The 55,888-nt window shown below is 65.5% G+C and carries 52 protein-coding genes and 3 riboswitches (2 of these 55 only partly in view); of the genes, 17 read left to right on the plus strand and 35 right to left on the minus strand.

Annotation, left to right across the window (positions count from 1 at the left end; translation table 11 throughout):
* Positions 1-699: the 3' portion of a tRNA guanosine(34) transglycosylase Tgt gene (gene tgt / locus AC1DSF_RS02435; RefSeq protein ID WP_478125112.1), read on the plus strand. Its footprint begins 474 nt before the window's first position; 699 of the gene's 1,173 nt are visible here — the last part of the coding sequence; its start codon lies off the left edge, out of view; it ends in the stop codon at positions 697-699.
* Here the strand turns inward: tgt and AC1DSF_RS02440 are convergent.
* Positions 696-1,613 (minus strand): aldose 1-epimerase, encoded by a 918-nt coding sequence (locus AC1DSF_RS02440; protein ID WP_478125113.1) that lies wholly within the window; start codon positions 1,611-1,613, stop codon positions 696-698. The genes tgt and AC1DSF_RS02440 overlap by 4 nt on opposite strands.
* 86 nt (positions 1,614-1,699) lie before the next feature.
* Between AC1DSF_RS02440 and AC1DSF_RS02445 the strand changes: the two genes are divergently transcribed.
* The gene (locus tag AC1DSF_RS02445; RefSeq protein ID WP_478125114.1) at positions 1,700-2,488 is read left to right on the plus strand and encodes an SDR family NAD(P)-dependent oxidoreductase; all 789 of its coding nucleotides are present in this window, start codon (positions 1,700-1,702) and stop codon (positions 2,486-2,488) included.
* On the opposite strand, the gene AC1DSF_RS02450 is transcribed toward AC1DSF_RS02445, so the two are convergent.
* The 5 genes from AC1DSF_RS02450 to AC1DSF_RS02470 all read right to left on the minus strand — a co-directional run bounded on the left by AC1DSF_RS02450 (position 2,461) and on the right by AC1DSF_RS02470 (position 7,338).
* Positions 2,461-3,561: a serine endopeptidase gene (locus AC1DSF_RS02450; RefSeq protein ID WP_478182265.1), complete on the minus strand. Its 1,101-nt coding sequence runs from the start codon at positions 3,559-3,561 to the stop codon at positions 2,461-2,463. The genes AC1DSF_RS02445 and AC1DSF_RS02450 overlap by 28 nt on opposite strands.
* A gap of 52 nt (positions 3,562-3,613) precedes the next feature.
* The gene (locus tag AC1DSF_RS02455; RefSeq protein ID WP_478125116.1) at positions 3,614-3,820 is read right to left on the minus strand and encodes a hypothetical protein; all 207 of its coding nucleotides are present in this window, start codon (positions 3,818-3,820) and stop codon (positions 3,614-3,616) included.
* A gap of 165 nt (positions 3,821-3,985) precedes the next feature.
* The gene (locus tag AC1DSF_RS02460; protein ID WP_478125117.1) at positions 3,986-4,648 is read right to left on the minus strand and encodes a phosphatase PAP2 family protein; all 663 of its coding nucleotides are present in this window, start codon (positions 4,646-4,648) and stop codon (positions 3,986-3,988) included.
* A 10-nt stretch (positions 4,649-4,658) separates the two neighbouring features.
* The gene (locus AC1DSF_RS02465) at positions 4,659-6,611 is read right to left on the minus strand and encodes an MFS transporter (RefSeq protein ID WP_478182266.1); all 1,953 of its coding nucleotides are present in this window, start codon (positions 6,609-6,611) and stop codon (positions 4,659-4,661) included.
* Positions 6,612-6,636: 25 nt separating this feature from the next.
* A complete protein-coding gene (locus AC1DSF_RS02470; RefSeq protein ID WP_478182267.1) occupies positions 6,637-7,338 on the minus strand; it encodes a hypothetical protein in 702 nt (233 codons plus the stop codon).
* A 158-nt stretch (positions 7,339-7,496) separates the two neighbouring features.
* On the opposite strand from AC1DSF_RS02470, the gene AC1DSF_RS02475 reads away from it, so the two are divergent.
* The 3 genes from AC1DSF_RS02475 to AC1DSF_RS02485 all read left to right on the plus strand — a co-directional run bounded on the left by AC1DSF_RS02475 (position 7,497) and on the right by AC1DSF_RS02485 (position 11,458).
* Entirely contained in the window at positions 7,497-8,231 is a 735-nt protein-coding gene (locus AC1DSF_RS02475; protein WP_478182268.1) for a helix-turn-helix domain-containing protein, read from the plus strand.
* Between the two features lie 144 nt (positions 8,232-8,375).
* Positions 8,376-8,482, plus strand: a riboswitch (glycine riboswitch).
* A gap of 78 nt (positions 8,483-8,560) precedes the next feature.
* Positions 8,561-9,808 carry an FAD-dependent oxidoreductase gene (locus AC1DSF_RS02480; RefSeq protein ID WP_478182269.1) on the plus strand — a complete coding sequence of 416 codons (1,248 nt, stop codon included), beginning with the start codon at positions 8,561-8,563 and terminating at the stop codon, positions 9,806-9,808.
* Between the two features lie 26 nt (positions 9,809-9,834).
* Positions 9,835-9,935: riboswitch (glycine riboswitch) on the plus strand.
* A 4-nt stretch (positions 9,936-9,939) separates the two neighbouring features.
* Positions 9,940-10,045: riboswitch (glycine riboswitch) on the plus strand.
* 87 nt (positions 10,046-10,132) lie between these two features.
* The gene (locus AC1DSF_RS02485) at positions 10,133-11,458 is read left to right on the plus strand and encodes a D-amino acid dehydrogenase (RefSeq protein WP_478182270.1); all 1,326 of its coding nucleotides are present in this window, start codon (positions 10,133-10,135) and stop codon (positions 11,456-11,458) included.
* On the opposite strand, the gene AC1DSF_RS02490 is transcribed toward AC1DSF_RS02485, so the two are convergent.
* The 5 genes from AC1DSF_RS02490 to AC1DSF_RS02510 all read right to left on the minus strand — a co-directional run bounded on the left by AC1DSF_RS02490 (position 11,419) and on the right by AC1DSF_RS02510 (position 17,217).
* A complete protein-coding gene (locus tag AC1DSF_RS02490; RefSeq protein WP_478125123.1) occupies positions 11,419-12,687 on the minus strand; it encodes an FIST signal transduction protein in 1,269 nt (422 codons plus the stop codon). The genes AC1DSF_RS02485 and AC1DSF_RS02490 overlap by 40 nt on opposite strands.
* A gap of 36 nt (positions 12,688-12,723) precedes the next feature.
* Positions 12,724-13,464 carry a PhaM family polyhydroxyalkanoate granule multifunctional regulatory protein gene (locus AC1DSF_RS02495; protein ID WP_478182271.1) on the minus strand — a complete coding sequence of 247 codons (741 nt, stop codon included), beginning with the start codon at positions 13,462-13,464 and terminating at the stop codon, positions 12,724-12,726.
* 67 nt (positions 13,465-13,531) lie between these two features.
* The gene (locus AC1DSF_RS02500) at positions 13,532-14,431 is read right to left on the minus strand and encodes a copper chaperone PCu(A)C domain-containing protein (protein ID WP_478182272.1); all 900 of its coding nucleotides are present in this window, start codon (positions 14,429-14,431) and stop codon (positions 13,532-13,534) included.
* Positions 14,432-14,456: 25 nt separating this feature from the next.
* Positions 14,457-16,757 (minus strand): TonB-dependent receptor, encoded by a 2,301-nt coding sequence (locus tag AC1DSF_RS02505; RefSeq protein ID WP_478182273.1) that lies wholly within the window; start codon positions 16,755-16,757, stop codon positions 14,457-14,459.
* 103 nt (positions 16,758-16,860) lie between these two features.
* Positions 16,861-17,217 (minus strand): DUF2946 family protein, encoded by a 357-nt coding sequence (locus tag AC1DSF_RS02510; protein ID WP_478182274.1) that lies wholly within the window; start codon positions 17,215-17,217, stop codon positions 16,861-16,863.
* Between the two features lie 75 nt (positions 17,218-17,292).
* Here AC1DSF_RS02510 and AC1DSF_RS02515 point away from each other — a divergent pair, with 75 nt between their 5' ends.
* Positions 17,293-17,703, plus strand: coding sequence for a VOC family protein (locus tag AC1DSF_RS02515; protein ID WP_478182275.1), 411 nt, complete (start codon positions 17,293-17,295; stop codon positions 17,701-17,703).
* Positions 17,700-18,893 (plus strand): toxin-antitoxin system YwqK family antitoxin, encoded by a 1,194-nt coding sequence (locus AC1DSF_RS02520; RefSeq protein WP_478182276.1) that lies wholly within the window; start codon positions 17,700-17,702, stop codon positions 18,891-18,893. The genes AC1DSF_RS02515 and AC1DSF_RS02520 overlap by 4 nt, the downstream gene beginning before the upstream one ends.
* 14 nt (positions 18,894-18,907) lie before the next feature.
* Here AC1DSF_RS02520 and AC1DSF_RS02525 read toward each other — a convergent pair whose 3' ends face one another.
* Genes AC1DSF_RS02525 through AC1DSF_RS02535 form a run of 3 tightly spaced genes read right to left on the minus strand, consistent with a single transcriptional unit; the run spans position 18,908 to position 21,877 of the window.
* Positions 18,908-19,882: a Bug family tripartite tricarboxylate transporter substrate binding protein gene (locus AC1DSF_RS02525; RefSeq protein ID WP_478182277.1), complete on the minus strand. Its 975-nt coding sequence runs from the start codon at positions 19,880-19,882 to the stop codon at positions 18,908-18,910.
* Between the two features lie 40 nt (positions 19,883-19,922).
* Positions 19,923-20,135, minus strand: coding sequence for a hypothetical protein (locus tag AC1DSF_RS02530; protein ID WP_478125131.1), 213 nt, complete (start codon positions 20,133-20,135; stop codon positions 19,923-19,925).
* Positions 20,132-21,877, minus strand: coding sequence for an FAD-dependent monooxygenase (locus AC1DSF_RS02535; protein WP_478182278.1), 1,746 nt, complete (start codon positions 21,875-21,877; stop codon positions 20,132-20,134). The genes AC1DSF_RS02530 and AC1DSF_RS02535 overlap by 4 nt, the downstream gene beginning before the upstream one ends.
* A 74-nt stretch (positions 21,878-21,951) precedes the next feature.
* Between AC1DSF_RS02535 and AC1DSF_RS02540 the strand changes: the two genes are divergently transcribed.
* Positions 21,952-22,725: a response regulator transcription factor gene (locus AC1DSF_RS02540; RefSeq protein ID WP_478125133.1), complete on the plus strand. Its 774-nt coding sequence runs from the start codon at positions 21,952-21,954 to the stop codon at positions 22,723-22,725.
* Positions 22,726-22,744: 19 nt separating this feature from the next.
* On the opposite strand, the gene AC1DSF_RS02545 is transcribed toward AC1DSF_RS02540, so the two are convergent.
* Entirely contained in the window at positions 22,745-23,758 is a 1,014-nt protein-coding gene (locus AC1DSF_RS02545; RefSeq protein ID WP_478125134.1) for a fumarylacetoacetate hydrolase family protein, read from the minus strand.
* Between the two features lie 98 nt (positions 23,759-23,856).
* On the opposite strand from AC1DSF_RS02545, the gene AC1DSF_RS02550 reads away from it, so the two are divergent.
* The 4 genes from AC1DSF_RS02550 to AC1DSF_RS02565 all read left to right on the plus strand — a co-directional run bounded on the left by AC1DSF_RS02550 (position 23,857) and on the right by AC1DSF_RS02565 (position 27,440).
* Entirely contained in the window at positions 23,857-25,020 is a 1,164-nt protein-coding gene (locus AC1DSF_RS02550; RefSeq protein WP_478125135.1) for a DUF3108 domain-containing protein, read from the plus strand.
* Between the two features lie 79 nt (positions 25,021-25,099).
* Positions 25,100-26,173, plus strand: coding sequence for an AI-2E family transporter YdiK (gene ydiK, locus AC1DSF_RS02555; RefSeq protein ID WP_478125136.1), 1,074 nt, complete (start codon positions 25,100-25,102; stop codon positions 26,171-26,173).
* A gap of 115 nt (positions 26,174-26,288) precedes the next feature.
* The gene (locus AC1DSF_RS02560) at positions 26,289-26,567 is read left to right on the plus strand and encodes a BTH_I0359 family protein (RefSeq protein ID WP_478125137.1); all 279 of its coding nucleotides are present in this window, start codon (positions 26,289-26,291) and stop codon (positions 26,565-26,567) included.
* A 33-nt stretch (positions 26,568-26,600) separates the two neighbouring features.
* Positions 26,601-27,440, plus strand: a complete 840-nt coding sequence (locus AC1DSF_RS02565; protein WP_478125138.1) for a ChaN family lipoprotein — start codon at positions 26,601-26,603, stop codon at positions 27,438-27,440.
* 33 nt (positions 27,441-27,473) lie between these two features.
* Here AC1DSF_RS02565 and aptA read toward each other — a convergent pair whose 3' ends face one another.
* Positions 27,474-28,808, minus strand: a complete 1,335-nt coding sequence (gene aptA, locus AC1DSF_RS02570) for an omega-aminotransferase AptA (protein WP_478125139.1) — start codon at positions 28,806-28,808, stop codon at positions 27,474-27,476.
* A gap of 90 nt (positions 28,809-28,898) precedes the next feature.
* Here aptA and purU point away from each other — a divergent pair, with 90 nt between their 5' ends.
* From purU to AC1DSF_RS02590, 4 genes are read left to right on the plus strand one after another with little or no spacing between them, the layout of a single operon-like run.
* On the plus strand, positions 28,899-29,744 hold the full coding sequence (gene purU / locus AC1DSF_RS02575) for a formyltetrahydrofolate deformylase (protein ID WP_478125140.1): 846 nt from the start codon (positions 28,899-28,901) through the stop codon (positions 29,742-29,744).
* Positions 29,745-29,762: 18 nt separating this feature from the next.
* Positions 29,763-31,268, plus strand: coding sequence for an FAD-linked oxidase C-terminal domain-containing protein (locus tag AC1DSF_RS02580; RefSeq protein ID WP_478125141.1), 1,506 nt, complete (start codon positions 29,763-29,765; stop codon positions 31,266-31,268).
* A 1-nt stretch (position 31,269) separates the two neighbouring features.
* A complete protein-coding gene (locus tag AC1DSF_RS02585; RefSeq protein WP_478125142.1) occupies positions 31,270-31,617 on the plus strand; it encodes a CidA/LrgA family protein in 348 nt (115 codons plus the stop codon).
* 2 nt (positions 31,618-31,619) lie between these two features.
* Positions 31,620-32,345 carry an LrgB family protein gene (locus AC1DSF_RS02590; protein WP_478125143.1) on the plus strand — a complete coding sequence of 242 codons (726 nt, stop codon included), beginning with the start codon at positions 31,620-31,622 and terminating at the stop codon, positions 32,343-32,345.
* An 86-nt stretch (positions 32,346-32,431) separates the two neighbouring features.
* On the opposite strand, the gene AC1DSF_RS02595 is transcribed toward AC1DSF_RS02590, so the two are convergent.
* The 4 genes from AC1DSF_RS02595 to AC1DSF_RS02610 all read right to left on the minus strand — a co-directional run bounded on the left by AC1DSF_RS02595 (position 32,432) and on the right by AC1DSF_RS02610 (position 38,183).
* Positions 32,432-32,809: a helicase SNF2 gene (locus tag AC1DSF_RS02595; RefSeq protein WP_478125144.1), complete on the minus strand. Its 378-nt coding sequence runs from the start codon at positions 32,807-32,809 to the stop codon at positions 32,432-32,434.
* A 267-nt stretch (positions 32,810-33,076) separates the two neighbouring features.
* Positions 33,077-33,454, minus strand: a complete 378-nt coding sequence (locus AC1DSF_RS02600; RefSeq protein WP_478125145.1) for a YXWGXW repeat-containing protein — start codon at positions 33,452-33,454, stop codon at positions 33,077-33,079.
* Positions 33,455-33,568: 114 nt separating this feature from the next.
* Positions 33,569-34,843: an SGNH/GDSL hydrolase family protein gene (locus tag AC1DSF_RS02605; protein WP_478182279.1), complete on the minus strand. Its 1,275-nt coding sequence runs from the start codon at positions 34,841-34,843 to the stop codon at positions 33,569-33,571.
* Positions 34,844-34,874: 31 nt separating this feature from the next.
* Positions 34,875-38,183, minus strand: a complete 3,309-nt coding sequence (locus AC1DSF_RS02610; protein ID WP_478182280.1) for a carboxyl transferase domain-containing protein — start codon at positions 38,181-38,183, stop codon at positions 34,875-34,877.
* 162 nt (positions 38,184-38,345) lie between these two features.
* On the opposite strand from AC1DSF_RS02610, the gene AC1DSF_RS02615 reads away from it, so the two are divergent.
* On the plus strand, positions 38,346-39,050 hold the full coding sequence (locus AC1DSF_RS02615; RefSeq protein WP_478125148.1) for a TetR/AcrR family transcriptional regulator: 705 nt from the start codon (positions 38,346-38,348) through the stop codon (positions 39,048-39,050).
* A gap of 61 nt (positions 39,051-39,111) precedes the next feature.
* Here the strand turns inward: AC1DSF_RS02615 and AC1DSF_RS02620 are convergent, their stop codons facing one another.
* The 15 genes in view from AC1DSF_RS02620 to AC1DSF_RS02690 are tightly spaced (at most 33 nt apart) and all read right to left on the minus strand, a layout consistent with a single transcriptional unit that may run on beyond the window.
* Positions 39,112-39,909, minus strand: a complete 798-nt coding sequence (locus tag AC1DSF_RS02620) for an enoyl-CoA hydratase/isomerase family protein (RefSeq protein ID WP_478125149.1) — start codon at positions 39,907-39,909, stop codon at positions 39,112-39,114.
* Entirely contained in the window at positions 39,906-40,514 is a 609-nt protein-coding gene (locus AC1DSF_RS02625; protein WP_478182281.1) for a DsbA family protein, read from the minus strand. Before AC1DSF_RS02625 ends, AC1DSF_RS02620 begins: the two co-directional genes overlap by 4 nt.
* Entirely contained in the window at positions 40,514-41,491 is a 978-nt protein-coding gene (locus tag AC1DSF_RS02630) for an NAD(P)H-dependent flavin oxidoreductase (RefSeq protein ID WP_478182282.1), read from the minus strand. Before AC1DSF_RS02630 ends, AC1DSF_RS02625 begins: the two co-directional genes overlap by 1 nt.
* Positions 41,492-41,505: 14 nt before the next feature.
* A complete protein-coding gene (locus AC1DSF_RS02635; RefSeq protein ID WP_478182283.1) occupies positions 41,506-43,143 on the minus strand; it encodes an AMP-binding protein in 1,638 nt (545 codons plus the stop codon).
* Positions 43,144-43,176: 33 nt separating this feature from the next.
* A complete protein-coding gene (locus tag AC1DSF_RS02640) occupies positions 43,177-44,787 on the minus strand; it encodes an acyl-CoA carboxylase subunit beta (protein WP_478125153.1) in 1,611 nt (536 codons plus the stop codon).
* Positions 44,784-45,275, minus strand: coding sequence for an acyl-CoA carboxylase biotin carboxyl carrier protein subunit (locus AC1DSF_RS02645; protein ID WP_478125154.1), 492 nt, complete (start codon positions 45,273-45,275; stop codon positions 44,784-44,786). Before AC1DSF_RS02645 ends, AC1DSF_RS02640 begins: the two co-directional genes overlap by 4 nt.
* Before the next feature lie 19 nt (positions 45,276-45,294).
* The gene (locus tag AC1DSF_RS02650; protein WP_478182284.1) at positions 45,295-46,767 is read right to left on the minus strand and encodes an acetyl-CoA carboxylase biotin carboxylase subunit; all 1,473 of its coding nucleotides are present in this window, start codon (positions 46,765-46,767) and stop codon (positions 45,295-45,297) included.
* Complete coding sequence (locus AC1DSF_RS02655) at positions 46,764-47,612, minus strand: TetR/AcrR family transcriptional regulator (protein WP_478182285.1); 849 nt, start codon at positions 47,610-47,612, stop codon at positions 46,764-46,766. Before AC1DSF_RS02655 ends, AC1DSF_RS02650 begins: the two co-directional genes overlap by 4 nt.
* Complete coding sequence (locus AC1DSF_RS02660; RefSeq protein WP_478182286.1) at positions 47,609-49,417, minus strand: acyclic terpene utilization AtuA family protein; 1,809 nt, start codon at positions 49,415-49,417, stop codon at positions 47,609-47,611. The genes AC1DSF_RS02655 and AC1DSF_RS02660 overlap by 4 nt, the downstream gene beginning before the upstream one ends.
* A gap of 7 nt (positions 49,418-49,424) precedes the next feature.
* Positions 49,425-50,231: an enoyl-CoA hydratase-related protein gene (locus AC1DSF_RS02665; RefSeq protein WP_478125158.1), complete on the minus strand. Its 807-nt coding sequence runs from the start codon at positions 50,229-50,231 to the stop codon at positions 49,425-49,427.
* Positions 50,228-51,157 carry an SDR family oxidoreductase gene (locus AC1DSF_RS02670; RefSeq protein ID WP_478144233.1) on the minus strand — a complete coding sequence of 310 codons (930 nt, stop codon included), beginning with the start codon at positions 51,155-51,157 and terminating at the stop codon, positions 50,228-50,230. Before AC1DSF_RS02670 ends, AC1DSF_RS02665 begins: the two co-directional genes overlap by 4 nt.
* 33 nt (positions 51,158-51,190) lie before the next feature.
* Positions 51,191-52,411 (minus strand): ABC transporter substrate-binding protein, encoded by a 1,221-nt coding sequence (locus AC1DSF_RS02675; protein WP_478182287.1) that lies wholly within the window; start codon positions 52,409-52,411, stop codon positions 51,191-51,193.
* Between the two features lie 31 nt (positions 52,412-52,442).
* Positions 52,443-53,489, minus strand: coding sequence for a branched-chain amino acid ABC transporter permease (locus tag AC1DSF_RS02680; RefSeq protein ID WP_478125161.1), 1,047 nt, complete (start codon positions 53,487-53,489; stop codon positions 52,443-52,445).
* Complete coding sequence (locus AC1DSF_RS02685; RefSeq protein WP_478182288.1) at positions 53,489-54,361, minus strand: branched-chain amino acid ABC transporter permease; 873 nt, start codon at positions 54,359-54,361, stop codon at positions 53,489-53,491. The genes AC1DSF_RS02680 and AC1DSF_RS02685 overlap by 1 nt, the downstream gene beginning before the upstream one ends.
* Positions 54,361-55,888: the 3' portion of an AMP-dependent synthetase/ligase gene (locus AC1DSF_RS02690; RefSeq protein WP_478125163.1), read on the minus strand. It continues 374 nt past the right edge of the window; the window shows 1,528 of its 1,902 coding nt (coding positions 375-1,902); its start codon lies off the right edge, out of view; it ends in the stop codon at positions 54,361-54,363. Before AC1DSF_RS02690 ends, AC1DSF_RS02685 begins: the two co-directional genes overlap by 1 nt.

Genomic DNA, 55,888 nt, shown 5'->3' on the forward strand with positions numbered 1-55,888 from the left:
ACGGAATCCGACGCGCGCAAGTCGATGGAACTGAGCCTGCGTTGGGCTCATCGCTGCCAAGCCGAATTCAGTCGACTCGAAAATCCGAATGCGCTCTTCGGCATCGTCCAGGGCGGCATGTTCGAAAACCTGCGCGAAGAATCCCTGGCAAAGTTGGTCGACATGGACTTTCCGGGCTACGCAATCGGCGGAGTGAGCGTGGGTGAGCCCAAGGACGAAATGCTGCGCATCATGGCGCACACGCCGCACAAGCTCCCGGCGCACAAGCCGCGCTACTTGATGGGTGTCGGCACGCCGGAGGACCTCGTCGAAGGCGTGGCGCAGGGCGTCGACATGTTCGACTGCGTGATGCCGACGCGCAATGCCCGCAACGGCACGCTGTTCTCGCGCTACGGCGATCTCAAGATGCGCAACGCGCGCCACAAGAGCGATCCACAGCCAATCGATGCGAGCTGCACCTGCCACGCCTGCGCGGGTGCATCAGGCGTGCCATGGAACGAAGGCGGCCGCGATGGCTTCAGCCGCGCCTACCTGCATCACCTGGACCGATGCGGCGAGATGCTGGGGCCGATGCTCACGACCATCCACAACTTGCACTATTACCTGAACCTGATGCGGGAAATTCGCGAGGCGCTCGAAACGGGCCGCTTTGCCGAGTTCCGCGCGAAGTTCAAGGCCGACCGCGCACGGGGCGTCTAGGCGCACCGAAGGGCCCAGCATCCCGACAGCGATTCGCCTGGCGCCAGCACCGCGCCACCGAGTTCGCTCGGTGAGTAACGGCCCGACAGATTGATCGCATCGGTGCATTGGCTGACGGGTTCGGCGCAAAAGTGTCCTGCGCCATGCGGGCAGTACAGCACGAAGAAATCAAGCGGCTGGTCCGCCGACATCACCAGTGCACGCCCTTCATTCGGCCAATCGATGCGCGCCGTGCGCGACCAGCCGATGAAGTTGTTGTCCAGGTCGAGTTCGGACAGCAGCACGCCCTCTCGAAGCCGGCTCACTTCAGGCGCCTCTGCCAGCGCTACGGGCATGACTTCGGCGTCGCCTTTCCACATGGCAGCAGTTGTCGTCTGCAAGCGCGTGCCGTCGCGATGCGGATAGTAGGGGTGATGGCCGATTCCCGCCGGCATCGGCACTGAATCGCGATTGGTCAAGGTGACTTTGCAGCGCAGGCCGGACGAGTCGAGTTCGAACGTCTGCGCAGCCTCGAAGCGCCAGGGCCATTGGGTGTCGGCTTCGACCGCGAGTTCAAGCGTCGCCTGGGTTGCCGAAGACCGCGCGACCTTCCATGGGCGCATCCATCCGATGCCGTGCAAGGGATGCTTGCCCGAAGGTCCCGCGGCATGACCTGTCGCGATCGCGATGTCCCGGCCACCGAATCGCGCGCGGCCATCTCGAATACGGTTGCACCAGGGCAGCAGCGGAAAGCTCGCCATCGAGAACGGGTCCCGCCGCGCCAGGGCGTCGTCGGTCGCGGACCGAAGCCAATCGAAGCGGTCTCCAGACTGCTCGTCATAGAGCGCTGCAATCGATCCCCCCAATTCGGGTGCCAGCACCAGCCGCACGGATCCCGCTGAAAGCTGTATCAGCTTCGTGTCGTTTTCTTTCATGCAATTCGCACCACAGGTCATTGCGATCGCGGCATTCTCGTTCACACGGGTAGCGGATTCGCACGACCGAAGGCCAAAATACCTCGATGACAGATTCAACCTCTCCTTCCCCGTCGGCGCGCTATCCATCGCTGGCCGGCCGTACTGTCTTCATCTCCGGCGGCGCGAGCGGCATCGGCGAAGCGCTGGTGCGCGCCTTTCATGCCCAGGGCGCACGCGTCGGCTTCTGCGACCTCGACGCAACCGCAGGCCGAGCGCTGGCCAGTCATCTCGGCACGAACAGCGAGGCGCACGAGGCGCTCTTCCTCGAATGCGATGTGACAGACGTGGCGGCCCTGCAAGCCGCGATTGGGGCAATGCGCGCCCGCTTCGGTCCGATCAAGGTGCTGATCAACAACGCCGCAAATGACCGGCGCCATGAGATGGCGGACGTCAGCAGCGACGACTTCGACCGTCTGGTCGCGGTCAACTTCAAGCACCAATTTTTTGCCGCACAGGCGGTCGCGGACGACATGCGCTCGCTGGGTGGCGGATCGATCATCAACTTCGGATCGATCAGCTGGATGATCAAGGGCCGGGGGTATCCGGTCTACCAGGCCTGCAAATCCGCGGCGCGCGGACTGACCCGATCACTGGCGCGCGACCTTGGCAAGCAGAACATCCGAGTCAATTCCATCGTCCCCGGCTGGGTCATGACCGAGCGACAGCTGCAGCTCTGGGTCAAGCCCGAATCGGGCGCCGAAATCGATGCCGCGCAATGCCTCCCTGGCCGAGTCATGGCCGAGGACATTGCAAGCATGGCGCTGTTCCTTGCGGCCGACGATTCGAAGATGTGTACCGCGCAGGACTACGTGGTCGACGCCGGCTGGACCTGAAACGGCAAGTCCGGCGGCAAGTCGCGCGGCATGGCGGCGGCCATTGCGCCGGTTCCACAAGCGTGGCAGAACCTGGCGAAGGCGCTCTTGCGCGACTTGCACACGTGGCAGTGGTCGAAGAGCCCGATACCGCAATGCGGGCAAAAGTCGATGGCCGTGTTCTTCAAGTCCACGGGTCTCTCGCATCCAGGGCAAACGCTCTTCGCGAGTCGGGCGAGCGCTGTGTCATAGCTGAGCTCGTTGCGGCGAACCGTGTCGGGCTGCGCCTCAGCGAGTTTCTGACGCGTCAGATATCGGTTCAGCGCGACGATGGCATATCGCCCGACGAGCACCGTCACCACGATGCCGACCGCGTAACGCACATAGCCGCCGTAGCTCGGCAGATAGGGCACGAGTTCGACAAAAAACGCGAACAGCGCAAAGAAGATGAATCCCCAGACGAACGGCCACCATGTGCTCTTGCGCTTCTTCGCGAAGAGCCAGCCCGCAATCATCAGCAGCGGCAGCGTGAGCGCCAGTCGATAGCCGAAGACGCGCAGCTCGACTCGGCGGTTTTGGGCGTCCAGGCGAGTCCGCGCCTGGTCCTCAAGGATGGTCAGCTGCTGTTGCGCGCGCTGGCTTGACTGCCGGGCGTCGAGCGCGATTTGCCGCTGCGCGCCGACGGCCCGTTCGGCTTCGTCCTCCTTGAGCTTCAGCGCATCCAGCGCCTTGGTGCGGGAGACGAGCTCAGGGTCCTGGTCGGGCTGTGCAGTGGCGTGGCGGGTCGCGATCCAATTCGAGAAGGTCTCTCTCGCCGCGCGACTTGCCTGCCGAGCGGCGACGAGCTTGAGGTCCGCCTGCTCCCGTTCGCGCGCCGCATCCTGCTCCACCCTTTCGGCGTCGCGGACGGTTTTGCGCAGTGGATCGGCCGCGGCATGGTCGATGAAGTCATCGATGTCGAGACTGTGCTCGACGCGCGGCAGATCTCCGACGATCGTGCTCCCGAGGCCGATCAGAAAGCTGGCGAACACCACCGCCACGACCCAGAGACCGCGGCGAAACCATTTTTCAGACAGGCGCAAGGACTTGCTCATCGGGTTCCTTCTTCATTGGGAATTCAAAAAACCTGGATAACGCGATTCTGGTCTAGGGTCTCAGCGCCACATTCGGCTTGGCCTGTTCGCATGAACGGCCCGCATGCGCCTTCAACGGGAACAGGAACGTGCCCGCGAGCGCGACCACGACAGCCGTCAAGATCGCTTGCATCGCTGCTTTCAGGAGGCGGCGCGTGCGCGAAACACGCGCCTGGTATTCGCGGTCGTACGGCCCGAAATTGGTCGGGACCCTCTTCACGACGACACCTCGCTGCAGATCAAACCGACAGTCAGGGACATGTTGAAAGAGATTGTCTGCATGCAAGCCTCAGGGCGAAGTGAAGGTGCGCGGATGATGTTTCGCATCTGAACGTCGCGGAACAAGTTAACGAATCAGTGGCAACTTCCAGCGCTTTCGGTATCGCTACTCGATACTTGCCTGAGGCTTCAGCCGGCGCGCGAGCAGATCGTCACGCGTGTAGGTCCTGTCGGTTCCGGCGAGGCGCATGGCGATCACTTCGAGCGCGCCCTGCGTGGGTGCTGGCGTGCCCGGGTTCAGAAAAGCCAGAGGCGTGAGCAGACTGAGCAACACGAGACTCCAGCTCAACCGCGGATGCGGAAGCCGGTGCTGCCACAGAAGAAATGCGCCGCTGACCGCCATGCCCAGCGCGAATCCAGCCGCGACTTCGGACTTCGAATGCGCGTACAGCGCCAGCCTGGACGCACCGATGAACACCGCAAACATCAATCCGAACGACGCGGCGGAAACGCGGACACGATGCGACTGCTGAGAGGCAGCGAGCCAGCATGCCACAGGCCATACGCACGCCGATAGAGCCGTGTGACCGCTGAAGCCGGTGAAGTTGATCAAGGCGATGCCGATGCCCCAGCCCAGGAACGCGATTTTCGACACGGCGATCACGCAGCACCCGAGCCCGAACAAAAGTACCCAGCGCCACGCCGATGGGCGCGTCGCTTCGCGAATGCCGAGCCACACCGCGATCCACAGCGCGACCGGCAGCAGAAAGCCACTGTCACCGAACCAGGTCACAGCGACCCAAAACCATTGGGGAAAAGGCAAGGACATCAGTCGAAATTCATGCGCTAAGAAGCCCGCTCACGCGCCGCTGCAGGATGTCGGGCTGCACCTCGGCATGGCGCAGCGCGTCGCCGACATTGAGGCCCACCCGACTGAACAGGCCTCGCCGGAAGGGTCGCACCATCGCGACGTTTTCTCCGTCTCGCACTTCGACCCGGCTGAAGTACGAGCCCCACAAATTCGTCAGAGCCATGGGAACCACCGGAACGTCGATGCCTTCGGCGCGCGCGGCCTCGAGGATTTTCATCACGCCGCCCTTGAACGGCTGGAGCTGCCCGTCGCGAGTGATCGCGCCTTCGGGAAAGATGGCGAGGAGGTCGCCCTCCCGCAGCACCTGCACGGCCTGCGCGAAAGCGTCTTCGTAGGCGGCGGGATCTTCCTTCTGCGGCGCAATCGGAATGGCCTTGGCCAGCCTGAACAGCCAGCCCAGCACGGGTACGCGGAATATGCGGTGATCCATGATGAAGCGAATGGGACGCGGGCTCGCCGCCATGAGCAGCACCGCATCGATAAAGCTTACGTGATTGCAAACGAGGACCGCCGCTCCATCGCCCGGAATATGTTCGTCCCCTTTCACGTCGAACCGGTAGACGAAGCGGGACAGCACCCAGGCGACGAAGCGCAGCAGGTATTCGGGCATGAGCATGAAGATGTAGAACGCGACCACCGCATTGGCAATTCCCGTGAAGAGAAAGATCTGTGGAATCGTAAAACCAGACTTCAAAAGCGCGCCCGCAATGATTGAACTGGCAATCATGAACAGCGCGTTGAGAATATTGTTGGCCGCGATGATGCGCGCCCGGTGCGTGGGCTGGCTGCGCAACTGGATCAGCGCATACATCGGCACGCTGTAGAGCCCGGCAAACAGCGACAGCAGACCGAGGTCGGCCATCACGCGCCAGTGGGCCTTCTCCCGAATAAAGCCGCCCAATCCCAGTTCTCCAAGCGCGGGCAGCGCGCGCGACGCGAAGTACAGGTCGATTGCGAATACGCTCATCCCGATCGCACCCAACGGCACCAGGCCGATCTCGACCTGGCGCCGGCTCAGCGTCTCGCATAGCAGCGATCCGATGCCGATGCCGACCGAGAAAACCACCAGCAGCAGCGAGGCCACCTGCTCGTCTCCGTGGAGCACCTCCTTGGCAAAGCTCGGAAACTGGCTAAGGAAGATCGCGCCGAAGAACCACATCCACGAGATGCCAAGCAGCGAGCGGAAAACAACGATGTTCCCATGGGCCAGCTTGAGATTGCGCCACGTCTCGCTCACCGGGTTCCAGTTGATCCGAAGCTCCGGATCGGTGGCGAGCGCTTGCGGGATCGCCTGCGCAACGCCTCGCCCCGCCAGCGCGAGCAGCACGCATGCCAGTGCCACCGACGTGTGGCCGATATGCGGCACCGCGATCAGAAGACCCCCGGCGACCTGCCCCAGCAGGATGGCAACGAAAGTGCCCATCTCGACCATGCCATTGCCGCCAGTGAGCTCGCGCGCGTCCAGCACCTGCGGGAGATAGGCAAACTTCACGGGCCCGAACAAGGTGGAATGCAGTCCCATCAGGAAGACGCAACCGAGCAGCACAGCCGCATCGGCCCGCATGAAGCCCCACGCGGCGATCAGCATGATCGCGATCTCGAGGTTTTTGACGAAGCGGATCATCTTCGTCTTGTCGAACTTGTCGGTGAGTTGCCCGGAAGTCGCCGAGAAGAGCAGGAAAGGCAGGATGAACAGCGCTCCGATCGCGAGCCCCGCCATGGCGGGGGGCATCCAGCTGAGCTGTAGCTGGTAGGTCACCATGACCGTGAAAGCAAACTTGAAGAGGTTGTCGTTGGCCGCTCCAGCGAATTGCGTCCAGAAGAATGGCGCAAAGCGCCGCTGACCCAGAAGCGCGAACTGGTTGGCATGCGCATGCGGATCAGGCGTGGGGGACGATGATGCGTTGGCGGTTGTGGTCATTCGCAAAGCCTGGTTGGCAAGTTCCTCAAGCCGTTACGGCAGCGGCGCCCGGATTGTGCCGCAGCGTCTGACGGCCCATCGCCTGCAATGCGTGCAACACCGGGAGCGCCGCCAATGCAGCCATGAAGTGCTTGAGGCCGTGGCCCGAGATCAATTGCCGGGTGGCCTCGTAAATGGACGCGTCCGACAGCTCGAACAGCTTGGCCAAGACATAGAAGAAGACCACCCACCCCAGCTTCAGATCGATGGCGCCAGGCGATGATCTTGCGAGCGAGAGGACCAAAATCAGTGCCATTCCACCAAACTGCACCAGCGTCCAGGGCAAGGCATTGCCCGTCCTGTATTGGACGGCCGCCGCCACCAGGGCGCCGCTCATCGTGAGCCAGGCGGCGGGCCATCCGGCGCGCTCGCTCACCCGCTCGCAAACCGCAAGGCCGACGAGACCCGACAACGCGATGGCCATCCCTGCTCGGTCCGCCGCGAGCCGCGTCGCATCAGGCTGCACGTGATAGAAGGCGGACGCCGCCGCGGTGAAGATCAGCCCCGCGAAGAACATCCACGCACAATCCAGCGCGTTCACAGGAAGGCGAGTGGCCGCCTGGGGCAGCGGCGCGGCGTCGAGGGCGTCTTCGTGCGCCCGATCGAGCCAATGGAGCCAACGCAAGCCCCAGATGCCAATCAGGGCCAATGGCAGATTGCTCAGGACATCCAAGGACGACAGCGGCATGACGGACTCCGGTGAAAAGTTCGATCGGCGCAATCTAGGTTGCCGGCCCCTTCGGAGGCATCGAGAATCGATACGGAGCACTTTTTCACCACCGGCGGTATCGCCCGGCAGTACCGGTTCCGATATCAACATCAACACTCGCCCTTCTGTCGCCACCCATGAGCACCACCGTCGATCTGGTCGTCGCCCTCAAGAACGAACTCAAAAGCGCCCACATGACGTATGCGGACCTCGCCAGGTCGCTGGACATGGCGGAATCAAGCGTGAAGCGGATGCTCGCCAAGGGCGATATGCCGCTCACGCGAGTCGATGCGATTTGCCGGGCTCTCAAGATCGACTTCGCGGAACTCGCCCGCCGTGTCGCGGACGCTCAACCCTTGCTGAAGGAATTGACGCTCGAACAGGAAAAGGCCGTAGTGAAGGACAAGAAGCTGCTGCTGCTCGCCATCTGCGTGCTGAGCCAGTGGACCCTCGAGCAGATCGTCGCGGCCTACCGCATCAGCGAAGCCGAATGCATCGGCTATCTCGCGCAACTCGACCGCATCGGAATCATCGAACTGCGGCCCCTGAATCGCTATCGCCTGAAACTCGCCAAGACCTTCCGCTGGCGTCCCCACGGTCCGGTGATGGATTTCTTTCGCGAGAACGTTGTGCTCGACTACTACCGGGGCGGCTTCGACGGCCCCGCCGAAGGCTTGCTGCTGGTGCATGGGTCCATCAGCAAGTCGCTTGCGCCTGCTTTTCTGGACCGTCTGCAGCGTGTGGCCCAGGACTTTGCCCAACAGCATCAGACCGACCAGAAGCTGTCGCCCAAGGAACGCGAGGGCTACACATTGCTTTTGGGGATGCGCAATTGGGAGTTCGAACTGTTCACCCGCCTTCGAAGAGCGTGAACAAAGGATGAACACACAGAAACCGGTTTCTTGGATAAGATGCGCCCCGCAGAAAAGTGGACCCTTTCGTCCCACCGTCGGCGCAAACTCCCATGAACGCTCAGGTGAACCGCAAGCGCGGTTCGGTGACTGCCCCACATTGATCAATCGCCGACTGGAGAGACACCACGCCATGTGGTGCACCGAAGGAGCAAGTCCGCTGCATGCCGCATCGGATGAATCTCTCAGGTAAAGAAGACAGGGGGAGCGGCAGTCTGAACACGGGTTTTCGGCGCTGACACAGTAAGCGCCAACGCCCGCCGTTCATGCCATCCCAAAAGGATTCGGACATGCGCGTGGTTGTGCTCGGCGCTGGTTTGCTCGGCGTCACGACGGCTTATTACCTTCAGCAGCTCGGTCACGAGGTGATCGTCGTGGACCGCCACGGGACCCCCGCCGCCAAAGCCAGGGGCAGGGTCGAACCCGGCGAGCCTGCCATCGCATTGCACGGCGGCGGTGCGGCTTCGGCCTGTGCTCGGCGAAGCAAAGGCAATGGGCCCCGGCTCTGGGGGAAAGTGCGTCGCCGCCTCTCCGAACTGCTCGACCGCGCCATCGGTGCGCCGCCTCAACGCGATCCGCTCGATCAACTGGTGCGCCTGGCAGCCTACAGCCGCAACACCGCACGGGCGCTTCATGACGAGGCTGGCATGCCTCAGCGGCCGCGCTCGAACGGGCTGATGAAGTTCTTTACCGACGCCGAAGCTTTTCGAGCGCGCGTGGCGCGGGCACCCCATTGGTCCGAACTCGGCTGCGAGGAGCGCCTGCTCTCGCCCGAGGAAGCGATGGCCTTCGAGCCCGCACTGCAGGCCGTTGGCGCCGCGCTCGTCGGAGCAACGTTCTCGCCCGAAGACCCGGCACGCGATCCAGCCCAGTTCGCAGCCAGCATCGTCTTCCTGTGCCGCGCGGCCGGCGTGCGATTCATGATGAAACACACGGTCGTTTCGCTGAAAACCCGCGATGGCCGGATCAGTCACGTGGACCTGCTCAATGCGCAAGGACAACCGGTAGCCCTGCGCGCGCAATCCTATGTGCTCGCCTTGGGCGCATCGAGCGTCCCGCATGCTGAAGAGCTCGGTATCGCCATGCCGCTGAACTTCGTGCGTGAGTACATCGCGACGGTGCCGGTCAAGGACGCGGCGCGTGCACCGCACATCGCACTGCACGATCGCCAGGGCAAGCTGCGCATCAGACGGCTCGAAAGCGCAAACGGTGTGTATCTCCGGGTCTCTTCCACGGTGCGCGTACGCGATGACGAAGAGAGCGAGCCCGATTCGGACCGCTTCCGAGCAATGCTGGGCCGCATCGACATTCTGTTTCCCGGAATGGCGAAAACCGATGAGGCATCGCTCGACACGGCGATGCACGCGGTAAGCAGAAACCGCCTGCCGATGATCGGCAAGACGCGAGTACCCAATCTTTTCCTCAATACGGCCCCCGGTACACCCACCTGGGCCCACGCCTGCGGCGCGAGCAAATCGGTCGCCCGTATCATCAGCGGCTTGCGACCCGAACTCGACTTCGCCTTCAGGGGCCTGTAGCCAGCGCGCCGCAGCGCCCCTACAATCGCCCCACTGCAGGAGAGCAGGCCGCCTGGCGGCCTCACCGAAGGCGCAAACTCCCATAAACGCTCAGGTCGGCTCGCAACAACGAGCCTGTACTGCACCAACTGTCAGAGCCGTCTGGAGAGCCATCACGCAAAGTGATGCACCGAAGGAGCAAACCCGTTGCGGGCGCAACGGGTGAATCTCTCAGGTACCGAGGACAGGGGGAGCGGCAACTTGGACGCACGGTCCGGTTGCTTTCGTTTTCACAGCATCCGTTTTCGTTCGATCCAATCGCTGCAACCTTAGAGGTTTACTCAAATGCGCGTGATCGTTCTTGGCGCCGGCCTGCTCGGCGTGACTTCGGCTTATTTCCTCCAGCAACTCGGCCACGAAGTGACCATCATTGACCGGCAGGCCACACCAGCCGCCGAAACCAGCTTTGCCAACGGCGGCCAGATCTCGGTGAGCCATGCCGAGCCCTGGGCCAATCCGGGTGCACCGCTGAAGGTGCTGCAATGGCTCGGCAAGGAAGACGCCCCCCTGCTGTTCCGTCTGCGCCCAGACATGCGGCAATGGCTTTGGGGATTGCAGTTCCTGCGCGAATGCACGCCGGCACGCACCCGCCACAACATAGAGCAGATCGTTCGCCTGGGCACTTACAGCCGCGAAACGCTGCAACAACTGCGGCGGGACACAGGCATTGCCTATGACCAGCGCATGCAGGGCATCCTTCACTTCTATACGACGCAAAAGGAATTCGACGCCGCACTGGCGCCTGCCGAACAGATGCGCGCGCTGGGCTGCGACCGGCAGGTCATCTCGGCCGACGAGGCGGTGAAGCTCGAGCCCGCGCTGGCCCACATTCGCCCGCAATTGGCTGGCGCCACCTACACGGCCGAAGACGAATCCGGCGACGCGAACCGATTCGCACGCGAACTCGCCGCTCTCGCCCAGGCAGCGGGCGTTCGCTTCCTTATGAGCCATACCGTGACCGCCCTGCGCGAAGCCGGTGGCTCGATCGAGCACGCCGAAGTCACGGACGACGAGGGCAGATTCCAACGCATTCGCGGCGACGCGTTCGTGTTGGCGATGGGCTCCTTGAGCCCGCTCCTTGCCGCTCCGCTGGGCCTTCGTCTGCCGATCTATCCGGCAAAGGGCTACTCGGTCACGATGCCGGTGGTCGACGCAGCCAAGGCGTACCAGGTGTCGTTGACCGATGACGAATTCAAGCTCGTCTTCTCGCGCTACACCTCGGACACCGGCGATCGGATGCGGATCGCAGGCACCGCCGAACTCAATGGCTACGACCGCGACCTGAACCGCGTTCGCTGCGAAGCCATCGTTCGCCGCGTCCAGCAGCTGTTCCCGGGCGCCGGGGACCCTACGCAGGCGCAGTTCTGGACGGGCCTTCGCCCCGCCACGCCGAGCAATGTGCCCCTGGTCGGCGCGACGAAACTGCCGAATCTGTTCCTGAACACCGGCCACGGCACACTCGGCTGGACGCACGCTTGCGGTTCGGGCAAGTCGATCGCGCGGATCGTCAGCGGTCTCACACCGGAAGTGGATTTCAGCTTCACCGGCGCGATCGGACGCGGCGCGAAACGTCAGTCGTCGCTGGTGAAGACCGTCAACACGCCCGTGTAGCCATAGAGGTGATGGCGGGCGATCTCGCCTGCGGCGAAGAAGCCGACCAGCGGGACATCGCCCAGCGCGTGTCGCACGATCTGCAATTCGGCGCCGGGAGCGCCGAAATGCGGGCCACCTCGACCGGAGCAACTCACGTACACCGCACCGGCGATGCGGCGCGCGGGGTGCGGCGCGGCCTCGGCTTCGCCGGCGGCTACAGCGCGCGCCGTGGCCAAGGTCTGCTCCTCCGGCTCCAGTTCTTCGCGGATTTCGGCGCACACGCGCATCAGATCGGCTCGCGCCGCCTGCGCGTTGCGTCGGCAGAAGCTCACTCGCATGCCGGGCTCCGCCACGTCGGCAATCGCCACGCCGCGACGCGTCGGGTCCAGTCCGATGATGTGCCGCACACGAACGTCAGCGCCCAAGTCGCGCGTACGCCTTACGCCATCGCTGCCGGCCTCGGCCAAGCCCACCAGGGTGGCGCGCACCGCATCGACGGCATGCTCGGGCGCATCGAGCGAGACGTTCAGGTCGTCGAGCAGCACGTCCAGGGCCGGCTCGCCATCGAGCTCGAGCAGCAGGTTGCCGTCCACGTGCGTGATTTCTCTTTCCTGCGACACAGGCTGGCAACCCTGCGTGACGCGCGACACCAGGCGCACGCCTTCGCCGAACACCACGCCCGACAAGCCGCCCGAGAAAACTCCGCCCACCGCACCGTGCCCGGGAATGTTGCCGTTGCCGCCGACCGCAAACTGCAAGGATCCGGCGCGCCCCGACGAGAGGCCGCCGAACAGGTAGCCGGTATCGGTACGGTCAGCCATCTCGGCGATCAGTTCGGCGAGTTCCGGCGTACGCGGGTCGGCATGCACCAGCGCCATCTTCGCCGCGAAACCGCTCATCTCCGAACTCGCAAGCGGCGCCACGCCGGAGAACACACGGTACTGATCGGTCGGCAACTCGCACAGCATGACGCTGAGCGCCGGCTCGTCGAAGTATTCGGCGTTGTTCGCGGCGACGCCGACGCCGACGGTGCCGGACCAATCGGTGATCTCTGGCAGTTCGGCGCCCAGGTGATCGAGGATCTCCTGCGCATCGGCCGAGTAGTGATCGGTGATGTAGAGCAGGCCCAGTGTGGGTGCGCGCGCGTAGTCGGCCAGCGCCATCTGCGCACGCAGTTGGGCGAGCACGAGTCCGGCCGCCATGCGCCATTGCGGATGAGTGGCGTGCCCGGAAGGAAAGAGCTTCATGCGCTCGGCTTTCTGTGCGGGAAGGAGAAGGCGTCGTCAGTGTCCGCGCGCCCGCTTGCGCGCCGGAGTGGGCGATGTGCTGCTTCCGGCGGCGCTGCGACCGCCGGCGGATTTTTTACTGGATGCGGCGGTAGCCGTCTTTCGTGGCGCCTTGCCCGATGCCGCCGGCGTCTTCTCGCCGTGCGCTTCGGACAGCGGCGGCATCATCGGCATCTTGACCTGTGAAGCTTCGTGCAAGGCAGAGCTCGCGATCTGCTGGAACTGCTGCGTGAGTGCGCCCCACCATTGAAGCGGGTCGACCACGCCTGCCGCGCCCGCCGCGCCCTCGGGGCGGGCCGGGGCGCCAGTCTCTTTCGGTTCCACTTCCTCTTCAGCTTGCGGTTTCGCCTTCGAAGCCGCCGCAGCCGAGGGCGGCGGGGACTCGGTGCTGAACGCCGGCGTCGCCGCGGCTTGGCGGGTGAAGACGCTGGCGAGATCTTCCATTTGCACATTCATGCCGCGCAACGTGGAGAGGGTCATCTTCTGCACTTCGAGCGCCTGGATCGTCGCCTTGAGCGCATGGCCGTTTTGTTCGAGCCAGAACTGCACCGTCTTGAGTTCCTGGATCCGCTTTTCGACCTCCTCCACGCTGAGCGTGGGCGCCACCCAACTGGAGAGGCTCGGCATGCCCGGAACCGCGCTCGCGCTGGCCGCAGCGCCTCCGCTCGCCAGGTTCCGCAAGAAATCGAAGCCGGGAACGAACTGGCTGAAGGCAAAAGGCTTGCTTGCGTCGCTCATGAGGGGTCTCCGGAAGAGTGTTCTTGTGTGGGGCAGCTTACTCCAACGTCGCCGGCCTTTGGATCGCTCAGTGCTTGTGTTCGCCGCCCGCGGGCACCGCGGCGCCAGTGAGCACGGGCACGTTGATGTTCAGCGAAGTCTTCTGCCCCTTGGCATCTTCGAAGCGCAGCGTCAGAGGCACGTTGGTTCCGTTGGCCAGCGGCTGCTTCAGGTCAGTCAGCATCAGGTGATAGCCGCCCGGCTTGAGTTCGACGGTTTGGCGCGCCGGCAGGTCGAGCCCGCCCTCGACGGCGCGCATGCGCATGGTGTCGCCCTCCATCTTCATCTCGTGAACATCCGCCACGCCGGCGACCGGCGTCGAAGCCCCGACCAGTCGCGCGCCCGACGGCGCGCTGAGTTTCATGAAAGCGCCGGTGCCGCTCTGACCGGGCACCGATGCGCGAATCCACGCATCGCGCACATCGACCGCGGCAACGCCGGGCGCCAGCACGTCGAGCCGCGCCGCCGGGCTTTCGAGTCCGGTGGTGTCATTGCCTTTGGCAGGGACCTGCGCCCAGTCGGCGCTGCCGTTGTCGCAAGACTGCAGCACCTTGAACCACAACACGCCGGGCGTCGCGGGCAGCTTGCCTCGAACGACGAACTCGGCGCGCTCGTTGGCAGGAAGAGCCGACTGCGCGCTTTCGGCAGTCCAGCGCACTTCGCCGCCATTGTCACCCGCGGGCGGCGCTTCGAGCTTCCAGCCCTTGCGCGCCTGCGCATCGGAGAAGGCAAATCCCTTGGGCAATCGCACGGCGATGCCGGTGGTGGTCTTCGCATCCTTGCATGCATGGCCGACACGGAAAGCGGCTTCGTAGTTGCTGCCGGCGGTCGCGCCGCCCGGCGGCAGCGTGACGTGCGCGAAGGCACCGCCGGCGCCTGTCAGCAGAATGCAGGCAGCGACGTGCTTGAGTGTGAATGCGGGGTTCATGGCAGATCCTTGGTGAAGAGTGGAGTCAGAGGTCGAAACGGAGTTCAGCGGTGTAGGTGCGCTGCGGGTACGGATGGAAATTCCAGTATTGGTAGTTGTTGGCGTTGTCGATGCCCAGGGCAGCCGACCAGCGTTTGTCGATCTGGTAGCGGGCTCGCAGGTCGACCGTGAAGTACCGGCTGGCGCCGAAGTAGGCGAAGCCGTTCACGTCGCTGTTGTCCAGGTTGGAATATTGGGTTCCGCTGTAGCGCGCGGCGGCGGTAAAGGCCCATTGCACATCAGGCTTGTACGTCGCGAAAACCGTCGAGCGCCAACGCGGCACGCGCGGTTGCCATTTGCCGACGCTCGCCGGATTGCCGGGGTTCGCCACGATCTTCGAATCGGCAAAAGTGAGGCTGGCGCCGACCTCGACGCCACGAACCAACACGTCCTGTCCCGTGTAGGCCAGCTCGAAGCCGGTGGTGCGCACCTTTTCGATGTTCTGAACGCGCGAGATCGTGGTGTTGGGGATCAGCTGGCTGTAGAGCGCGTCGTCTGTCGTCTCGTGGAAGAGCGTTGCACGTGCCAGGGCGTTGCCAAGGTCCTTCTCGGCCGACAGTTCGCTGGTCCATGATTTCTCGGGTTTCAGGAACGGGTCGTTGATGAAGGACAGTGCGCCGCCCGTCGTCGTTCCGTAGAGCTCGCCCACCGTTGGATACCGCACCGCGCGTCCGAGCGAAGCCTTCAGCACCGTGTCTTGCGTCCATTGGTAGGCGATCGCGGCCTTCGGTGAAAAGTCGGATTCGCCGCGATCCGGGTAGGCCAGAGTGTTGGTGGCCGTGGAGGTGAATCCATCCATGGCCTTCCAGTCCTCATAGCGCAATCCCAGCACCGCCTTCCACTTGGGCGCAAAGGACCAGGCGTCCTGCGCCCAGGCGCTCAGGGTCTGGGACCGCCCTCCCACATCGCTGACCAGGGAGGTTGGCGGGCCATCGAGCCAACTGCCGAGCACGTTGTTCTTGAGGATGCCGAGTTTGTAGGCGTCGCGTCCGACGCCGAAATCGACGATGTGGGCACCGCCCACGCCCTGCGGCCGCCAGGTGCCCTTGGCCGCGACCGTGTTCCAGCCGGTCCCGCCCTGGTCCTGCAACGTGCCGGCGCCACCGAAGTTCGCCAGCGGCGGCGCGATGGTCGGTGCGCGCTGTTGGTCGGTCGCGTAGTCGTAAAGGCTCGCTGCGACTTCCCAGTCCCATTCGCCCTGCGTGTTGCTCTTGACCGAAAGCCCGTGCATGGAGTGCGTCTGGTTGTCATTCGTGAGCGGAAACGCAGTGGGCCCCAGGCCGAAGCTGCGGTTGGCGATGTTCACGAGCCCGGTGTAGACCGGCTGGCCGCTCGAATTGCCGAGGTAGGTCGCGGGGCGACCCTCCGCGGTGTTCTGCCACCAGCCGAGGGTGTAGGTTGCCCGTACCGTGGACGAAAAGTCGTACGCCAGCTTGAGCTTGGCGTGGTCCTGGATGGTGTGGTACTGGGTGCCGGTGCCCAGGATGTACCAGGGCGTGTTGGTGGTGTTAAGGCCCAGCACGGCGCCGGTGACGGGCGTTCCGGCTCGGCCCGCGGTGCCCGACGCCACCGTCGCGGTCGTGAAGGTCAGCGGCTGCCCCTGGCTGTCGGTGCGGCTGACGTCGATCCACCATGACCAGTCGCCGCTGCGGCTGCCCAGGGAGGCGCTGGTCTGCCAGCTGTTGAACGTCCGGTGCGTGTTGTAGAGATCAAAGGGCTGCGACGAGTAGCCTGCCTTGACGTGCGCCTCCAGCTGGGTCGGCATGCGGGTGACATAGTCGACCACCGCCCCCGCCGAGTTGCCCGGGTAGGCTGCCGAAAACGGGCCGTACATCACATCCACGCGCTCGATCTCCTCCGGCGTGACGAGCCCCCATCGGGGCGCGTAATTCGTTCCGTTGGCTATGCCGTTGCCCAGGTAATTCGACAGCAGGATGCCGTCGGCATACACGGCCGAGCGCGCGCTATTGCCGGTGCCCGAGGCGCGGGTCGACAAGATGGCGTGGTTGTAATCGCCGATATAGCGCTTGCGCACCAGCAGGCTTGGCATGTACTTGAGCGCGTCCTCGCTGTCGGTGGCGTTGATGCGCGTCTGGATTTCTTCGCGCGTGATGCCTTCGATCGTGGTCGGGATCTGCGTGGGCAGCGAGCTCGGTTGGCCACCGGTCACCGTCACCACGCCGAGCGACTTGACCCGCTCGGGCGCGTCGTCGGCAGCCTGTGCCCACGCGCCCGCCCACGGAAATGCCGCGCTCATGGCGAGCGACAGCACGGTTTTGTTGTTCATCGAAAAGTGCTCCTCGGCGCCCTCCTGGCGCCGGTGAATTGCGGGAAGCCGGCTCGGGCGCACCACCAGAAGTGGCGCCCGGGCGTGGCAAGGCCGAATTACTTCAGAGGAGACTTGGAGGACCGCGCGCCGGCATCGGCGCCGCGGTCGCCGCGGCGATGCGCGCGGCAGGGATGGGTTGGACGGCATGCGCCAGCGGGTGGATCGCTGGCAGCACGACAGCTGGCGTGGGCGGAGGGGCGCCTGCTATGACGCACAGCGGGCAGTCCATGTGCGCGCCGCCCACTTCCTGTAGGCCATGGTCCGTCTGCACGACCACCTTGACCGCGCCGGCGCTGGAGCAAAGCAGCTCCATCGCCTGGGGATGAACCACCGGCGAGGCGATCGCCACGCCGAGCGACAGCGCAAACCAGATCAGCACGAAGCTGATCAGGCGGTGGGCGCGGCGCAGTGGGGACATCGAAAGGGATTATCAATCAACCCTCGCCATCTCCCCCCGGCTTGTGGACAATGAACGATTCGACACAAAAGTCACATGTCCATCTTTCATCTCGCCTTTCACGTCCGCGACCTCGACGTAGCGCGGGGCTTCTATGGCCGCGTACTCGGATGCGCCGAAGGACGGAGCACCGACACGTGGGTCGATTTCGATTTCTTCGGCCACCAAATCTCGCTGCACCTCGGCGAGCCTTTCGCCACCTCGCGCTCAGGCCGCGTCGGCGACGTGATGGTGCCAATGCCTCACTTCGGCATCGTGCTCGAACTGCCCGCCTGGCGCGCACTGGCTGCACGCCTCGAATCCGCCGGGACCGACTTCGTCCTGAAACCCCAGGTTCGCTTTGAAGGCCAGCCCGGCGAGCAATGGACGATGTTCTTTTGCGATCCCTTCGGCAACCCGATCGAGGCCAAGGGCTTCCGGTCGCTGGACACCGTCTACGACACATGACGCCGCGCTCCGCAAGCGCTGCCACGTCGACCTCGCTACGGGTCGCGGGAGTGCTGGCCGGCCTGCTTCTGTTTGGCCCGGGCGCGGCCTACGCTGCCCAGGATTGCGATCTCAACGGCGCCGCCGTCAATCCCGCGGACGGCAACAGCACTGCCGGCAAGACCGGCTTGATGCGCTGCAGGGACCACGACAGCCGCGAGCTGGTTCGCGAGCAAGAGGTTCGGGGCGGCACCTTCGCGGGCCGCGTGCGCATCTACGAAAACGGAAAGCTGGCGAAGGAATACTCGGTGAACGCCACCGGCAACATGGACGGACGCGCCCGAGAGTTTTCACCGAATGGACAGGTCGTGAGGGACGCCACCTACGACGACGGCCGCGAAACGGGCCTCGTGCGCAGCTTCTATCCTTCCGGACAGCTGCGCAAGGCGACCTACTTCGCGGATGCCGCGGGCGAACGCGCATCGGTCGAGTTCACCGATCGCGGCCAGCTCTCGGCCTTGCGTTGTGGCGACAAGCCGGTGCTCGCGCCCGTTGCCGACGACGCGCGACTCTGCGGCTTCGGAAGCGGGCCGTCGCGCGTCGACCTGTTCGATGCCAAGGGAATACTGCGCTCCCGTGTGTCCTATCTGGCGGGCAAGCGTGTGCGAAGCGAAGACTTCTATGACAACGGCAAGCCCTCGGCAACCGACGAATTCCTGCCCAACCAGCGCACCGAGCGACGCTTTTCGTCCGAAGGCATCAAGCGCCGCGAAGTGGTCTCCCTGCTGAGCGAACGTGGCCCGATCAAGCAGCGCGAACAGGAGTTTTCAGAAAAGGGCACGCTCGTGCGCGACCAACGCTGGAACGCGGCCGGCGACCCGACCAGCGACGAAAGCTTCTACCTGAACGGCCAGCCGCGGAGCAAGGCCGTTTATGGCGCCGACGGCGACGCACGGCTGATCGAAATCACCGAATTCCACGACAACGGACAGCGCGCTGCCGTCGGGCGTTACGTGGCGATCGACCGCTTCCGGCAGATCCCCGTCGGAACGCATCAGCGCTTCAGCGAAAACGGCACGCTCATCGCTGAGTCGGTCTACGACGACAAGGGGCGCGTCACCCGCGAACGCGTGTGGGACGCTCTTGGCAAGCTCGAACGGGACGACGAAGTCTTCGAGGACGGCTCGCGCAAGGCGTTTGCCCGGCCCTGAGCAGCCTCGCAGCCTCAATCGAGCTTGATGCCCGCGGCCTTGATGATGGGGCCCCAGCGCTGCGACTCCGCCCGCGACAGCGCAAAGAACTGCTGAGGGGTGCCGGGCATTGCCTCCATGCCGAAGTCGTTGAAGCGCTTTTGCACCTCAGGCGCCGTGAACGCGCGATTCAGATCGGTGTTGAGCCGCGTCACTACCGCTGGCTGCATACCTGCCGGGCCGAGGATCCCCTGGAACGCGAACACCTCCGCATTGGGCACGCCGACTTCCGCGAGCGTGGGCACGTCCGGCAGCAGCTTCGAGCGAGCGCCGGAGCCGATGGCCAGCACGCGCACCTTTTTGCTTTGCATGATGGACAGGCCGGACGCCAGATCGAGGAACATGCACGGCACCTGACCGCCCATCACGTCCGCCATCGCGGGCGCCGCGCCCCGGTATGGGATGTGCGTGATGAAGGTGCCCGTGCGGTTCTTGAACAGCTCCATGGCGAGGTGATGCGGCGAGCCGTTTCCTGGCGACGCGTAGTTGACCTTGCCCGGATTGGCCTTCGCATAGGCGAGGAACTCCTTGAAATCCTTCGCCGGGAAGTTCGGGTTGACCACCAGTGCCAGCGGAAACTTGCCGATCGCGCCGATGTACGTGAAGTCCTTGGACGGGTTGAAAGGCAGCTTGGTGAAGAGATGCTCGTTGAAGGCCAGCACGGCGTTGTCGGCCGACAGGATGGTGTAGCCGTCGGGCTTGGCCCTCGCGACCAGTTCGGCGCCGATGTTGGTCGACGCGCCCGGACGGTTGTCGATGACGATCTGCTGGCCCAGCGTCTGGCGCATCGCCTCCGCGAGCGTGCGCGCGATCACGTCCGTTCCGCCGCCGGCGGGATACGGCACCACCCACTTGATCAGCTGGTCCGGATAGGTCTGGGCTCGCGCCCAAGGTGCGGCGGCTGCCGCGGCGCCAGCGGCGAGGGTGGTGAGCAGGGTTCTGCGATCCATCGAATAAGTCTCCTGGTTTTTCTGAAACGTTGACGTGAATTCAGGTTGGCCCCGCGGATAGGGACGGCGCTGGCAGATCGCGCAGCGCTTGCGCCAACGCGGCCCGACAACGCGCCTCATCGCCGATCTGCTCGAACAGCAGCAGCGCGAGCCGCGCGAGGAAAAGCGATTCTCGCTCGGCGCCAGCCTCGGTGATGGCGCGAGCACATTCGGCATAGACGCGATCACGCGCCTCGAGCGACAAGGCAGTCATGCGTGCTCCGTTTCGGCGAGCGCCGACGCGCGCTCCAGGGCATGCCGCAGCGCACCCGAAGGGACTCGGCGCCACCGCGCGGCGACGTGCCCGTCCGGCCGCAAGAGATAGACGGCGCCCTCTTCCGCACCCAGGGCAGCGAACACCGATGCATCGGCGCTTCCCGGCGGGAGTTCGCAGATCACCACCGCCAGCGGCGTCGCTTGGGCGGCCGCGATTTCGGCTGTGAGCGTGGCGTCCGTGCGCGTCATGTTAAGGACGAGCACCATGAAAGCCGGCCGTAGCCAGTCGGTGAGGTGAAGGTCCAGTGCAAGCGGTTGATCGGGCATGACGTCGCCTGGTTGCGGGCCCGGCATCGATGCATCGTCATCGCTCGAAAGCGCCGAGTTCTCGTACTGCACCGCCTGCGTCTGGCGCGGGTTGATCAGGTTTGCGATCTCGCGGTGCGCGCCTGACAAAGACAGCGCCGCCTCGCGCAGCAAATCGAAACCTCGTGTCGGCGGCGACATGAATTCGGTGCTGCGCATCGCGCTTTCAGCGTTGATATGAAAAGCGGCAACGCGCTCCTGCGAATAACTGTCGAGCAGCGCCGCGCTCGACACGCCGCGCGCCACCAGCGCCAGCTTCCAGGCGAGGTTGTCCGCATCATCGAAGCCCGAGTTCAGGCCGCGCACCCCGAAGATCGGCATCGCATGCGCAGCATTGCCGGCGAACAGCACGCGGCCGTGGCGGTAGCTCTCCAGGGTCATCGCGCCGGCACGGTAGACAGACGTCCAGACCGTCTTCCATGGCAGGTGACCTTCGCCGATTGCATCGAGGTGACGCTGCACGAATTCGTGCACCGCAGACGGCTGGAGCGCTTCCTCGGTGCTTTGCCCGGCGCGCAGTTGATAGTCGATGCGCCAGATGTCGTCCGGCTGCCGATGCATCAGCACCGTCGAGCCGGGGTTCCACGGCGGATCGAACCATGCGCGCCGCTCCGTCGGATGTTCGCTGTGCAGTTCGATGTCGATGATCACGTAGCGGCCTTCGTAAGCCGTGCCTTCGAGGTTGAGCCCGAGCGACTTTCGCACGAAGCTCTGGCCACCGTCGCAGCCGACCAGCCACTGGGCGCTCAATGCGTAGGCGCCTTGCGCATTGCGTGCCGACAGCGAGACGCCATCGGCATCCTCGACAAACCCCGTGAGTTCGGTGCCCCAGCGGATGTCGATGATCCCCGGCGTCGACTCGTTGCGGCGATTGATCTCGTCCAGCAGGTACTGCTCGATGTAGTACTGCTCGAGATTGATCATCGGCGGCAGCTTCTGCCTGGCGTCGTGCGGCATCTCGAAGCGGAACACCTCGTCGGTCTTGTAGAAGCTGCGCCCGCCGGTCCACGGCAGGCCTTTCGCCAGGAACGAAGGGAGTGCGCCGAGGCGTTCGACGATCTCCAGGCTCCGGCGCGAAATACATGCCGCCCGGCTGCCGACGCAAACGGTGTCGTCGGCCTCCAGGATCACGCTTCGGACGCCATGGTTCGCCAGGCCAAGCGCGAGCGACATGCCGACGGGGCCCCCTCCGGCAATCACCACCGGATGGCGAGCGGGCTCCTGTCCGTTTACCAACGATGGAAGGCGTGGTTCGTGGCGCGTGTAGTGAAACGCGCCGACGGATGGCGGCAGATCGGCCGCCTGCGGAGGCAGCGGTCCGGTTGCAGCATCGCCTGCACGCGCGGAGGGATGGGGCACGACAGCGGTAGTCATGCGAAGGGATTGTCCGGATGCACGAGAGCCGTCGTTGTCGTAACTTCGTACGAAGTGCAAACCCTTCCCCCACGATGAGACGCTGGCCAGTCAAAGGCGAAGATCGGCCGATCGCGGCGTCGGTCGTGAGCAACGTGCTCGCCGGCGTCGGCACGTCGCACTTGGCCGCCAGCTATCTGGCGGCGATGCACGCCGTGCTGCCGGTGACCTTCTGCACCGTCTTTGCAGTCGACTCGGCGGGCCGCATCGAAACCGTCTCGGCCGCCAGCTCCTACGGCAACACTGCCGAACGCACCGCCGAGCGCTATGTGGCGCAGCGCTTCGACCTGCTCGACGCCAACATGGCATGGCTGGCCGCCCGAAAGCTGCCGAAGCGGGCGCAGTTATGGCTGGGCCACCAGCGTGCGGAAGAAGTGGCCGACCCTGCCTATCGCGCGGCTTGCTACGGGGACGTTGGAATTCGCGAGCGTGCGTCGGTGCTGCTTCTCCTGCCTTCAGGGCAGCGCGCCGCCGTGAGCTTTTACAGGAGCCTCGCACAGCCGGATTTCAGCCCGGAGGACTTCCACCTGCTGGAAGCGCATGCAATGCTCTTGGCAGATGCAACAGCAGCGCACGGCCGCAGTGCGGTCGTCGCCAGGGAAGCGGCCGAGCCAACGCTCGCCTCGCGCTTGCCGGGGTTGAGCCTTCGCGAGCGCGAGGTGATCGGTCATCTGCTGGCCGGCAAGACGGCCAAGGAAGCGGCGCGAGAAATGAGCATCGAGCTCACGACCGCGAGAACACATCAGTACCGAGCGTTTCGAAGGTTGGGCGTTGCAAACATGAAGGAGTTGCTGCGTAGCCGCGCATGACGCGGGCTGGGGGCTGTCATCAGCCCCCGCCCGGCGCCACCACTTCCTGATCGATCGCCCCAAAGACCGACTGGCCGTCCTGCGCCTTCATCTCGATCCTGATCGTGTCGCCGTACTTCATGAACTCGGTCGAAGGCTGGCCGTCCTGAATCGTTTCGATGCAGCGCTTCTCGGCGATGCAGCTGTAGCCCTTCGGCCATTCCATCCGGCCACCCTTCTCGACGCCCTTGTTGCTCACGGTCCCGCTGCCGACGATGCTCCCGGCGCGCACGTTTCGCGTCTTGGCAATGTGCGCGACGAGTTGGCCGAAATGAAAGGTCATTTCCTCGCCCGCATCGCACATGCCGACCTTCCGGCCATTCCAGGTGCTTTGCAGCGCAAGGTGTACGCGGCCGCCCTGCCAGGCGTTGCCGAGTTCGTCGGTGGTGACCGCCACGGGACTGAAAGCCGTCGATGGCTTGCTCTGGAAAAACCCGAACCCCTTGGCAAGCTCGGCCGGAATCAGGTTGCGCAGGCTCACATCGTTCGCAAGCATGACCAGCCGGATCCCATCGAGCGCCTGCGCGGGTGTCGCGCCCATCCTGACGTCGCCGGTAACGACCGCAACCTCGGCCTCGAAGTCGATGCCGAAAGCCTCGCTGGAAACCACGATCGGATCGCACGGACCGATGAAATCGTCGCTGCCGCCCTGATACATCAGTGGGTCGACGTAGAAGCTCTCGGGGACCTCGGCGTTGCGGGCCTTGCGCACGAGTTCGACATGGTTGATGTAAGCGGAGCCATCGGCCCATTGATAGGCGCGCGGTAGCGGCGCCATGCACTGAGTCGGGTCAAACGGAAAAGCATGACGCGCACGGCCGCCGTTGAGCGCGTCGTAGAGATCCTGCAACTGCGGGCTGATGAAGCTCCAATCGTCCAGCACCTGCTGCATGCGGCTGGCGATGCCGGTGGCGTAATGCGCGGTGGCGAGATCGCGCGAAACGACGACGAGCTGCCCGTCGCGCGAACCGTCTTTGAGAGTGGCGAGTTTCATGGTGGCGGCCGATGCCGGCGCGGCATCGCTACTAAACTGATTGACCGGGCGGCAGTGTACCGAGACGAACCTCGCGGCCGGCACCGGGTCCACCTCCCATGCCGACGTTCACTCTCCCCGCCATGCCCGAAGCACCCCGTCCGCCCTGGCGCGTGCTGGCGTTGCTCACCGCCGCGGTGGTGATCGTCCACCTGATGCTGCTGGGGCTCGCCCCATCGGGCATGGGAGCACCCCCGACGACGCTGACCGAAAGATTCATCACCCGGACGATCGTTGTCGCACCTCCGCCCATCTCTGAGTCTGAGCCCGCCGCCGCACCAGAACCGGCAACGCCTGCCGCGGAAAACAAGCCCGCGCGTCCCCGCCCCCGCGTTCGGCCACGTCCAGCGACACCTTCGCCAACACCCGCATCCGAAGCGGCGATCCCGACCCAGCCGCAGCCCCTGCCGCAGTGGCAGGAAATCGCCCCGCCAACCAACACCTCGCCGGAGGCTACTGATATGTCGCCCGGGACCGGCAACGAAGCTGGCTCAGGAACGAACGGCGACCAAGGCGCCGCCAAGCCCGACAGCGAAGCGTCGCAAGCCAACATGCCCGGCTCGGTACCGCTGCGCATTCCAGGCTCCGTTCGCCTCGCCTTTGCCGCCACCGCGCAGCAGGGCTCGACGCCCATGCAAGGCGTGTTCGGCGATCTCGTCTGGCTGCAAGATGGCGAGCACTACGATGCCAAGCTGTCGCTCACATTTCTGTTCAAGACTTTTCGCAGCCTGCACAGCAATGGCGTCATCGGCCCGACAGGAATCGAGCCGCTTCGCTTTGCCGACAAGCGCAAGACCGAGGTCGCTTCGCATTTCGTTCGAGACCAGAAGACCGTGGTCTTCAGCAACAACGCGCCCAGCGTGCCGTTGTTGGCGGGCGCGCAAGACCGGCTCAGCGTCGTGATGCAGTTGGGCGCCTTGATGGCCGGCGACCCGGGGCGCTATCCGCCGGGCTCAGTCGTCGCCGTGCAGACGGTCGGGCCCTCCGACGCCGAAATCTGGACCTTCAACGTCTCAGGCGAAGAGCGCGTGACGGTGCCGGCAGGCGAATTCTCGGTTCGAAGGCTCACCCGCAATCCGCGCCAGCCGTTCGATGACAAGGTCGAACTCTGGCTTGCACCGGACATGGGCTATCTGCCGGTGAGGATCAAGCAGACGCAGGCAAACCAGGATTTCGCGGATCTCCAGTTGCGCGAACAGGTCCCCTTGCGCACATCGAACTAGCACCACACCCATCTTGACGATTGCCGGCCGGCCGACTTCGGGGACACTGCGGGGCATTCAAGCAAAGATGCACCGCACCATGACCGAACCCCGCACCGATTTGGCCAAGATCACGCTCAACGTTCTGAGCATCGCCCTGCTCATCGGTTCTTCGCTCTGGGTGCTGCGGCCGTTCCTGGGCGCGACGATCTGGGCCGCGATGGTGGTGGTGGCGACATGGCCGGCGCTGCTGTGGTTCGAAGCCCGGCTTTGGCGGCGCCGCAGCCTCGCGGTGCTCGTGATGGTGCTGATTCTGTTGCTCTTGTTCGTGTTGCCGCTGACGATGGCGATCTCGACCATTGCCGCCAATGCGAACGAGGTCACGGCATGGGTCAGGTCGCTCATCAGCCAGGGGCCGCCGCAGGTGCCGGATTGGCTGGGCCGGCTGCCTTTCATCGGACCGCGCTTGACGACGGCGTGGAACGCGCAGGTCGCATCAGGCGTGGCGGGGCTGGAAGCCGAAATCGCGCCTTACGCCAAGCAAGTCACCGGATGGGTGTTTGCCCAGGCGGGCGTCGTTGGCGCGCTGACGCTGCAGTTCCTGCTGACAGTCGTCATCGCCGGGCTGATGTACGCGCAGGGCGAGGCTGCGGCGGCGACCGTGCGCCTGTTCGGCCGGAGACTTGGCGGTCAGCGTGGCGAAGACGCCGTGATCCTCGCCGGTCAGGCGATCCGCGGTGTCGCGCTGGGCGTGGGCGTGACGGCCATCGTGCAGGCGGTGATGGGCGGAATCGGCCTGGCGATCGCCGGCGTGCCCTTTTCGGCGCTGCTCACGGCGGTGATGTTCATGTTCTGCATCGTCCAGATCGGCCCCACGCTGGTGCTGGCGCCGGCAGTGGTCTGGATCTTCTGGAGCGGCTCGACAGGATGGGGGATTTTTCTGCTCATCTGGACCCTGATCGTGGGCACGATGGACAACTTCCTGCGTCCGTGGCTGATCAAGCGCGGCGCCGATCTTCCGCTGTTGCTGATTTTCGCGGGCGTGATCGGCGGGCTGTTCGGCTTCGGGCTGGTCGGCATCTTCGTCGGACCGGTCATGCTGGCGGTCTCGTACACCCTGCTGGAAGCCTGGCTGGCCGATCCCGATCTCACGACCGTCGAGGCAAAGAGCTGATCCGGACACAAAACGATACAGGCAGGCTCCTACAGCGCACGAAGGATATTGAAACTGGCGCGTTGATTGCTATCTAACGACTATGAATGCCATCGACATCCTCACAGGACCCGAAATGCAAATGCTCTACGACTCCGACTCCTTCGTCGTCGTGCACGTGCAGCCGACCGAAGGAGAAGCGCCACTGGCGCCTCATCTGCCAGTTCTGGCGCGCCACGGCTTCGAGATCGTCGACAAACGCTCGGGCAAGGAGGTGTACCTCGACGGCTCATGGGCCGAACTCTTCCAACAGCAGATCGCCGCGTGGCAACTCAATACACCCACGCAGGAAGAAGTCGAGGACACCCTGGAGGGGTACGCCGAGTTGGCGCACACTCCTGTGCTCGTCCACTGATCACCCAGAGCGCTTCGGCGCTCTTTTTTTGCCATGCTCCTTCGACGCGCTTTCACGCAGACGTTCGTCGCACCAATCAGCGCAATCATTGGCGCCGCTCTCCTGGCCGGCTGCGCCGCGGGAACGACGGCCGCCGACGCTCCTGTCTCCCGCCGCGTCGCAAAGCTCCTGCCCGTCGACGCCTTGCTGCTCGGCGAGCAGCACGATGCCCCCGAACACCATGTCCTGGAGCGCCAAACCGTCGAAGCACTCGCCGCCGATGGCCGGCTGGCGGCGCTGGCCCTCGAAATGGCCGACGCAGGCAACAGCACCGGCCATCTTGGCGCCGATGCGATCGAAGCCCAGGTACAGACCGCATTGAGCTGGAACGACAACGCCTGGCCCTGGAGCGACTACGGTCCCATTGTGATGGCCGCAGTGCGTGCAGGCGTGCCCGTGATCGGCGCCAATCTGCCGCGCGAGCACATGAAGGATGCGATGAAGGACGTTTCGCTCGACGCCCAACTCGCCGATGGCGCCCAGTCGGCCCAACGCGAGGCGGTACGAAGCGGCCACTGCAACTTGCTGCCCGAGTCGCAAATCGTCCCGATGACGCGCATCCAGATCGCGCGCGACCGGTCGATGGCGCAGGCGATCGTCAAGGCGCGTGTGCCCGGCAAGACGGTGCTGCTCGTGAGCGGCGCCGGGCATGCGGACAAGATGCTGGGGGTTCCGCAGCACTTGCCGACCGACATCTCAGTGAAAGTGGTGCAGATGCAGGCAGGCGCTCCGCATGCTGACGCTGACGTGTACGACGTCGCATGGTCGACGCCTGCCCTTCCTGAAAAAGACTACTGCGCCGAGCTGCGAACGGAGCGCCGCCAGCCCGGCTGATCACGCTTCGTCAGGCGTGATGTGTGACGTGCGTCAGGCGTGCTTTTTGATCGCGTCCGACAGCGTGTTGACCAAGCTGTCGATGTGCGACTTCTCGACGATGTAAGGCGGCGCGATCACCAGAACATCGCCAGCGGGCCGCACCAGCGCGCCGTTGTGGAAGCACTCCAGGAAGATGTCATAGGCACGCTTGCCCGGCAGGCCCGCAATCGGCGCGAGTTCGACGGCCGCTGCCAGGCCGAGGCTGCGAATGCCGATGACGTTGGGCAGCCCCTTGAAAGCGCTGTGGAACGCATCGCCCAACACCTTGCCCATCTCGCCGGCGCGAGCGAAAAGCTGTTCTTTCTGGAACAGCTCCAACGTCGCGATGGCCGCCGCGCAAGCCACCGGATGGCCCGAATAGGTGTAGCCATGGAAGAACTCCACCACGTGCTCGGGCGCTGAAGTGTTCATCATCGCGTCGTAGAGCTTGTCGCGGCAGATCACGCCGCCCAGCGGAATCACGCCATTGGTCACGCACTTCGCGAAGTTCAGCATGTCGGGCACGACGCCGAAATAGTCCGACGCGAAGTTGGTGCCCATGCGCCCGAAGCCGGTAATGACCTCATCGAAGATCAACAGAATGCCGTGCTTGTCGCAGATCTCGCGCAGTTTCTGCAGGTAGCCCTTGGGCGGCAGGTACCAGCCGGCCGAACCCGCCACCGGCTCCACGATGATCGCCGCCACGTTGCTGGGATCGTGCAGCGGCAGGATGCGCTGCTCCAGTTCGGCCAGTGCATCTTCGGCCCAGACGGGCTCCTGGTTGTGGATGTAAGCATGATTGACCGGGTCGTGGATGAAGCGCATGTGGTCCACGCGCGGCAGGAATGCCGAGCCGAACACCTTGCGATTGCCCGGAATGCCACCCACCGACATGCCGCCGAAGCCAACCCCGTGGTAGCCCTTTTCGCGGCCGATGAAGACATTGCGGTGGCCTTCGCCGCGCGCGCGGTGATAGGCCAGCGCCACCTTCAGCGAAGTGTCAGCCGCTTCGCTGCCTGAATTGCAGAACAGCACCTTGTTGAGATCGCCCGGCGCCATGGCGGCAATCATCTCGGCGGCCTTGAAAGCCTTGTCGTTGCTGACCTGGAAAGCCGTCGCGTAGTCGAGCGTGTCGAGCTGCGTCTTGATCGCCTCGTTGATCGGCTTGCGGTTGTGGCCCGCGCCCACGCACCAGAGTGAGGAGATGCCGTCGATCACCTTGCGCCCGTCGTGCGTGGTGAACTCCATCCCGTCGGCCGCCACGAAGACGCGCGGGTCCTTCTTGAAGTGACGATTCGGGGTGAAGGGCAACCACTGGTTGTCCATGTTGAAGTCGCTATAGGCCATGAATCGCTCCTGAGGGGTCGTTCTTGCTTGAAAAGGTTCATTTTGGCACCGGCTGCGCCCCCCGTGCGCCCTGCGACAATGGCCGGCCTTATGAATCCCGCGTACATCCTTACCCTTTCCTGCCCCGATCGCACCGGCATCGTTCATGCCGTTTCCGGATTCCTGCTCGAACGCGGCGGCAACATCGAAGAAGCAGCCCAGTACAACGACCGCGGCACCGGCCTGTTCTTCATGCGCGTGCGCTTCGCATGCGACCAGGGCGAAGCGGCCCTTTGCGAGCAAATCGGCGAACTGGCGGCGAAGTTCGGAATGCGCTGGAAGCTCCATGCCGCTGCCGAACCCATGAAGACGGTCATCATGGTCAGCAAGGAAGGCCACTGTTTGAACGACCTGCTCTTCCGCTGGAAGAGCGGCCTGCTCTCCATCGACGTGCGCGCAATCGTCTCGAACCACCGCGACTTCTACCAGCTGGCCGCGAGCTACAACGTGCCCTTTCACCACATTCCGGTGACTGCCGCGACCAAGGCGCAGGGAGAGGCAAAGCAGCTCGAGATCATCGAAGCCGAAGGCGCCGATCTCGTGGTGCTGGCGCGATACATGCAAATCCTGAGCAACGACCTGTGCGTCAAGCTCGCCGGTCGCGCCATCAACATCCATCACTCCTTCCTCCCCAGCTTCAAGGGCGCGAAGCCCTACTACCAGGCGCATGACCGCGGCGTGAAGCTGATCGGCGCCACCGCGCACTACGTGACGGCCGATCTCGATGAAGGCCCGATCATCGAGCAGGACGTCGAGCGCGCCGACCATACCGACACGGTCGAAGACCTCACCGCACGCGGTCGCGACACCGAAAGCCAGGTTCTGGCGCGGGCCGTGAAGTGGCACAGCGAGCATCGGGTCCTGCTGAACGGGCACCGCACCGTGGTCTTCCGCTGAGACGGAGACAATGGCGCGATGAACACAGCGTCCACCGAACCGCGAAAAGTCTCGCTTCCCCGCAGAGAACTTCAGGCCAAGGTGGTCGGCGCGCTCAGGGAGAAGCTGCCGTCGCACGCCATCCTCTCGAACGACGAGGACACTGTCCCGTATGAATGCGATGGGCTCACGGCCTACCGCCAGCGCCCGCTGGTCGTTGCGCTGCCCGAGAACGAAGACCAGGTGCAGGCCGTGCTCAGAACCTGCCATGCGCTCGGCGTCCCGGTGGTGGCGCGCGGCGCGGGCACGGGCCTTTCCGGCGGTGCGATGCCGGACGCCCTCGGCGTGACGCTCTCGCTCGCCAAGTTCAATCGCATCCTCAAGATCGATCCCGTCAGCCGCACGGCCGTGGTGCAGTGCGGCGTGCGCAATCTCGCGATCAGTGAGGCGGCGGCGCCTTTCGGCCTCTACTACGCGCCGGATCCCTCGAGCCAGATCGCATGCACCATCGGCGGCAACGTGGCCGAGAACTCCGGCGGCGTGCACTGCCTGAAGTACGGCCTGACACTGCACAACGTGCTGCGCGTGCGCGGCTTCACGGCCGAAGGCGAGCCGATCGAGTTCGGCAGCGAGGCGCTCGACTGCGCCGGGCTCGACCTGCTGGCGCTTGTGATCGGCAGCGAAGGCATGCTCGCGGTGACCACCGAAGTGACCGTCAAACTCGTGCCCAAGCCCCAGTTGGCGCGCTGCATCATGGCCAGCTTCGATGATGTTCGTAAAGCCGGCGATGCGGTCGCTGCCGTCATTGCTGCCGGCATCATTCCGGCGGGCCTGGAGATGATGGACAAGCCGATGACTGCCGCGGTCGAAGACTTCGTGCATGCGGGCTACGACCTCGACGCCGCCGCGATCCTGCTGTGTGAATCCGACGGCACGGCCGAAGAGGTCGAAGAGGAAATCGGCCGAATGACGGACGTGCTGCGCGGCTGCGGTGCCACTGCCATCGCGTGCAGCGAGAACGAAGAGGAACGACTCAGGTTCTGGAGCGGCCGCAAGAACGCGTTTCCGGCATCGGGCCGCATCAGCCCCGACTACATGTGCCTGGATTCGACGATCCCGCGCAAACGGCTGGCCGACATCCTGCTGGCCATCCAGGAAATGGAAAAGAAATACAACCTGCGCTGTTGCAACGTCTTCCACGCGGGCGATGGCAACCTGCATCCGCTGGTGCTGTTCGACGCGAACGATCCGGACGAACTTCACCGCTGCGAGCTCTTCGGCGCCGACATTCTCGAAACCAGCGTTGCAATGGGCGGCACGGTGTCGGGCGAACACGGCGTCGGGGTCGAGAAGCTCAACAGCATGTGCGTGCAATTCACGGCGGCCGAGAACGAGCAGATGTTCGGCGTCAAGCGCGCCTTCGATCCGGCCGGCACGCTCAATCCAGGCAAGGTGATTCCGACGCTGCAGCGCTGCGCCGAATACGGCAAGCAGGTGTTCCGCGCCGGCAAGCCACAGCCTTTCGCCGACCTTCCGCGGTTTTGAGATGAATGGCTTGCGCGGCATGGCCTGGCTGCTGGTGTTCCAGTCGGCGGGCGAAGTTTTGTCGCGGGGCTTGTCCTTGCCTCTCCCGGGGCCAGTGCTCGGAATGATGCTGATGCTCGTCGGCCTGCGCTTTGCGGTGGTGCGCGAACCAGTGGCCGAATGCGCCACCTTTCTGCTGAGTCATCTTTCGCTGCTTTTCGTTCCGGTCGGCGTGGGCGTGATGACACATCTTGCGCTGCTCAACGAATACGGCGGCCGCATGCTCGTCGTCATCGCGTTGTCGACCTGGATCGGACTCGGCGTGACGGCAATGGTGCTGTACTGGCCGGATCGCAAACACGAGGCCTGAACATGCCCCGCTTCGTCGAACTCTGGATCTATCTTTCCGCCACGCCGCTCTTCGGCCTTACGGCCACACTGGTCGTGTATCTGCTCGCGAACGCGGCATACACACGGCTTGGCGCCGTACCCTGGGCCAACCCGGTGCTGTGGTCGGTGGTCGTGCTGGCGAGTGGGTTGCTCCTCACGCGCGTCGACTACCAGACCTACTTCGCGGGCGCGCAGTTCATTCACTTCCTGCTCGGCCCCGCGGTGGTGGCGCTGGCATGGCCGCTTTGGCAGCGGCGCGCCGAGTTGCGCGCGCGATTCGGCCGGCTGGTGCTGGCGTCCTTGCTGGGTGGCGCGGCGGCTGGCGGCTCTGCGGTCGCATTGGGGTGGGCGATGGGATTGCCGCACGACGTGGTGTTGTCGCTCGCGCCCAAGTCGGTCACTGCGCCGGTGGCGATGGGGATCTCAGAAAAGATCGGCGGCATTCCGGCACTCTCGGCCGTGTTCGCGGTGCTGACCGGCATGGTCGGAGCGCTGTCGGGCAAATACCTCTTCGATGTGCTTCGGATTCGCACCAGTGCTGAAGGCTATGCCGCGCGCGGGTTCGGACTCGGCACCGCCGCGCACGGCATCGGCGCCGCGAGGGCGCTGCACGTCAATGCGGATGCCGGCGCGTATGCCGGCCTTGCCCTCGGCATGCAGGTGGTTCTGGCGGCGCTGCTGATGCCATTGGTCTTTCGGCTCTTCTGATCTCCTGATCTTCTGCGCCGGCGCACAAAAAAGCCGGCCCATGCATTTCGCATGACCGGCATGAGGGTGGCGCGAAAGCGCGTGGGTTACAGCGCGAGCGAGTTGCCGCGCGCAGCGGCGCGTGCTTCGGCACGAACGGCGTCGCGATTGACGGCGCTGGCGAGGATCGGCGCCACACCGGCCGTTGCGCCTTCAGCGTACGGGTTCGCGCTGTGCGCAGCAGCCACGCCTTGGTCGCGCACTGCCGAGCGGGGGGTGGTGCTCGCTACAAGCGTCTGGACGCCGGACTCGGCGCCGTCGGAGTAGGGGTCGGCACGGTGCGCTGCGGTCACGGCTTCGGCTTGGATTGTGGCGCGGCTGTTTGCCGACACCAGGGGCTGTACGCCTTCGTACGTTTCTGCCTGGGCACCGGCGGCGGCCAGGAGGCTGAGGGCTGCTGCGGCGATGATCTTCGAGGTCTTCATTTCGGTTCCTTTTGACTGTGAGGATGGTTTCGAACCGGTCTTGGGTGGGGCGCCGTCCCTGGAGGGCGGCCACCTCTCTCGGGCCCTGTTCACTCAGAACTGCTTGCTGCTGCTGTCCTGTGGAGTGAATTCTGCGCTCGAATTCTTAGTAGAAACCCTAGCACTCCTGCACAAGTCTGTTGCCGAAGCCGAAACAGTCAAATGGCGAGAGCGGGAGCTCACTTCGCGCTCCAGGGCGCCGCGCCTTAGGCGGCGCCCTTCAGGAGCTCAGCTGCGAGACGCATTGTTCGGCCGGCGGTCGTAGCGGTTCGGCACGCCATCATGGTCGTTGTCCCACCCGCCAGCCTGGTATTCCCAGCGGCCGCCGTGCTCGTGCCATTGAGGCGCGCGGTAGGCGTAGCCTGGCCGGGCGCGCATCCAGTTTCCGCCTTGCCAGACATAGCGCCCGTGGTTCCATTCATAGTGGCCCGGTGCCCAGACATAGCCGGGGCGGGGTGGCGGAACGTGCTCACGACGCGGCGCGGGCGGCGGACCCACGCGCACCGAAACCACGGCCTGCGCCTGTGCGGCTGTCGGCACAACCATCGCGCCGAGCGACAGAAGTGATGCGGCACCCATCGCAAAAGTGACAGCGAGTTTTTTCATGAGGATTCCTTTGAGTTGCTGGAGACTTCATCCTCCATGCCCCATGTGAATCCTTCGTAAGCGCCCGGCGAAGTCTTGTGTAAACCTGTTTCGGCCGATCCTGCGGCGACATCTCTATTTCTGCAGCGCGCGCAAGTCGATAGCGTCAGCCATCGCCGCATGGCCCGCAACGCCGGGATGCAAGTGATCGCCCAGGTCGTACACGGGCTTCAGCGACTGGGGATCGGCAGGATCGCGCAGTGCCGCATCGAAATCGACGACGCCATCGACGCCCTGCTGGCCGCGGATCCAACGGTTCACGGCCTGCCGGCGGAGCTCTTTTTCCGCAGTCCAGTAGGGCGACCCCTTGAAAGGCAGCAGCGTGCCCAGCAGCACCTTGACGCCCCAGGCGCGCGACTCGTCGATCAACCGCTGCAAGCCCGCGGTGATCTGATCGATTTCCGGAGGGCCCAGCCGTCCGCTCGAGCCCTGCGGCAAGGTCAAGCCGATGTCGTTGATGCCGATCAGGATGATCACGTGCGTCACGCCGCTTTGCTCCAGCACATCGCGCCGGAAGCGATCGATGCCTTTGGGTCCGGCGCCGTCGCTGAGTAGGCGATTGCCCGATATGCCCTCGTTGAGCACCGAGAACTGCCCTGCACTGCCAGGCCTTCCGCGCAAGCGCAACGCGAGGCGCTCGGGGTAGCGCAGCATGCGCCCGTCGCCTTCGATGCCCGCACCTTCGGTGATCGAATCGCCGAACGCGACCACGACACGCGCTGCCCTCGGCCCGAGGACATCCAGGCCCGTCACGATGTGGTTCCAGTCGGTACGCGCGGCATCCGGCAAAGTGGCCTCGCGGACCCTGTTGCCCGGCGAGACCCAGGTCGCACCCGGCGTCAGGTGATGCACCGTCGCGAAAGGCACCGGCGCATCGACGTAGAAGCTGACCGATACGGTCTGGTCGGGCGCGACGGCAAACGAAGCGGCGTCGCTCCAGGCTTCCGCGCCGGGCGCGATGGTGATGTCTGCATGGCCGCCGAATTGCAGACTTTGCAGTGAAGCAGGAGACACCGCGTGTCCGCCCGTGTTCCGCGCCACATTGGCCGACGCGATATGAAGCGGCTTCTTGCCGAAGCGATTCGAGAAACGAACGCGCACACGGCGTCCGCCCAGGGTCGGTTGGAGTTCCTGCCGCAAGGTCTGGTTTTCAAGCAGCGGCGGAGGCGACGTCGGCGCTGCAACCCACGGAAGCGGCTGCGCGTAGTCCTGCGGTGCCGCCGCCCAACTGCCTGCCCAGCGAACCTCATCGTGCGACTGCGCCGTCTGCGCCGTCTGCGCGAGCGCTGGCGGATGGGCCAGCGCCACGCCCAGCATCAGAGCGCCAAAGAGTCGTGCAACCAGGTTCATGCGCAAAGCAGCGCAGTTTACGGAATCCTCTTCACCATGTGTCGACGTACGCCGTGGCCGGACGGTGCGATGCGGCGGATGACGCCAGCCCGCGTACCAGCCACGATCGCGTATCGGCGGGATCGATGACGGCATCGATCTCCAGCGTTTGCGCCATGTGGATGGCCTCGCCGTTCTCGTACTGCTGCGCCACCAGCTTCTTGAACAGTGCATCGCGCTCAGGCCCTTCGGGCGCAGCTTCGAGCTCCTTTCGGAAGCCCAGCCGCACCGCGCCTTCAAGCCCCATCGCACCGAACTCGCCCGTCGGCCACGCGACGGTGAACACAGGCGCATCGAAACCGCCGGCGGTCATTGCCTGCGCTCCGAGCCCATAACCTTTGCGCAACACGACCGCGAAATACGGCACGCGCAGGTGCGATGCCACCATGAACATCCGGCACACATGCCGTACCTGCGCTTGCGCTTCGACCTCGGGGCCCACCATGAAGCCGGGTGTGTCGCACAGCGCAACCAGCGGCAATCCGTGCGCATTGCAAAGCTGCATGAAGCGCGCAGCCTTGTCCGCAGCCTCGACATCGATCGCGCCGCCGAGATGATGCGGATTGTTGGCGAGCAGCCCTACCGGCTTGCCTTCGATACGTGCCAGCGCGGTCACGATGCCGGCGCCGAATCCGGCACGCAATTCCAGCAGCGAGCCGGTGTCGACCACGCCGCGCATCGCGGCACGCACGTCGTACACACGCAGCCGGTTTTCAGGGACGGCGTGGCGCAACGCGCGTTGATCGGCGCATTCCCATGCACTCGTCGGGCCCTGGAAGTACGACAGGTACTGCTTTGCCGCGGCAACCGCCTCCGCTTCATTCTTCACGAGGATGTCGATCACGCCGTTGCGCGACTGCACGCTGCTCGGGCCGATCTGCTCCGGCGCGAACGTGCCGAGACCGCCGCCTTCGATCATGGCGGGGCCGCTCATGCCAATGTTGCTGGCCTCGGTGGCGATGATCACGTCGGCACAACCCAGGAGCGCCGCATTGCCCGCGAAGCAGCGTCCATGCACGATGCCGACGACCGGCACCTTTCCGGAGAGCGCCGCAAACTGGCTGAACGTGTGGTTGTTCAGCCCGGCAACGATCGGCATGTCCGTATCCCCCGGCCGGCCGCCACCGCCTTCGGCAAACAGAACCACGGGCAAGCCCAGCTGGTGCGCGATGCCCAGCATGCGATCGGTCTTGTGATGGTTGCGCATGCCCTGCGTGCCCGCCAGCACGGTGTAGTCGTAGGACATGACCACGCAGCGCGACTTCTCTGCGCCGAACTGCTTCGCATTGATGCTTCCGATGCCGGTCACCATGCCGTCCGCGGGTGTGTTGGCGATCAAGTCCTCAAGCGAGCGGCGGCGCGTCTGCGCGGCAATCGCCAGTGCGCCGTACTCGGTGAAGTTGCCCGGGTCGTCAGCGAGATCGCAAAGATCAGCGATGTTTGCGCGCGCAGTGCGGCCACCCTGCGCATGTCGCTTCGCGACCGCGGTGGCACGGTTCGTGTCGAGCGTGAATGCGTGCCGGTCGATGACCTTCCGCAGATCGGGGCGGATCTCGTCCAGGTCACGTTCAGTACGCGCTTCGGCTTCGACGGCATGCGCGTCCACGGCTTCGAGCTTCACCAAAGACTGCCCTTCGACGAGATAGTCACCCGGCTGCGCCATGAGCGCGATGACGCGGCCCGCAACAGGGGCGTGCAGCAGGTGCTCCATCTTCATGGCTTCGAGCACGCCGATCTGGGCGCCAGCGGGTACGACGTCGCCGACATCCACTTCGAATTGCACGAGCTTGGCGGGCATGGGTGCCTTCACCATGAGTTCGTCGCCCTCATCCTCCGCGACTGTCTTTGCAGCTTCAGTGGCCCCAGAGGCCGCAGGGCGCGCGTGCTTCGCAGCGGCCGCGTCCACTTGCCCGGCAGCGGCCAGCAGATCGGCCAGATGCGCTTCGACGAATCGGGTGTGTACCGTTTGACTCCCGAATTCCGGCCGCATTGCGATGGCCTGCAGCAGCGAGAGGTTCGTCGCGATGCCCTCGATGCGGCATTCCTCCAGCGCGCGCAGCGAGCGGCGCACGACGTCGGCAAAGCGCGGCGAGGACGAATGCACGATCAGCTTGGCAAGCAGCGTGTCGTAGTGCGGCGAAGGCGCGAGCCCGGCATAGCCATGCGTATCGACACGCACGCCGGGTCCGGCCGGCAGATCGAAGCGACTCAGCGTGCCGCCGGAAGGCCGCGCATTGCCTTGCGAATCGAGCGTCTCGGCATTGATGCGCCATTGCACTGCAAACCCGCGCTGAGGTGCTATGCGCCCGGTATCGACGCCGACGTCAGCAAGTGTCTGCCCCGTCGCGATGCCAATCTGCAATTGCACGAGGTCCAGGCCCGTCACCGCTTCGGTCACGGTGTGCTCCACCTGCAATCTTGGATTGGCTTCGATGAAGACGTAGGGCAGTGTCGACGAATGCTCGTCGACGAGGAATTCAAACGTGCCAAGGCTCTGATAGCCCACTGCCTTGGCCATGCGGAGCGCCGCTTGCGTGATCTGCTCGCGCAGCGCGTTGGGCAGCGAGGGGCTCGGTGCAATTTCGACCAGCTTTTGAAACCGCCGTTGAAGCGTGCATTCGCGCTCGCCCAGGCTGGCAACCGCTTTGCCATCGCCGATGACCTGTACTTCGATGTGGCGCGCATTGCGCATCACGCGTTCGACGTAGACGCCTTCGACACCAAAAGCCGCCTTGGCCTCGGACATGCAGCGTGCGTGTGCCTCTGGAAGCTCGTCGGCGTTCAGCACGGCTCGCATGCCGCGCCCGCCACCACCACCGATGGCCTTGACCATCACGCCCGCGCCGTCGGCCTTTTGCGCAGCGAAGAAGGCCTGGGCCTCCGCGAGCGTCGCGGCACCGGCGCTGCCGGGCATCACCGGCACATCGCACTGCTCGGCGAGCGCGCGCGCACGGGCCTTGTCGCCGAAGAGCGCAAGTTGATCCGGCGTCGGGCCAATGAACCGCAGGGCCGCGTCTGCGCATGCCTTCGCGAAGTCTGCGCGTTCACTCAAGAACCCGTAGCCGGGGTGCACCGCATCGCATCCATGATCGCGCGCGATCGTGATCAGCGCGGCAACATCAAGGTAAGCCGACGGGCCGGTCGCATGCAAGGGCACTGCAATGTCGGCGAGCTGCACGTGCAATGCCGACGCGTCGTCGACGGCATGGACGACGACACTCTCGATGCCGAGATCACGCACCGCGCGAACCAGCCGCACCGCGATCTCGCCGCGATTGGCAATCAGGACTTTCTTCATCATCGTCTGTCAGTCTTCAAGAAGGCGGCGCAGCACGGAGGTATTCGTGCAGCGGTTGCTGCGGACGATCGGGAAGCTGCGTTGTCTCCATGGCGTCACTCTCACAGGGTTATCGATAGGGTTGGCCGCTTGCCATCGCTGCATGGTGCCCCAACAATCCTACCCATGGGTATAACTTCGGCGACACCGCACAAACCCTCTCACGAACCATCCGGACGCGGCGATGCGGCTTCGAGAAGAAGCGATCTGCCGCAGGGCACGGGCCGGCAGCGCGCCGCGACCGCCGGCACCGACGTGCAGCGCGAGCGCATCCTGCAGGCGGCGGCGCAACTCTTTGCGGCGCAGGGCTATGCAAACACGACGATGGCGCAGATCGTGCGCGCGCTAGACGCCACCAAGCCCTTCGTCTACTACTACTTCCGAGACAAGCAGGAGATCTTCGAGACGCTGTCGTGGCGGCCCGCGGTCGATTGTTTCACCTCGATGGATTTCGCGCAGGACGATGACCGGCGTGCGGTCGAGAAGGTCAAGGAAGGCATCGAGCGCCTGATCCGCGCAACGGTTTCGCACCACCCCTGCGCCTTCTTTGCCTACAAGGAGCCGCAGGTCTATCGGCCCGAGTACCTCGCCGCACAGAAGAAGCTGGCGCATCACTTCTACGACCAGCTGTTTCCGCTGCTGGAGCAGGCACGCGCCGATGGCGACCTCGACTTCGGCGAGACCAAGATCACCGCCTTCGCTGCGCTGAGCCTCCCCGGCTTCCTCTACAGCTGGTACCGGCCCGACGGCCGCCTGTCGCCCGAGGAAGTCGCGGCGGAGCTGTCGAAGCTGGCGTGGCGAGTGCTCGGTGTGCGCCGGCGCGACAGCTGAACGCGCTGCGTTCTCCCTTGCCTCGCCGAGAAGGCACGATCGATGGGCGGGAGGCAGTCTCTCAGGCGCCCTTGAACCTGGCGGGCCGCTTTTCGAGAAATGCGGCGCAGCCCTCGTGCGCGTCGTCACTGTCGAAGACCAGGCTGATCATCGCCCGCTCGTACTGCAGCGCGTTGCCGAGCGGCATGTCGGCCCCCATGTGCATCGCGCTTTTCAGCATCTTCAGCGCCAGGGGAGCCCTCGCGGCGAGCTTGTGCGCGAGCGTCATGGCCGCGTGCATGAGGTCCTCGCGCGGTACCGATTCATTGACCAGGCCCAGCGACACTGCCTCCCGCGCCGACACCGGATCGCCGAGAAACATCAGCCGCTTGGCCTGGCACAGGGGCAACTGGCGCATCAAGCGCTGCGAACCGCCGCCGCCCGGAAAGAGACCCAGCTTGATCTCGGGCAAGCCGATCTGCGCGTCCTCGGCGATGAGGCGGATGTCCGTGCACAACAGCAACTCCATGCCACCGCCGAGCGCCCATCCGTTGACCGCGGCCACGGTGGGCTTCGGGCACGCCTCGAATCGCTGGAACACCCGCGCCACGATGTCGCCGAACTCCTGGTAGTGCTGCAGGCCGCGCCGGCTGTCGAGATCGGCAATGTTGCCGCCCGCGACGAATGCACGCTCATCCGCGCCGGTCAGCACGACGACGCGCACCGCATCGTTCGTCTCGAACTCGCCGAGTGCGGCTTCCATGGCCAGCAGCATCGGGATGTCGAGTGTGTTGAGCGTGGCGCCGCGATTGAAGCGCATGACGCCGACCGCGCCCTCGACATGGACCAGCACATGCGCATCTGAAGACGATTGGTTCATAGAGTCCCCGCAAGACAGGCTTCGATCTGCGGAAGGCGATCGACGCCGAAAAAGCGCTCGCCGTCGATCACGACCGTTGGCGAGCCGAACACCTGTTCCCGCACTGCTTCATCGACGGCCGATGCCAGCATCGCCCGCGCGTCGTCGGCCCGCATGCGCAGCACGAAATCCGCCGGAGCGCCGAGCGCCGGATGCGCTTCGCATGCCCATCGCGCGACCTGCATGGCATCGCCCAGGTCCGCGCCCTGGACGAAGTAGGACCGCAACGCCACACGCGCGAAGTTGATGGCCAGGGAAGGTTCCAGGCGCTCCAGAAGATAGAAGGCACGTGCCGCGTGCTGGGTGACCGCCGGGAACCCCGCCGGGATGCGGAACGGCACATCGAGGAAACGGGCGGAGCGCTCGAAGTCGAGCTGCATGTACGCGCGCTTGACCTCGTGGCCCATCGGCGGCGGCAGGTCCAGTGCACGCAGCACGGCGAACAGAATGACGGGCCGCCATCGCACGCGGCGGCCATGGCGGCCCGCGACCATGTCGATCTTCTCGGCCATGAAATAGCCGTAGGGCGACGCGAAGTCGAACCAGAAATCGATCGGCGGCGGCATCATCGCGCCGGTGGTGCCAACGCCGCGCTCGGCGGCAACGCGCAGGCCGCACGGTACTCGGCCGAGATGCGTTCGACGAGCTGCGCCACCGTGGGAATGTCGTGGATGGTCGCAACGCCCTGCCCTGCGCTCCACAGGTCCTTCCAGAGCCGTGCTTCCGTATTGGTCAGGGCGCTCATGTCGGGCGCCTTGGGCGGCAGATTCTCGACCTCGATCCCGAAACGCTCGATCGAGGGACGGAGGTAGTTGGCGTGCACGCCCGACAAGCGGTCGGTGTAGACGAGATCGCTCACCTTGGAATCGACCACCATCTGCTTGTACGCGTCCTGTGCCTGCGACTCCTTCGTCGCAAGGAAGCGCGTGCCCATGTAGACCAGGTCGGCTCCGAGCGCCTCGGCCGCGCGGATCTGCCAGCCATCGTTGATCGCCCCGCCCAGCACCAGACAGCCGTCCCAGAACTCGCGGATCTCCCGCACCAGCGAGAACCCGCTCTGGCTCGACGCATGTCCACCCGCCCCGGCGCCCACACAGATGAGGCCGTCGACCCCTGCATGCACCGATTTGCGCGCGTGGTCGGCGCTCGTGACATCGCAGAAGACCGTGCCGCCATAGGCGTGCACCGCCTCCACCACCGGCGCCGGATTGCCCAGGCATGTGATGACGAAGGGCACGCGGTGCTGCACCACGACTTCGAGATCGGGCTCGAAACGCGCGTTCGTGCGATGCACGATCAGGTTGATGCCATGCGGTGCGACGACCGCATTGGGGTTCGACGCCCGAAAGGCCGCGAGATCGCCCTCGATTTCGCCCAGCCACGCGTCCAGCTGCGCCTGCGGCCTGGCATTGACGTGTGGGAATGTGCCGACCACGCCCGCCTTGCACAACGCAGTGACGAGGGGCGGAAAGGACACGAGGAACATCGGCGAGCCGATCGCGGGAAGCGACAGCGCGCGCTGGAAGAGCAGAGGCATCGGCATGGAGAATCCTTCGGTCAGCGCCGCTTCTTCCAACTGCGCAGATCGCGCATGCCGGCCAGCCCGCGGGGGTCGACACCCTTTGGAAATATCTGGTGCTTCTGGATCTTCTGCGTGGCGGTGGTCGGGATCTGGTCGGTGATCCAGACCCAACCCGGCGCCTTGTAGTACGCCAGCCGCGCATTGCAGTGGTCGAAGAGCGTCTTCACGGCCGCGTCGACGTCCGCCATGGCGCTCTCGCGCAGGACGATGCAGGCCAGCACTTCTTCCTCGCGTATCTCGTCGGGTGCGCCCAGCACAGCGACCTGCTCCACCAGCGGATGCGTCTGCAGCAAGGCCTCGACCTCGGCGGCCGCGATGTTTTCGCCCGAGCGGCGGATGATGTTCTTGCGCCGGTCGACAAAGTGAAGCATGCCGTCGGAGGAGCGGTTGACGATATCGCCAGTGTGGAACCAGCCGCCTCGCCATGCCGCCTCGGTGGCGGCCGGATCGTCCAGGTAGCCGCTGAAGAAGTCCTTGCGCGGCGTGGCGGCCGAGTGGCGCACGATCATCTCGCCGTCGGTGCCGTCCGGCACATTGACGTCGGCGTCGTCAACCACACGAACCTCCACCCCGGGCTGTGCCCGGCCGAAGGCGCGCGTCCCGACCTGGCGCGGCGCCATGTTGTCGATCAGGGCCCGGACCATTTCCGTCATGCCCCAGATCTCGATCAGCGGAAAGCCGAAGCGCGCCTCGAAGGCGGCGTGCCGCTGCGGCTCGACACCGGCACCGATCGCGAAACGAACCTGATGGTCGCGGTCCTGCGGAGAAGCGGGCTGCCCCAGCAGCATCGGCACGACCACGCCCAGGTAGTGCACGACGGTTGCCCGCGACTCACGCACCTCAGTCCACCACCGCGAGGTCTGGAACCGGTCGGTCTGGATCTGGCAATTGCCTTTCACCATCGCGCAGAAGAACGAGAAGATCGACGCATTGACGTGGAACAGCGGCAGGGGGTTGTAGATCCTTTCGCAGCCTTCACCGAAGCTGGCCAGTCCGCCGCGCGTCGCATACCAGGCACCGGCGGCCAGCTCGTAGCGATGCGAGAGCACGCAACCCTTGGGCCGGCCGGTGGTGCCGCTCGTGTAGAGCACGCTCGCGGGCGTATCCGGCCCAGGGGTTGTGGAAGCGGCGCGAACGCCCGGCGAAGGGATCGCGGCGTTGCCACCGTCGAAGGCGCCCAGGCGGACCGCCAGGGGCTGCCGCGCCGATTCGTCCATTGCACCGCGCAGCAACGGCTCGAGCGCCGGAATGACCACCACCACGTCGACGCGCGCATGCTCGATGACGAAGGCCATTTCGCCGGCACGGTGGTCCGGGTTCAGCGGCACGCAGCAGATGCCCAGCGCATTCATCGCCAGCTTGTGCAACAGGTGGTCCGGCCGGTTCTCCAGCAGCAGGCCGACCCGATGGCCGACGCCGTAGCCCGCTTCCGTGTACACACGCATCAGCCGCTCGACCTCCGCCGCCGCGTCGGCATAGCTGATCTCGCTGCCTTCTGCGGCATAACTGCGCGAAAGATTCGCCGGCACCGCAAGGAAGGCATTGCCGCCGTAGCTGCGGGCGGCGCTGAAGAAGGCGCTGCCGATGGTCGTGTCTTCGTCGATCGTGATCATGGATACGGAACTCCTGCGCTGCGGGATCGTCGGTCAGAGCCGCAGCACGCCGTAGCCGATGTCTTCGCTGAACGGCGCGTTGAGCGAAGCGACGATGGCCATGCCCAGCGCATTGCGCGTATCGACGGGGTCGAGGATGCCGTCGTCCCACAGCTCCGACGTCGAGTGGTAGGCATCGCTTTCCTCTTCGAAGCTCTTGAGCACCGGATCGCGGATGGCCGCGATTTCCCCGGCCGACAGTTCATGGCCCTTGCGCTGGAGCTGCCGGACCTTGACCTCGGCCAGCGTGTTGGCGGCCTGCTCGGCGCCCATCACGGCGATCTGCGACTGTGGCCACATCCAGAGGAATCGGCCGTCGAAGGCGCGGCCGCACATGCCGTAGTTGCCGGCACCGAACGAGCCGCCGACGATCACCGTGAACTTGGGCACGGTGCAGCCGACCTGCGTCATGATCATCTTGGCCCCGTCCTTCGTGATGCCGCGCTCCTCGTATTCGCGCCCCACCATGTAGCCGGTGATGTTCTGCAGGAAGACCAGTGGCGTGCGGTCGCGGTCGCACAGGCGCATGAAGTGCGCGGCCTTGAGGGAGCTGTCGTTGAACAGCACGCCGTTGTTGGCCAGGATGCCGACCTTGCATCCCCAGATGCGCGCAAAGCCGCAGACCATCGTGGTGCCGTAGCCCGGCTGGTACTCGTGGAACTCGCTGCCGTCGACGATGCGCGCGATCACCTCGCGCATGTCGAAGCCGGTCTTCCAATCGGTCGGGATGATGCCGTACAGCTCGGCGGGGTCGTAGTGCGGCGGCTGGGCATCGACGCGGTCGATCTGCTGCTTGCGGATGGGCGTGGTCTGGGCGAGGATGTCCCGCGCAATGGCCATGGCGTGCGGCTCGTCGTCGGCGGCGTAGTCGCAAGTGCCCGAAACCGTCGTGTGCATCTGCGCACCGCCCAGGGCCTCGGCCGAGACGACCTCCCCGGTCGCGGCCTTCACCAGCGGCGGACCGCCGAGGAAGACGCCGCCGTTGCCGCGCACGATCACGCTGTAGTCGCACAGGGCAGGGATGTAGGCACCGCCGGCAGTGCAGTGACCGAGCACCACGGCGATCTGCGGCACGCCCATCTTCGACAGCGTGCACTGGTTGCGGAAGATGCGCCCGGCCGCATGCCGGTCGGGAAAAAGGTCGGACTGCAGCGGCAGGAATCCACCGGCGCTGTCGCACAGGTGCACGACAGGAAGGCGGTTCTCGATCGCGATATCGAGCGTGCGCACGATCTTCTTGACCGAAAGCGGATACCAGGCGCCGCCCTTGATGCTCGGATCGTCCGCATGAATGACGACCTCGCGCCCCGCGATGATCCCGATGCCCGACACCTGCCCCGCCCCATGAACCTCGCCCTCGTAGGCGCGGTTGGCGGCCAGTGCGCCGATCTCGAGAAAGGGCGTGCCCGGATCCAGCAGAAGGTCGAGCCGCTCGCGCACCGTGAGCTTGTTCTGGCGGTGCAGTCGCTCGATGTCGCGCTCCGGCCGCTCGAAGCGCGCCTTGTGCAAGCGGGTGCGCAGGCCTTCGACGTGCGCCAGCATGGCCTTGCGGTTCTGCTTGAAGCTTTCGCTTGCAGTGTCGATACGGCTTTCGATGCGGCTCATGCGGTGGCCTCCGCTGCGGCAATGCGCACCAGCGTCGCGCCGCGCTGGAAGGTCTGGCCGACGCCGAAGGGCAGCTCGGCCACGACACCGTCCGCGGCGGCGCCGATGGTCATCTGCAGCTTCATGCTTTCGATGACCAGCAGGGGATCGCCCTGCCGTACGGCCTCTCCCGCGCCGGTGTGCACGGAAACGACGACGCCGGGCATCGGCGCGATCGAAGCGCCCGCGGCTTCCGTTGCGCTGCCGCCGCGCGAGCGCGTGGCGTCCACGCGATCGAGTCGCCAGGCCCGTCCCTTGAGCTGCACATAGATCGCATCCCCATGCGCCACCGCGCACAGACGCTCACCGCGGCCGTCGATGCTGGCGACGAAGTCGCCCCGGCCGAGGCTCCTGACCGGGAGGCGGACATCGTCCACCTGCACACCATCGACATGCCGGTGCACCTGATGCCGCTCGCCCGGCGCATTGCTGAAAAGTAGGGTCGTCATGAAGGTCGCTTCGAGTGATTCAGTTGCGCCACGCGCCCATGGAGGCATACGGCTCGGGCGCCGGATACGCAGCGCGGTCGGGTGCGGCGCTGGCGGCCACGGCGAGCACCGCGCGGCGCTCGCCATCGGTGAGCGGCGCCGGTCGCAGCGCGTCCCGATGCCGTTCGAGAAAGCCCGTGTCGGTCTCGCCCCGCCCGAAGTCCGGATGACCGAGCACCCGCGCGAGGTAGTCGTTGTTGAGGGTGACGCCAAGCATCGTGGTCTCGGCCAGTGCGGTGCGCATGCGCGAGATCGCGAGCCGGCGGTCCGCGCCATGGACGACCAGCTTTGCCAGCATGGAGTCGAAGTCGGCCGTCACCGCTGCGCCCTCGGTCACGCCGCCGTCGAAGCGCACGCCGGGCCCCTGCGGCGTGCGCAGCAGCAGCACGCGCCCGGTGTCCGGCACGAAGCCCGCGTCCGCATCTTCCGCCAGGATGCGACATTCGATCGCATGGCCGGACGCGCGCAGATCGTCCTGGGAGATGCCCAGCGGCTCGCCTTGCGCAACCCTCAACTGCAGCTCGACCAGGTCGAGCCCGGTGACCATCTCGGTGACCGGGTGCTCCACCTGCAGCCGGGTGTTCATCTCCAGGAAGAAGAACTCGCCCTCGGGCGACACGATGCATTCGACGGTGCCGGCATTCACATAGCCCGCCGCCGACGCCAGTCGCACTGCCGCGCTGCAGATGCGCTCGCGCAATGCAGGTGCGAGCCCGGGTGCTGGCGATTCTTCGATGAGCTTCTGGAAACGGCGCTGGATCGAGCACTCGCGCTCGCCCAGGTGGATGACCTTGCCATACACGTCGCCGAACACCTGCACTTCGATGTGCCGCGGCCGCTCGACAAAGCGCTCGGCGAACAGGCGACCGTCGCCGAAGTAGCGCTGGCTCTCGCCGCGCGCGATGTCGATCGCGGCCGCGAGGTCCTCTTCCCGACGGACGATCTGCATGCCCTTGCCGCCGCCGCCGGCAGCGCCCTTGATGAGCAGCGGAAAACCGATGCCCCGCGCCCGCTGGGCGAAGCTCGCCGGATCGTCCGCCTCGTCGGCCGAAGGCGTCACCGGCACGTCGTGGCTGATCGCGAAGCGGCGTGCGCTGATCTTGTCGCCCATCAGCTCGATCGCGGCAGCCGTGGGGCCGACGAAGACCAGTCCGGCGTCCGCCACGGTCTGCGCGAACGCCGCGTTCTCCGACAGGAAGCCGTAGCCCGGGTGGATGGCGTCGCAGCCGGTGTCTCGCGCGGCGCGGATCATCGCCTCTGCGTCGAGCCACGCGGCCACTGGCGGTTCGCCGAAGAGTTCGACCGTCTCCGTCGCCGCGGCAAGCGCCGGACCCGCCCGGTCTTTCTCGTGCCACGGCACCACCGTCTCGATGCCCATGCGCGTGGCCGTGCGCACGATGCGCAGCGCGATCTCCGCGCGGTTGGCGATGAAGAGCTTGCGGATCGCGGTCATGTCGACTTCCTGCGCCGCTTGGCGGCGGCGGATGGGGCGGATGGGGCGGTTGCGGCAGGCGTCGGTGTCAGACCCAGCGCGACGATGCGCTCGAGCCTTGCGAGGCGGCGTTCGATGTCGTCGGCCGGACCCGCGTCATCGGGGCCAGCAGCACGCGCCTCGATTTCAGCGCCGCCTGCGCGCGCTTTCGGCGACAGGATGCCGTTGAGGAGCATCGCGGTATAGCTGTCCGCCATGGCCTCGACGTCGATCGAGCCCCGGCCGTAGAGCAGCGACCACATCCGGTGCTCGATGCCGCCATAGACCATGCTGCGCACCGTCTCGGCATCAGTGTCAGCGGGCAGCTCGCCCTGCTGCATGGCCTCGCGCACGGTCAGCAGCAGGAAGGAGGTGTAGTGCACGTGCAGGTCGTGCAATACCGACTTGAAGTACTCGGGGCTGGTGCGCACCTCGTGCAGCACGATGCGCGACAGGCTGGGCTCTTCGACGTACACGCGCAGATGCCGCCACACGAGGTAGCGCAAGCGGCTGCGCAGGCCGTGGATGCGCGCGAAACTGTCGGCGATGTCCTGGATCAGTGGCTCGTACATGCCACGCAGCACCTCGTTGAGGAGGTCGCGCTTGGTCGGGAAGTACGAGTACACCAACCCTTCGACCACGCCGACGCGGGTCGCGATCTCGCCGACCGACGAGCGTTCGAAGCCCTTTTCGAGAAAGACCTCGCGCGCGGCGGCAAGGATCTCCGCCGCGCGCCGCATGCGTCGGGGCGTCTGCTTGCCGGCGGCGATCGGAGTCACCTTGTCGGTATCGCCGCTGTTGGATTGGGTTTTGGCGTTCTGTTTCATGTGAGTGTTCGCAGTACCGCTGTCGGCACGTCGATCTCCAGGTCGAGCAGCATCTGTGCAAAGGCCTTGCCTTGCGGGTCGTAGCGAAGCGACGCGACGCCGCCGCCTCCGAGTGCGTTTTCGAGCGTGAAGTTGATGGCATGGAAGCCCGGCAGCGTGTAGCGCGTGACCTTCCCCTTGCAGACATGCGCAAAGTACGCCGCCACCTTGTCCGCATCGAGTTCCTGCAGCAGCACGCGCCAGGCCTCGGGCGACCTCGCGATGAGGCCGATGTTGGCCATGTCGCCCTTGTCGCCGCTGCGCCCATGGGCGATGCGCAGGAGCGGCACACGCTCGGTGGGTCCATCCTCCTGCCGTGCAGGCGCGATGTCAGTCTGCCGCGGCACCTCGCCGGCCGCCGCCGGCACGAATTCATCGAAGGGCAACGGCTCTCCGTCGAGGCTGACGCGCGCATGAACCGTCTTGCGGTCCACCAGCAGCGAAAAGAGCCGCACCACTGGCGACGGCGAAGGCCGGCCGGCGGCGAAACCGGTAATGCCTTGCGCCATCGCGGTGGCCGACGGGGCGATCTCGCGCGCAAGCAGTTCGAGCGCAGCGCGCTCGCCGTGCCGCGCGGCGATCTTCAGGACGACTTCGCGGCTCGCCCGCATGCGCGAATGGGCGCCGTAGGTGCCTTCGGCACCGAGCACTTCGAGGCTCGTCTCGCTGAAATCCGCAAGGCCTCGCTCGGCCAGGAAACGACGACACCGGGCGAAGATGGCCTCGCCAACCCGTTGCGCCTTGTCCGCCGCGCGCGAGCCGCCAATCATGAGCGTTCCGAGCAGGCGCCATCCGTCGGCGTAGGTCGCACTCACCTTCAGGGTCCGCGGTGCCGGGGTGCCTTTCGCGCCGCTTACGCGCACGCGATGCTCGCCCTCCTGAGCCAAGTTCACGTCGGCGAAGTCGCAGCAGACATCCGGCAGCAGGTAGGCCCGCGGATTGCCGATTTCATAGACGATCTGCTCGGCGGCAGTGCCAGGCGACACCAGCCCGCCGGTGCCCGGCGGCTTGGTGAGCACGAAGCTCTTCCCATCAGGTTCGCACTCGACGATGGGGAAACCCATGTCGTCCCATCCGGGCACCTGTTCCCAATCGGTGAAGATGCCGCCGGTGGCCTGCGCACCGCATTCGATCAGGTGGCCCGCGAGGCTGCCCGTCGCAAGCTTGTCCCAGTCGTCCCAGCGCCATCCGAAGGCATGCACCAGCGGCGCGAGCGTCACGGCGCTGTCGACCACGCGGCCGGCGATGACGATGTCCGCCCCGGCGTCGAGCGCCGCCGCGATCGGCTGCGCGCCAAGATAAGCGTTGACGCTGAGAAAGTTGTCCGGCATCGGCGCGCCGCTGAACATCTCCCGCGTCCCTGCGGCGCGCAGGGCATCGACCTGCGAGGCGATGTCGTCGCCCTCGACGACCGCGATCCGCATGTCGATGCCCTGGGCATCGAGCGCCTTCTTCAATGCGTCGCGGCACGCCACTGGATGGACGCCGCCCGCATTCGACACCACCCGGATGCCGCGCGACTTCAGCTCGGGCGCCAGTGCGGCGACGATACGGACGAAGTCCGGCGCATAACCCGCATCGGCCGACTTGGCCCGGGCCCGCGCCAGCAGCGACATCGTGATCTCCGCCAGGAAATCGAACACGAGGAAATCGACGTTGCCGTGACGCACGAGCTGCGCCGCGCCGGCTTCGGAATCGCCCCAGAAGCCGCTGGCGCAACCGATCCGCAGCGGGCGGCCCAGCGGAGAAGTGGCAGGTGTGCTCATGTCGATCTCACCGTCCGGGCCAGACAGGTGCCCGGCGTTCGGCGAATGCCCGCATGCCTTCGCGCGTGTCTTCGCTTTGCGAGAGCACCGGCAGGATGGCCTGCGCGAGATTGAGGGCGTCGTGATACGAAAGGTCGGTGATCGCACCGATCGCGCGGCGCCCGATGCGCAGCGCCACGGGCGAGTTGGCGGTCAGGCGCGCGACCATCTCGTCGACCGCCGCATCCAGGCCGTCGCGCGGCACCACGCGGTTGACGATGTCGAAGCGCTCGGCATCCGCGGCGCTGAAGCGCTGCGCGAAGAAGCACATCTCCAGCAGCCTGCGCCGCGGAATCACGCGCATCAGCAGCGGCAGGATCATCATCGGAAACACGCCGACCTTCGCTTCGGTGGTGCCGAACATGGCGTCATCGCAGGCCACCGCGAAATCGCATGCGCAGACCAGGCCGAGGCCGCCTCCGAAGGCGCTGCCGTTGACCCGCGCGATCACCGGCAGGTTGCATTTGTCGAGGGCGCGGAACAGGTCGGCCACCGGGTTGTCGAAGCGGCCCGGCTCCAGCGCGAAGGGCGAACCGTCGGCTGTCGGCTTGAGCTGCCCGCCCGCGCAGAAGGTCTTGTCGCCCGCACCGGTGAGGACGATGGCGCGCACGCCCTCCATCGACTCCGCTGTACGTAGGGCCTGGACGAGTTCCAGCATCACGGCGTCGGACATCGTGTTGTGCGATGGCGCCCGGTCGATGGTGATGCGGCAGGCCGCACCGTCGCGCTCGACCTTGACCTGCGGGCGCCCGGCGGCCTCGTTCTCGGCGCTCATTTCCCATCTCCTGCCGGCTGCCGGTCCGCCAAGGTCTCGGGCGGCTGATACTGCGGGAATCCGTCGAACGGGAAGCTGCGCTCGGCCGGCTCCAGCTTCCACGTGGGCCGAGCGGTGGGCACTCCGCCATCGACCCGGATGACGGTGCCGTTGATGAAGCCGGCGGCCTCCGACAGCAGGTACACCACGGCCGACGAGAGTTCGGCCTCGGTACCGAAGCGCTGCAGCGGCACCTTGTCGCGCAGGCCGCGGAGCACGTTGCGGTAGTCCTCGTCGTAGGTGTCGATGCCGGCGGATGCGATCCAGCCCGGCGCGACACCATTGACGCGAACGCCCGCGTGGCCCCACTCGCAGGCGGCCGTTTCGGTGAAGGTCAGCACGCCGCCACGTGCCGCGCCGGAATGCCCCATGCCCGGCAGGCCGCCCCAGATGTCGGCCAGCATGTTGACGATGCTCCCGCCGTGGGCTTCCATCGATTGCACATAGCACTCGCGCGAGAAGAGGAAGGTGCCGTGCAGGTTGTTGCGCACCACGGCATCCCAGCCCTTGAGGGAGATGTCGCGCAGCCGCGCCGGATACTGCCCGCCGGCGCAGTTGAAGAGCCCATCGATGCGCCCGTGCTGCGCCACGATGTCCGCCACCGTGGCCTTGACGCCATCCTCGTCGCGGATGTCGCAGGCGTGGCGCGTGACGCCGCCGGCCCGCTCCGGGTAGATCGCGGCAATCTCCTCGGCCACCGTATCGAGCTTGGCCATCTGCCGCCCGACCAGCGCAACCCGCGCGCCGAGGCTGACCAGTTCGTGCACCGTGCAACGACCCAGCCCGCTGCCGCCGCCGGTCACCACGACCGTGCGGCCCTCGAAAAGGCCAGGGCGAAAGGCCGAGCGGTAGCGYTCGGTGCTCTTGAGGGATGAAGCTTGCGTCATGATCGTGGCGAATCAGTGCGATGCGTGAACAGTTCAGTACGCGACGAAGTCGGTCAGCGACTTCACGGTGCCGCTTTGCGGATCGGTCTGGAAGAGCTTGATCGGCATCACGGCCTGTCCCTTCGGGTTGTCGAAGGAGACGGGCCCGCTGAGGCCGCCGACCTTGAAATCCTTGAGCTTGTCGAGCTGGGCGATGACGCAGGTGCGCGTCACGTTGGCACCGCAGCGGCGCACGCCTTCGGCGAAGACCATCGTTCCGACGTAGCCGCTGACCGTGTAGCGGTTGAAGTTGGCGTAGTCGTCGGCGCTCAGGTACTTCTTGGCCGACGTCATGAGCGCCACGCCCGCCGGGTCGTAGTTCGACGCGTAATAGTCGGGAATGAGGTATTGGTAGCCCGCCGGCGCCGCCAGCTTCACCGCGGCCGGCAGCTGCCCTGCCCACAAGGTCCCGATCGCCACGTCCATGTCGAGGCGGCGCATCTCCGACATGATCGATGCCGACTCGGTGGTGAGCGTGCCGAGATAAACGGCGTTGGCGCCTTTCTCCTTCAGCGTGAGCACTTCGGCCGAGAAATCCTTGGCGCCACGCTTGAAGGAGATCTCGGCGACGCTGTTGAGCCCGTATTCCTTCACCGCCTTCTGGTAGCCCGCGAGCAGTGCCTTTCCGAAGTCGTCGTCCTGGTAGAGGATGCCGAACTTGCCACCCTTCTTGGCCATCTTCTCGACCATGTAGCGGATCGGCACGTAGCCCGCATAGTCGTAGTCCGGCCCGATCATGAAGACGTTGGGCCGGCGCGGCGTGACCACTGCCGGGTTGGGCGCCATGTGCACGATGGTCGGGATCTTCGCCTCTTCGATGGCCGGCAGCATCGCCACCATGTGCGAACTGCCGGTGGTACCGGTCAGGCCGAAGACCTTGTCGGAGTCGATCAACTTCTTGACGGCCGACACCGAGCGCGCGGGGACGTAGCCGTCGTCCTCGTAGATGGCGCGCAGCTTGCGGCCGTTGATGCCACCCGCCGCGTTGATCTCCGCAATGGCCAGCTTGGAGCCTGCCGCGCCGGCCTTGCCGATCAGCGACGCAGGGCCCGACATCGGTTGCACCTCGCCGATCAGAATCTCGGTGGCCGTGACGCCCACGTCCTGCGCCATCGCAGCCGATGCCGCAACCCAAGCTGCCAGCGCAATGAAGGCGCCTCGCAGCGCAGGGCGTTTCAGCGCGCTTGTCCTGACCGCTTCTTCTCTCTCGTCCATGCTTGTCTCCTTGTAGTGTTCGAAACCTCGTTCATTGCGACAGCGGCCACTGCACCCAGAAGCGCTTCGACTTGCGCCAGATGCCGGCCAGCCCTTCAGGCTCCAGTCGCAGGAACAGCAGGATGACCACGCCGTACATCAGGCCCTTGACCTCGTAGATGCGATCGGCCATCAGCGTGCGCACGCCGTCGCCCGCGGCATCGAATCCCAGGTTCAGCAGTTCGGGCAGCAGCAGGATCAGCGCCACGCCGAGGATCGCGCCATGGATGCGGCCCATGCCGCCCACGATGATCATCGCCAGCGCCTCGATGCTGATCAGCACGCTGAAGGTGTCGACATTGACGAAGCGGGTCTGCAACGCGACCATCGCGCCGGCCACCCCCGTGTAGAAGGCGCTGACCATGAAAGCCAGCAGCTTGTAGCGCATGAGGTCGATGCCCATGGCACGGGCCGCGATGTCGTGGTCGCGCAGGGCAAGCCAGGCCCGGCCGATGCGTGTCCGCATGAGGTTCAGCGTGATGAGCACGAACAGCACCAGAATGGCCAGCGCTGCGTAGTAGAAGCGTTGGTCGCCCTTGAAGGACACACCGAGCACGCTCAGTGGTTCGACCGGCATCCCCGCGGAGCCGCGCGTGATGTCTTCGGCAAAGAGCACCACATGCCGCACGATGAAGGTGAAGGCCAGCGTCGTGATCGCCAGGTACAGGCCCTTGAGGCGCAGCGAAGGCACGCCGACGATGAGGCTCGCCAGCGCGGCCACGCCACCCGAAAGCGGGATCGCCAGCAGCGTCGGCACGCGATAGTCGGTCGTCAGGATGGCCTGCGCATAGGCGCCGATCAGCAGAAAGCCCGCGTGGCCCAGTGATATCTGCCCGGCCACGCCCGAGAGCAGATTAAGCCCGAGCACACCGATCGACACCACGAAGATGCTGGTCAGCATGTTGAGGCCGTGCGAGCCGAACCACGCTGGCGCCAACGCCAGCAGTGCCAGCCCAGCGAACGTCCACCACCAGGTTGCGGGCTGTGTCGAGAGCGACACCAGACCGGCGTAGGAGACTTGATAGGTTCTGCTGCGCATCAGACTCTTTCGATCTCACGTTGGCCGAAGAGGCCGTAGGGCTTGACCATCAGCACGACGATGATCAGCACGAAGCCGGCGATTTCCTTGAGCCCGCGGCCGAGGTAGCCGCCGGCAAGGTTCTCGAACATGCCGATCACCAGTCCGCCGAGCGCGCCGCCGACGACCGAGTCAAGCCCGCCGAGGATGGTGGCCGGAAAGCCGCGCAGCCCCATCTGCGAGATCTCGGGCTCCAGGCTGAACATGAGGCAGAAGGCCAGCCCTGCGAAGGCCGCGAACACCGCCGACAGCGCCCATGCGATGCCGCTGATGCGCTTGACGTTGATGCCCATCAGCAATGCGGTCGTCTCGTTGTTCGAAGTCGCGCGCATCGCGATACCGATGCGCGAGCGCGAGAAGAAGAGCCACATCAGCACGCACAGCACGGCCAGCGACACCAGCGCGAAAATCTGCCCCGGATAGAGCGCCAGCCCCGCGAAGCGGATCACCGCACTGCCGAAGGGGCGCGGGAACGCGGTCGGCTCCACGCCCCAGACAAGGATCACCACCGAGCGAATCACCACCGCCAGGCCGATGGTGACCATCACGCGCGAGAACATCGGCTCGCCGAGCATCGGCCGGATGAACACCCGTTCGATCGCGAGCCCCAGCAGCACCGACACCGCCAGCACGGCAACCAGCAGCGGACCAAAGCCGATGCCCGGGATGGTCGCGATGCTGAAGCTGATATAGGCGATGAGCATCATCACCTCGCCTTGGGCGAAGTTGACCATGCCGGTGGCGCGGTAGACGATGGCGAAGCCCATCGCGACCAGCCCGTACAGGGCGCCGATCACGAGACCCGAGGTGACCAGGTTCAGGAAGTAGTTCATCAGGCGGCCTCCTCCACCGGTCCGTAGATGTACGCGACCTCGGCCGCGAACTTCTGCTCGATGACTCTCCGGCGCACCTTCATGGTCGCCGTGAGTTCGCCGTCGTCGTGGTCGAGCTGCTTGCGGATGAGGACGAACTTGCGAATGCTCTCGACGCGCGAGAAACGCTCGTTTACCCGTTTGACCTCGATGCCGATCAGTTCACGCACGGCGTCGAGCTGCGCGAGGGTCTCGTAGGTGGTGTAGGCAATGCCGTGCTCCTGCGCCCACTTGCCCACGGTGTCGAGGTCGATCTGGATCAGCGCCGAGACGAAATGCCGGCCATCGCCCAGCAGCACGGCTTCGCTGATGTAGAGGCTTTCCTTCAACGCGTTCTCGATCAGCGAAGGCGTGATGTTCTTGCCGCCGCTGGTGATCAGGATGGCTTTCTTGCGATCTACGATCTGCACTTGGCCGGTGGCCTCGTCCAGCTCGACGATGTCGCCGGTGCGCAGCCAGCCGTCATCGAAGGCGGCGCGCGTCGCTTCATCGTCATGCAGATAGCCCTTGAACACCACCGGGCCGCGCACCTGAAGCTCGCCATCAGGCGCGACGCGCTGCTCCACGATGCCCGGCAGCAGCGGGCCACACCATCCCAGCCGCGACATGGCGGCGGACTGCGCGTGGGTCGCGCCGCTCGTCTCGGTCATGCCGTAGATCTGGTAGATCGGCACGCCGAGCGCGCGGAAGAACAGGATCACCGACGGCGAGATCGACGCGCCGCCCGTCATCGCGACCCACGTGCGGTCGAGCCCAATGCTCGCGAGCAGGTTGCTGAACACCGCGACGCGAAGCAGCCAGGCGACGAAGGCATCGCGCCGGCTCGCCGGGCGGCCGCCGTTGGCGATGGTGCGCTCGGCGATCGGCGTTGCGATGGCCATCGCACGCTCGAAGGCGCGGCGCGCGATGGGCCGCGAATCGCGCGACTTGATGAGGATCTCGTACTGCAGCTTTTCCCAGATGCGCGGCACGCCGAAGAAGAAGCTCGGCCCGATCTCGTGCAGGTTGTGCGCAACCGCATCGATCGATTCGGCGAAGTTGACCACCGAGCCGTACACGAGCTGCATCACAGGCGACATCAGCCGCTCCGCCACATGGCACAGGGGCAAGTAGCACACCACCGTGAGCGGCTTGCCGGCAAAGCCCTGGACCTGCCCCAGCACGGCGGCATCGAACAGGATGCCCGCATGCGAGATGCGCGCGCCCTTGGGCATGCCGGTCGTACCCGAGGTGTAGACGATGAGCGCATCCTGGTCGGCGCTCAGGCCGTCGACGATCGATTCCCACGCGTCGCTGCGGCCGGTCTGCTGCGCCAGCGAGCGGCCCTGTTCGAGGGCCTTCGCGAACGGCATGAGCATCGGCTGGTCGTAGTGGCGCATGCCCTTCCAGTCGACCGTGAGCACCCGCTGGAGCGCAGGCAGGCCACCCGGCTGGCGCATGGCTTCGAGCACCTTGTCGGTTTGCTCCTGGTCGCCGCACACCGCGACC

This window comes from Variovorax sp. 01N429, from assembly GCF_056399425.1.

Coding starts and splice junctions, on each gene's coding strand:
- AC1DSF_RS02465 (WP_478182266.1), bottom strand. CDS start 6,611: ATGACCACAACCGCCAACGCATCATCGTCCCCCACGCCTGATCCGCAT.
- AC1DSF_RS02550 (WP_478125135.1), top strand. CDS start 23,857: ATGCCGACGTTCACTCTCCCCGCCATGCCCGAAGCACCCCGTCCGCCC.
- ydiK (WP_478125136.1), top strand. CDS start 25,100: ATGACCGAACCCCGCACCGATTTGGCCAAGATCACGCTCAACGTTCTG.
- AC1DSF_RS02460 (WP_478125117.1), bottom strand. CDS start 4,648: ATGTCCTTGCCTTTTCCCCAATGGTTTTGGGTCGCTGTGACCTGGTTC.
- AC1DSF_RS02520 (WP_478182276.1), top strand. CDS start 17,700: ATGACGCCGCGCTCCGCAAGCGCTGCCACGTCGACCTCGCTACGGGTC.
- AC1DSF_RS02480 (WP_478182269.1), top strand. CDS start 8,561: ATGCGCGTGGTTGTGCTCGGCGCTGGTTTGCTCGGCGTCACGACGGCT.
- AC1DSF_RS02525 (WP_478182277.1), bottom strand. CDS start 19,882: ATGGATCGCAGAACCCTGCTCACCACCCTCGCCGCTGGCGCCGCGGCA.
- AC1DSF_RS02485 (WP_478182270.1), top strand. CDS start 10,133: ATGCGCGTGATCGTTCTTGGCGCCGGCCTGCTCGGCGTGACTTCGGCT.
- AC1DSF_RS02635 (WP_478182283.1), bottom strand. CDS start 43,143: ATGATCACGATCGACGAAGACACGACCATCGGCAGCGCCTTCTTCAGC.
- AC1DSF_RS02640 (WP_478125153.1), bottom strand. CDS start 44,787: ATGAGCCGCATCGAAAGCCGTATCGACACTGCAAGCGAAAGCTTCAAG.
- AC1DSF_RS02445 (WP_478125114.1), top strand. CDS start 1,700: ATGACAGATTCAACCTCTCCTTCCCCGTCGGCGCGCTATCCATCGCTG.
- purU (WP_478125140.1), top strand. CDS start 28,899: ATGAATCCCGCGTACATCCTTACCCTTTCCTGCCCCGATCGCACCGGC.
- AC1DSF_RS02580 (WP_478125141.1), top strand. CDS start 29,763: ATGAACACAGCGTCCACCGAACCGCGAAAAGTCTCGCTTCCCCGCAGA.
- AC1DSF_RS02655 (WP_478182285.1), bottom strand. CDS start 47,612: ATGAAACAGAACGCCAAAACCCAATCCAACAGCGGCGATACCGACAAG.
- AC1DSF_RS02470 (WP_478182267.1), bottom strand. CDS start 7,338: ATGCCGCTGTCGTCCTTGGATGTCCTGAGCAATCTGCCATTGGCCCTG.
- aptA (WP_478125139.1), bottom strand. CDS start 28,808: ATGGCCTATAGCGACTTCAACATGGACAACCAGTGGTTGCCCTTCACC.
- AC1DSF_RS02680 (WP_478125161.1), bottom strand. CDS start 53,489: ATGCGCAGCAGAACCTATCAAGTCTCCTACGCCGGTCTGGTGTCGCTC.
- AC1DSF_RS02610 (WP_478182280.1), bottom strand. CDS start 38,183: ATGATGAAGAAAGTCCTGATTGCCAATCGCGGCGAGATCGCGGTGCGG.
- AC1DSF_RS02625 (WP_478182281.1), bottom strand. CDS start 40,514: ATGCCGCCGCCGATCGATTTCTGGTTCGACTTCGCGTCGCCCTACGGC.
- AC1DSF_RS02535 (WP_478182278.1), bottom strand. CDS start 21,877: ATGACTACCGCTGTCGTGCCCCATCCCTCCGCGCGTGCAGGCGATGCT.
- AC1DSF_RS02495 (WP_478182271.1), bottom strand. CDS start 13,464: ATGAGCGACGCAAGCAAGCCTTTTGCCTTCAGCCAGTTCGTTCCCGGC.
- AC1DSF_RS02630 (WP_478182282.1), bottom strand. CDS start 41,491: ATGCCGATGCCTCTGCTCTTCCAGCGCGCGCTGTCGCTTCCCGCGATC.
- AC1DSF_RS02490 (WP_478125123.1), bottom strand. CDS start 12,687: ATGAAGCTCTTTCCTTCCGGGCACGCCACTCATCCGCAATGGCGCATG.
- AC1DSF_RS02530 (WP_478125131.1), bottom strand. CDS start 20,135: ATGACTGCCTTGTCGCTCGAGGCGCGTGATCGCGTCTATGCCGAATGT.
- AC1DSF_RS02620 (WP_478125149.1), bottom strand. CDS start 39,909: ATGAACCAATCGTCTTCAGATGCGCATGTGCTGGTCCATGTCGAGGGC.
- AC1DSF_RS02615 (WP_478125148.1), top strand. CDS start 38,346: ATGGGTATAACTTCGGCGACACCGCACAAACCCTCTCACGAACCATCC.
- AC1DSF_RS02540 (WP_478125133.1), top strand. CDS start 21,952: ATGAGACGCTGGCCAGTCAAAGGCGAAGATCGGCCGATCGCGGCGTCG.
- AC1DSF_RS02500 (WP_478182272.1), bottom strand. CDS start 14,431: ATGAACCCCGCATTCACACTCAAGCACGTCGCTGCCTGCATTCTGCTG.
- AC1DSF_RS02545 (WP_478125134.1), bottom strand. CDS start 23,758: ATGAAACTCGCCACTCTCAAAGACGGTTCGCGCGACGGGCAGCTCGTC.
- AC1DSF_RS02600 (WP_478125145.1), bottom strand. CDS start 33,454: ATGAAAAAACTCGCTGTCACTTTTGCGATGGGTGCCGCATCACTTCTG.
- AC1DSF_RS02585 (WP_478125142.1), top strand. CDS start 31,270: ATGAATGGCTTGCGCGGCATGGCCTGGCTGCTGGTGTTCCAGTCGGCG.
- AC1DSF_RS02685 (WP_478182288.1), bottom strand. CDS start 54,361: ATGAACTACTTCCTGAACCTGGTCACCTCGGGTCTCGTGATCGGCGCC.
- AC1DSF_RS02595 (WP_478125144.1), bottom strand. CDS start 32,809: ATGAAGACCTCGAAGATCATCGCCGCAGCAGCCCTCAGCCTCCTGGCC.
- AC1DSF_RS02590 (WP_478125143.1), top strand. CDS start 31,620: ATGCCCCGCTTCGTCGAACTCTGGATCTATCTTTCCGCCACGCCGCTC.
- AC1DSF_RS02675 (WP_478182287.1), bottom strand. CDS start 52,411: ATGGACGAGAGAGAAGAAGCGGTCAGGACAAGCGCGCTGAAACGCCCT.
- AC1DSF_RS02515 (WP_478182275.1), top strand. CDS start 17,293: ATGTCCATCTTTCATCTCGCCTTTCACGTCCGCGACCTCGACGTAGCG.
- AC1DSF_RS02665 (WP_478125158.1), bottom strand. CDS start 50,231: ATGAGCGCCGAGAACGAGGCCGCCGGGCGCCCGCAGGTCAAGGTCGAG.
- AC1DSF_RS02505 (WP_478182273.1), bottom strand. CDS start 16,757: ATGAACAACAAAACCGTGCTGTCGCTCGCCATGAGCGCGGCATTTCCG.
- AC1DSF_RS02510 (WP_478182274.1), bottom strand. CDS start 17,217: ATGTCCCCACTGCGCCGCGCCCACCGCCTGATCAGCTTCGTGCTGATC.
- AC1DSF_RS02565 (WP_478125138.1), top strand. CDS start 26,601: ATGCTCCTTCGACGCGCTTTCACGCAGACGTTCGTCGCACCAATCAGC.
- AC1DSF_RS02605 (WP_478182279.1), bottom strand. CDS start 34,843: ATGAACCTGGTTGCACGACTCTTTGGCGCTCTGATGCTGGGCGTGGCG.
- AC1DSF_RS02475 (WP_478182268.1), top strand. CDS start 7,497: ATGAGCACCACCGTCGATCTGGTCGTCGCCCTCAAGAACGAACTCAAA.
- AC1DSF_RS02450 (WP_478182265.1), bottom strand. CDS start 3,561: ATGAGCAAGTCCTTGCGCCTGTCTGAAAAATGGTTTCGCCGCGGTCTC.
- AC1DSF_RS02650 (WP_478182284.1), bottom strand. CDS start 46,767: ATGACCGCGATCCGCAAGCTCTTCATCGCCAACCGCGCGGAGATCGCG.
- AC1DSF_RS02645 (WP_478125154.1), bottom strand. CDS start 45,275: ATGACGACCCTACTTTTCAGCAATGCGCCGGGCGAGCGGCATCAGGTG.
- AC1DSF_RS02560 (WP_478125137.1), top strand. CDS start 26,289: ATGCAAATGCTCTACGACTCCGACTCCTTCGTCGTCGTGCACGTGCAG.
- AC1DSF_RS02440 (WP_478125113.1), bottom strand. CDS start 1,613: ATGAAAGAAAACGACACGAAGCTGATACAGCTTTCAGCGGGATCCGTG.
- AC1DSF_RS02660 (WP_478182286.1), bottom strand. CDS start 49,417: ATGAGCACACCTGCCACTTCTCCGCTGGGCCGCCCGCTGCGGATCGGT.